Here is a 40,682-nt window from a genome sequence, read left to right on the forward strand (position 1 = left end):
GCACCGGAAAGCCCTCCTCCGCATAGCGGATCGCGGGTCGCAGCAACTCGTCGAAATCCTTCGAGCCGAAGCGCTCCAGCAGGAGTTGCCAGGCAGAGACCGCACCCGGGATGGTCACGGTATGGGGGGAGGTGTTGGCGAGCGCCGTAATGCCGGCAGCATCGAAATAGTCGATCGAGGCGGCAGCCGGCGCCCGGCCCGAGCCATTGACGGCGAACACTGCATCGCCGCCTGCCGGAGCGTAGAGGCAGAAACAGTCGCCGCCGATGCCGGTCGACTGCGGCTCGATGACCCCCAGGACGGCGCAGGCAGCAATGGCCGCGTCCACCGCATTGCCACCGGCCCGCAGCACATCAAGGGCGGTGAGCGTCGCCGCGGGCATAGAGGTCGCCGCCATGCCATTGGTGGAATAGACGGCGCTGCGTCCCGGCTGATGAAAGTCACGCATGTATGGACTCCGAAATCGCGAATGAGCGGCCGCAGGGTGCGCCCCCGCTAGTTTTTTGCCCCGGCATGGGTCTGACCGAAGAGAATGGCGCGCGATTGGTCGTTCACATTCGGTGCGGTGTTGATCGCGTCCGACTTGGCGCGGGCGGCAATGACCGCCGGCCGAGCGGAAATCGCGGCGAACCAGCGCTTCACATTGGGGAAGTCCTCGAGGCGGAGGTCCTGGCGGCCATGGTCGATCACCCAGGGGAAAGCCGCCATGTCAGCGACGGAGTAGTCGCCGAGTATGTAGTCCCGGCCAGCGAGCCGCTTGTCGAGCACACCGTAGAGACGGCCGGTCTCACGGACATAGCGGTCGATGGCGTAGGGAAGCTTCTCCGGCGCGTAATGGCGGAAATGGTGGGTCTGTCCGGCCATCGGCCCAAGGCCACCTACCTGCCAGAACAACCACTCCATCGCCGCCACGCGCCCGCGCAGATCCTTCGGTAGGAAGGTTCCGGTCTTCTCCCCGAGGTAGAACAGGATTGCGCCGGACTCGAAAATGGTGATCGGCGCCGCATCGTTGGCCGGGCTGTTGTCGCGGATGGCGGGGATCTTGTTGTTTGGGGAGATCTTCAGGAACTCTTCGCCGAACTGCTCGCCCTTGGAAATGTTGATGGTCGAGGTTCTATACTCGATGCCCATCTCCTCTAGGGCGATAAGAACTTTCAGGCCGTTCGGCGTCGTCCAGAAAAAAAAGTCGATCACGTCCGTCTCCTCATGCGTGGTCGGAAGTGCAGGCGACGTATCGCCTGCACATCTAATCAATCACTTGCCCCAGATCTTGCGATAGACATCGCGGTAACCATTGTCTGGATCGTAGATGTTGTCAGCGCCGCCGTCTTTGCCGATGTTCGACTTCACCACCAAATGGGTCGGAGCGACATAGCCGCTGATCGGCTCGCCAGCGAGGGCGCGGTTCGCCTCGTCGATGATCTGCCAGCCATGGAGATGAAGAGGCTCGGCCACGGTGGCCATTTGATATTGGCCTTGGCGAATGCGCTCGAAGGCGGCCTTGCTGCCGTCGCCGCCAGCGACGTTTAGCGGATGGTCGGTTCCTTTGCGGCGCGCGCCGGCGAGTGTCGACGCCATGAAGTCAAAGAAGCCATCATTGATGGCGAGGCTGTAGCTCCATTTGCCGCCGTAGCGCTGCAGCAGCGAGGTGGTCATCTGCGGGATACGGGTGGCGACGTCGTGCAGCGGCGTATCGACTGTCGTCAAGACGCTGCAGCCCGGACAGGCCTTGATGTTGTCGGCCATGGCGTCGGACTTGAGGACGGAGATCTTCTCCGTGGAGTCGGTGAATACGACGACGCCGGCGGTGCCGCCGCTGTCCGCCACCACGAGCGCAGCCGACACCCGGGCGACGTTCAGCGGGTCGGTCGAGATGTTGGTGATCAGCGGCAGGGCTGGATCGTGGCCGGGCTTGATCGTCGAATGCCAGCCGAACACCTTGATGCCGGCGTCCATCGCCTTCTGCAGCGTCGCCTTCTGCTCGACGGCGTCGATATTGCCGGCGATCAGCACGTCGGGCTTCAGAGCGATGGCTTGGGTGAGTGCGGAGGTGCGCCCGGCGATGGAGCCGCCGCCGTCGAGGATGCGCAGCTGCCAGCCCATGACCTTGGCTGCCTCGGTGACGCCTTCGCTAACGCCGAGCGGTCCGCCATTGCGTTGGTCGGCGGAGACGAAGATGACGGACTTGCCCCCCTGGGCTTTCGGACCGGTGGTCGGGCCGTCCCAGGGCAGCGACGGAGCAGCCGCTTTCTCGATGACCTGCTTGGCGGTGGCGACGTCGAGCGGTTCGGCGGCGCGCGCGGCGGGAGCACTTAGCAGGGCGGCGATTGCCGCACCCGCCAGCAGAGTTCGCATTCCACGCATATTGTTCTCCTGTCTCTGGATTGGGTTTTTTTTGCACTGACGCGATTGGCTCGCGCTCTTTCGATGGGCCGGCCGGATGAGCGGCTGGCGGGGTAGCGTTCACCGGGCCGAGCCATTCCAAGCGCGGCCGCGGTCGCCGTAAGCTTCGAAGCCCGCCTGCGTGACAGCGAGGGTGTCCTCGATCTTGATGAGGCCGCGGCGCGGGTGTTCGAGCGTCGTCTCGACCGAGAGCACCATGCCGGCCTGGAGCGGCAGGTCGGCATCGTACCCCTCGTAGCCGACGGGGGTCCGGCTGCTCAGGCGCGGAGCTTCGTGTCCGACAATGCCCATGCCGTGCGCGACGAAATGCATGTGCGCGCGGTTCGGCGAGGCTTTCACGGCCTCCAAGGCGGGTGTGTAGATGTCGCCGCCGCGTGCGCCAGCTCGGATCGGGCCGCGCGCCGCCCGCTGTACCGCCTCCACCTCGGCGAGCATGTCTTCAAGCTCGGCGTCCGGCTCACCGAGAATACCCATGCGGCAGAGATCGCCGATATAGCCCCGGTAGCGGCCGCCGGAATCGAGCGAGAGGATGTCGCCTGCGCCGAGCGGCTGGTCGGAGGGGGCGCGATTGAGGCTCTGCCCGGCCGAGATCAGGCAATATTCGAAGACGAGGTCGCGGTCCGTCTCCTCGCTGCGCAGCCGCGCGACGGCTTCGCGCTTGGTCATGCCCGGCGCGAGCGCGCTGAAGGTGGCGATCATCGAATCGACCACGCGCTCGGAGGCTTCCCTGATCAGTTGCAGCTCCTGCGGGCTCTTGCAGGCGCGCAGCCGCTCGAGCGGAAAATACGCCTCGACCAGCCGGCTTTCTGGGAAGGCAGCCTCCAGGGCGCGCGCCGCATCGTAGGGAAGGAAGGAGAATTCGACGCCGATATGCCCGACCGGAAGACCGAGCGCACGCAGATGCTCGATGGCGATCGCGGCGGCATCGAGCGTGCCCCAGCTCGAGGTGGTGACGTAAGGTGTCCAGAAGCGCTCGTTCTGCTGCTCATAGACTTCCATCGACTGGCCGACATAGGCGGCCTTCTCAGGTTGGCCAAGCGGATAGATGAGGATTGGCAGATAGCGGCTTACGCCAATCGCGTCCGAATAGTCGTGGAAGAAATACCGATAGCCGCCGAGTAGATACTGGATGTTGTGCTTGGACGTGATCAGCAGCACGTCGATGCCGGCCTTCTCCATGAGATCGTCGAGATGCGCGGCGTCGAACGGCAGCGACGGCGCTCCGGCGTTTGGGTTGTGAAGATTCATGATCGGTTCCTTTGGCTCCCGGCACGGCAAGGCGCGGGCACAGTGGTGCCGTTTCGGGCGAAGCTCGCTTCAACGGCGGGCAAGTCGAGAACGAGGAGTTAGTCGTCGGGACTAAGCGGCGGTCGAGCCGCCAAGTCTACATTAACCCGACGGGGTAGCTTTCCTGGCCCCCGTACCGCGGCGGCGCTGGGCATAGCCGGCGATCGCGATGGACACGAGCAGGGTGGCGCCGTTGAACAACGGCTCGATGTAGAAGTCGCCGCCGAATTGCTGGATGCCGGAGATGCCGACAGCGAGAATGATGACTCCGACCAGCGTCCCCCAGACGTTGACCCGGCCGGGTTTTATGGTGGTGGAGCCGAGAAAGACACCGACAAGCGCCGGGAGCAGATAGTCGAGGCCGACACTCGCCTGCCCTACGCGCAATCGCGCGGCGAGCACGACCCCAGCTGCGGCGGTGATGAGACCGGATACGACGAAGGCGAGGATCGAATAGCGGCGCACCGGAATGCCGTTCAGCGCCGCCGCGCGTGGGTTGGCACCGATGGCGTACATGAACCGCCCTACGGGCAGGTGATCGAGGACGAGCCACAGCATCAGCGCCAGGCCGAGCACGTAGACGGCGCTGATGGGTATATTGAACAGCGTCAGCTCATTGACCTCATAGAAAGCATCCGGCAGCGGGCCGACGATCTGCCGCCCGCCGGTGTACCAGAGCGCCGCGGCATAGAGGATGGTGCCGGTGCCCAGCGTGGCGATGAAGGAGTCGATCAGCGCGACTTCGACCAGCATGCCGTTGATCAGCCCAAGCCCACCGCCCATCAGCAGAACGAGCAGCACGGCCATCTGCCACGGCATGTCGTAATTGAGCTGGAGGCTGATCGCCAGGATGTGCCAGAGCACGATGCCATAGCCGATGGTCAGGTCGATCTTGCCAGTGACCATCGGAAACAGTACGGCGAGCGAGAGCAGCGCAATAATCGCCTTGTTGTCGATGATGGCGCTGAAGTTCAGCAGCGTCGGAAACGTATCGGGGAAGATGAGCGAGAACAGGAGAATCAACAGCAAAGTCAGGATTGGAAGCCCATAGGTCGGCAGCAGCCGGCGCAGGCGCACACCGACGGGCAACCGAGCCAATTCGCTCCGCGTGGGCTCAAGGGCATCGGACTTGAGTGATTGCACAGGGCAGCTCCGATTTTGGCGGACGAGTTTGATTCAGGCCGCGGCAGTGACGGCGGCTGCGGTGAGAAGGCCGTCGGGAGTCAAATTCGGTCCCGCAAGGGCATCGACGATCCGGCCGCGGCTGAACACCAGGGCGCGGTCGCACAGGGCCGCAACCTCGACGAAATCGGTCGAGACGAGCAGCACACCGAGTCGTCCCTCAGTGGCATTGAACAGCAGCCGGTAGATTTCGCCCTTGGCGCCGATATCGACGCCGGCGGTCGGATCCTCGAGGATCAGGAGACGGCCCTTGAGATGCATCCAGCGTCCCAGGACGACCTTCTGCTGATTGCCGCCTGACAAGGATTCGATCAGCTGGCGGGGATCATTCGGGCGAAGCTGGATGTAGCGGGCCAATTTCTCGGCCTCCCGCTCCTCCTCCCGATGCCGCAGCCGGTTGAACCAGCGCCCGCCCAGGGCCGCCTTGTTGAGAAAGAAATTCTCGGTGACGGAAAAGCCGTGCACGACGGATTCGCCGGTGCGGTCGCCGCTGGCGAAGCGGACGCCTTGAGCGATGGCGTCGGCCGCTCCGGAGAGTCTCACCGGCACCCCCTCGAGGCGCACCACGCCCGCATCGAGAGGGACGAGCCCGAACAAGGCGCGCGCAAAGGCCTCCTGGCCAGCCCCGCGCAGTCCGGTCAAGCCGAGGATTTCGCCCGGCATGACCTCGAGATCGATCGGGCCGACGCCGGGGATCGCCGCCCCGGCCACTTCGAGCAGCGGTGGGCCGGCGAAGCTCGCTTTCTCCCTCAATACAGGCTTGGCGGATTTGCCGATGATGAGCCGGACGAGTTCCTCCGGCGTGGTGTCGGCCACATTCTGCTCGCCGACCATGTGCCCGTCGCGCAGCACCGCGACGCGATCGGCAACAGAGAAGATCTCTTCGAGCCGGTGGGAGACGTAGATGATGCCGATGCCAATGGAGCGCAGCGGGCGGATGGCTTCGAACAGACGGTTGACCTCGTCGGCCGGTAGCGAAGCCGTGGGCTCGTCCATGACGATGATGAGCGCATCCGTGGTCAGGGCGCGGGCGATGGCAACGAGCGAGCGCTCGATTCGGCCAAGCTGATTGACGCGGGTGTCGGGATCGATGTCGATGCCGAGTTTGGCCAGCGCGGCCGAGGCGAACTGACGCGATTTCGCCCATGAAATCGGGCCGTGGACCATACCGCGCCGACGCGGGAAGCCCCGCGTCAGGCACACATTCTCCGCCACTGTCATCCAGTCGATGAGGCCGAGATCCTGATGGATGAAAGCAATGGGGAGGCTCGTGACGGTGCGGCTGACATCCTGGCCCTCGAATAGGATCTGCCCTTTGTCGAGGCTGTGTACGCCGGCCAGCGTTTTGATCAGGGTCGATTTGCCTGCCCCGTTCTCCCCCAGGAGGGCGAGCACCTCGCCGTGCCGGAGCCTGACGCTAACGTCGCTGAGTGCTTGGTTGCCGCCGAAGCTCTTCGAGATGCCACGCATCTCAAGGAGCGGCGGGAGGCTTTTCACGTCTGCGGCCGCGAACGCGTTCATCGACTAGTCCCGCATTGATTTCATTGGCGCGAGAATTGCTTGTCTCGACCACCCCTCTTGATTCAAGTTAGCAATAAATTGCGCCTGTCGCAATAGAATTGCGATATGAGCAACTTCATTGCGAAAGACGCCAGGCCGGTGGTACTTTGGGCTATGCCGTTTGCGAAATTTGTTGGCCAACGCTGTACGGACGGGAGCGGCTGTGCTTATGCCTGAGCAACCCGCGAAAAGGTTGGCATCATGGAACCGAAACTCACCGGCTCAGAGGGCTCCGGCCATGGCACCATCCGTTCCCTGACCAAGGGTTTGGAGCTGCTGGAGCTGGTCATTACCGCCCGCAAACCGATGCGGTTGCGCGACATTGCCGCTACGCTCCAGCACGAGCCGAGCACGGCGTTGCGCATTCTCGCGACCCTCGAGGAATGCGGCTTCGTCACTAAGGATCCTGACACCAAGCTCTATTCGGCAGGTCCCAAGCTGGCCCGTCTGCGCCGTTTCGCGCCTGCCCACGGGCTGCTCGTGGAGCGGCTGCGCCCCTTCTTGCGCGAATTGAACGTCGCCACCGGGATGACCACCTATCTCGGCGTGCTTGAGCACGACGAAGCCATGCTGATCGAGGTCGTTCCGGCTCAACATATTGTCTCGGTCCGGCAGCTACCTGGGGACCGCGAGCCGCTCTATCGTGGTGCCGTCGGCAAGGCGCTTCTGGCGGGCCAACCTCAACCTTTGCAGGAGGCGTTGATCCAGTCCATGCGTTTCCAGCGCTTCACCGCCAATACCATCACCGATGCCGATACATTGAGAAAGGAATTGCAGGAGGTTCGCACCCTTGGCGTCTCCTTCGATGAGGCCGAGGGGCATGAAGACGTCTGCTGCATCGCGGCGCCGCTCCTCGACGATACCGGCTATCCGCTTGCGGCTATCGGCATTTCCATGGTCAAGCAGATGGTGCCCAACGGCGCCCGCGGTCAAACCGAGTGGATCGAGACCGTGCGCAACACCGCGTCGACCGCGCGCAAGCTGCTCGTGCCGATGTAGGTGGCGTCTTCGCATATCGTCGGATCGCGTTGCTCCTGGAAGTCGAGCCATACGCAGCGAACCTGGCGCGAGCACGGTTTCCGCCCGTCCGAAAGACTGCTGCCTTCAAGGCGTTCGACCCCAGCCGCGCCCACTAGAAGAGTCCAACTCTGTGCTGGGCCACATAGTGAGTTCGGCCAATTTGAACGAGAGGTTTCACGATCGGTTCGTCGCCCACACGCCGTACGGGGCTGGGAATCTCGTCGACGACCAGTGGGCGCTTGCGGTGGGAACGCCGAGGGTCGGCAATGGGGACCGCGTTCAGCAGCTTGCGCGTATAGGCATGTTGTGGGTTCTCGAAAATCTCGGAGCGCGAGCCGATCTCAACAATCTGGCCGAGATACATCACCGCGACGCGATGACTGACGCGCTCCACCACCGCCATGTCGTGCGAGATGAACAGCACGGAAATGCCGAAATCCGCCTGCACCTCCATCAGCAGATTGACGATCTGCGCCTGGATCGAGACATCGAGCGCCGAGACTGACTCGTCGGCGATGATCACCTTCGGATTGAGCGCGAGCGCCCGTGCGATGCAGATCCGCTGACGTTGGCCGCCCGAGAACTCGTGCGGATAGCGGTCGGCCATGGCCGGGACGAGGCCGCAGCGATTCATCAGCGCCCTCACCCGCTCCCGCGCCTTGGCGCCACGCTCTAGGCCGTGGATCAGCAGCGGCTCCATAATCGACGAGCCGACGCTCATCCGCGGATTTAGCGAGGCAAACGGATCCTGGAAGATGATCTGGATGTCGCGGCGCACCGGCTGCATCTCGCGGCGGGTCAACTGACTTATGTCCTGCCCGTCGAACACTGCCAAACGCCCCGTATCCCTCGCCGACGAGATGGCCGGACCATGGCCCAGTCTTTCTGCCGGTATGGAGGGCCACGTTCCCTTCGAGGTCGATGATGCCGGTTTGGCGATAATCGAAGTCGGGATCGTTCTGCTCGACCACTTTCATCGCCATTGGTGCGGAAAAGCCCAGCTCAAGCAGATTGAGGGAGCGCGGGTCATGCGAGCGCATGTACATAGCCTGGGACTTGCTGATCCCGACATTGGCTCGCGCGCTTTCGTTGCGGCGACCGCAAGCAATCGAAAATGTCGTCGTACCGATGCCAAGCCGGCCGGTGTGGGGCAGCGTGCAATAATTGAGTAAGTCATGGCATCACCGTGGGGGCGCTGGGACTTCAACATGTCAACGAACTCCATCTGCGTCTTGGCCTCGCGCGGCTTCTTGGCCCGTTCCAGATAGTAGTCCGCCATCAGCTTGAATTCCTCATGGACGCGACGCAGTTCACGCACCGCATCGTCGTCGAGATCGACGCGCAAATCCCAATCGGAATGGGGCGTATCGCCCCAGACGGCGATCGCGGCGGCACGCGCGGCGCCGGCCTGCATGCCGCCAGCGGCCTCACCGGCTTCGAGTGCGAGGAGCAGCCGCTCCTCCAGCTTGTCGCCCCTATGCGCCGTAAAATTTTGGATCATCGCCGTGATGACGCTTTCGCTGGAGATGCCGTTGCCGAAGGCACTGACATCGGCGGCGACCTTGTGACCGGACCATACGGCGAGCGCGGGACCATGGGAGATCGCGGCGACGCCGTTACGGTCCATCACGACCATCTGCCGGCATCGGGATTCGGATCGTTGTCGAGCAGAGTCCGCAAGGTCGAAGAGGCGCTGAAGCCCTGCCCTAGGACACGCAGCGCAAGGAGATTGTTCTGCGGCCGCTCACTGCCCAGCGTCAGCGCGATGCCGACGCGCGACTTGCCCGCGTCGCAACAGGCAAATCCGAGCGCGAGGCTCGTGCTTGCGAGGCCATAGCCTATTCGTCCTGTCCTCTCGCATCTTGCAACCAACCCATAGTTCATCCGAGCCTCCACGTTTCACCATCACAGGCCCATTGCATTCCATCGCTGTCGCCGATGGCTCGGAAGTGAATGCATCATTCAGGCCAGATGGGCGAGCCGCCCACTCTTCGTCGCCGGATGGGTATACGCTGGCACGGCGTGGAAGCCTTCGAGCCGTGCCCTTCGTCGCCGAGACCATGTCGATCGACGCGATCCTCGCGCCGCCGAGCGCCGTGCACTGGGCCGGAACCGACCAACTCGGCCGGGGACCGCAGGGGTCGCAGTATGGGCTGACCGGTTCGCTGGCCGACGGGACGGCCGGCGGAGTGACGAGCGGCGGCGTGGTCCTACCGCCGATGGCGGCCTCTCTATGTCGGCGCCGACAACAGCAGCACGACCTTCTCCGGCACCTTCTCGCGCGACGGCAAGCTGGGCGAGGAAGGCGCCGGCATGCTGACGCTGATCGGAGGTGCCCAAGTAGTGCTAACGCCGCAGCAGGAACGGCAGCCGATCGTCGACCCGCACCCCGATCCTCCTACCGTTTCGGCTCGAGAGCCCAACCCCAGGAACGTGGCATAAGCCGGAGCGCGGCCGCCCAAATCCGTTGGTGGCCACTAAGGAGCGATGGCCTGGGCCTCCGACGGCCAGGTGTCGCCGAGACGGTATCCGACAGGAAACGGGTCAGTCGGGTCCAGCACATATTGATGAAACGCGGTAATCCAGGCGGAGCCGGTGATCGAGGGAAGAATACCCTCCCGGTCGCCGACGCGGGCGGTGCCGAGCACGCGCCCGATGAACTCGGTGCCGATGATCGAGCGGTTCACGAAGCGCTCACCGACGCCGATCTGGCCGCGCGCATGCATCACCGCGAGACGCGCGCTGGTGCCCGTGCCGCAGGGCGATCGGTCATGCCGGCCGGGCGAGACGATGACGCTGTTATGCGCCCTCTTTCCATCCGGGGTATCTATTAGCGGCCCTGCGAACATCGTCTGGTTGATGGTGTGGATCTCGGGGTTCTCGGGATGCACGGCGGGAATCTGCTCGGCGGCGGCCTTCTTGATGCGCTCGCCCACCTCGACGAGCCTGGCGGCCTCCGATGGCTCGACCTTGAAGCCGAGACTCGCGGCATCGACGATCGCGTAGATCATGCCGCCATAGGCGACGTCGACGCTGATCGTCCCGAGCCCCGGCACGTCCACCTTGGCGTCGAGCGCGAAGACGAAGGCGGGCACGTTGTCGAAGGTCACGCTCTCGCACTTGCCGTTTCTGCATGCCGCCGTGACCTTCACCAGGCCGGCCGGCACCTCGACCGTCAGCGTGGTAACCGGCTCCTGCATCGGGATCATGCCGGTCTCCAGCAGCACGGTGACGGTGCAGATGGTGTTGGTGCCCGACATCGGCACGTAGTAGTCGGATTCGATGATGACGAAGCCGGCGTCGGCCTCCGGCCGGGTCGGCGGCAGGACGAGGTTAACGCATTGCGTCACCTTCCCGCGCGGCTCGTTGAGCAGGAACTGGCGCAGGTCGTCGCCCTTCGTCTCGAGATACTTCATCTTCTCGAACATGCTGGCCCCGGGCACGTCGAGGACGCCGCCGGTGATGACCTCGTTGAGCTCGCCGGCAGCATGGGCCCCGACCACGGTAATCATTCGATTAAAGCGCATGCTGAAGGCCCTTGCTGAGGAAACCGTGGACGAGGGGTGGCGGGGACGGACGGCGCTAGCGCATCGGCGACAGCGGCGTCGGCGTGAGAATGCGGTTCTGCTGGCTGACGATCATGCCCTTTATCGCGGCGAGGTAGCGCGCCCAGCCGGGATGGGCGAGCATGACGGTGCGACGCTCCTCACGGGCGCGTAGGCTCTCGTAGCGCCAGAGTGCCACGACATGGCTGAGCTCGCCGATCTCGGTAACGAAATGCCCGACGAAGCCGCCGAGCGTGTCATTCTGGATCTGCAGGCCGAGGGTCTCGTAGGCGTGGAGGAAGTCGGCCATGGAGCCGGGCACGATGTGATAGTCGCGTTCTTCCAGGATCATGGCGTTCGCTTCCTCAGACGATGAGCGGCGCGAAGTGGCGGTGCACCGCGGCGGCAAGGCTCGCGGCCGTCAGCGCGGAGGTCTTGGGGTTGGTCGCGGAAGGTGTGTTGGTGAAGCACAATGTGGCCGAGCCGAGCGCGCTCTCGACCTCGATCTTATGCGTGTTGCGCGTCGCCGCCGGATCGGCGATGGCCCGCACGCGGGTGCGTGCCACGCCCGCGGCCAGCGCCACGGTCAGCCCGGCATTCAGGTTCCGCGGATAGAGGCGCGCGGCTTCCTGCGCGCCGCCCTCGAACAGGACAACCGGCTCGCGCAGCGGCTGGCCCCCTGCCGACACCGCCGCCAGCTCGGCCGCCCAGGCGGCGGGCGGCTTGCGCGAGGTGTAACGCACGCGGGCATCCCCGGTCATGCGCACCGCCGCGAGATAGTCGAGGCCGCCGATGGCCCCAGCAGGAACGATCAGGCGGGCGCCGCTACGCGCGGCGATGCCGGTGAGCCGAGCGATCAGGTCCTCGTCTCCCAGCGCGCCGGTCGCAGCGGCGACGACGGATATCCCCGCGCCTATCAGCACGGGCGCCATCGCCGCGAGCGCGGCCTGGCCGGCGGCCTCAACCACGAGATCGGGAGAGGCGTCGACCAGTTCCTCCACCGTGCCGACGAGGTCGAGACCGGGGGGAAGCGCGTCGCGCGCCGCCGAGCCCTCGCGCAGCAGCACGGTGAGACGGAAATTCCCGGCGGCCAGATAACGGCCGACGTCACGGCCGATCGCGCCGAAGCCGACGAGCCCGATATGACGTTGCGCGCTCATGGGAACCATGTATCCGCCGCGCTCACCAGGCCGTCATGCCGCCGTCGACGGTAAGCATGCTGCCGGTGGCGAAGGAGGCATCGTCCGAGGCCAGCCACAATATGGCGTTGGCGATCTCCACCGGCTCTGCCCAGCGACCGAGCGGGGAGCGGGCCTTCAGCCTGGCCTTGAAGGTCTCCGGGTCGGGATGGCTGGCCACCATCTTGTCGAAATAGGTCGACCAGGTGACGCCAGGCGCGACGCAGTTGACCCGGATGTTCTCGCCTGCATGGTCGAGCGCCATCGCCTTGGTCAGCGCGGCGACGCCGCCCTTGGAGGCCACATAGGCGGCACGGTCCAAAATGCCCACGGTGGCGACGTTCGAGGCGGTGTTGACGATCACGCCGCCGCCCTGGGCCGCCATCAGCGGGATGACCTGCCGGCAGCAGAGATAGACCCCCTTGAGATTGACCGCCATCAGCGCATCCCAGTCCTCCTCGGCGGTGCTGACGACCGTGCCGGGAATCCCGTAGCCGGCATTGTTCACCAATATGTCGATGCGGCCGTAGCGCGCGCGTGCCGCCTCAACCATGCCGGCGACCGCGGCGCTGCTGCTGACGTCCACGGCGAACGCGCTGGCCGAAGGCGCGAGCGCGGCGGCGACGGCCTCGGCCGCCGCGCCGTCCCGGTCGGCGACGAGTACGCTGGCCCCCTCGCGCACGAAAATCTCCGCCACCGCCTTGCCAATGCCGGCGGCGGCGCCGGTGATAACGGTAACCTTATCCTTGAGACGCATGTGTTCCTCGAATTGCGATCGGCGGGTGCCGGGACGCCGGCCCCGGCTTGCGGCCCGCCGCGGACGGCAGGCCGGGATGGCTCAGGGCACGCAGGCATCCTTCAGGGGCGCGGCGAACACGGTCTGCCGCTCGATCTCGAGCACGTTGTCCGGCCGCGGGAACGGCGCCGGCGCGGGCTCGCCGGGCGCCCTCTCCCGGCCGATCAGCCGGAAGAATTCCTCGAGCCCGTTGGGCACGATGAGCCAGGCCCAGCTCAGTTCCTCGCGGCCGTCGTTGATGAACATGTGCCGGCGGTTCTTGCCGATGAAGAAGGCCGAGCCCGGCGACATGGGATGCTCGACGCCGTCAACCATGGCGCGGCCCGTGCCGCGCACGACATAGATGACCTCCTCATTGCGGTCGTGCGCATGCTCGCGCACATAGCCGCCGGGGGGCACTGTCTGGGTGCCGAAGCCGATCGGGAGCTCCATGGCAACCAGGTGCGGCGCGAAGATCACCTCGATCTGGCCGTTGGCCGGCACGGGCTGCCAATAGCTCGCGGCCTGGCCGGGCTGCACCACCATGGTCAGGCCGGACGCTTCCGCGGCAGTCTCATTCGCCTCATCGGCCATCGATCGGCTCCCAAGATTGAATACAATATTCAGCCTAGCGTCCGATATGACGGGTTAACAGTCCAAAAAATAGGCTATTTTGCGATAAAATCGCCTATTATGTAGGCTTGCATTGGATTATGGCTGAATATGTTATTCAATTCACGGAGGATTTGCGGATGGTTCGCATCGGACGCCAATCGCTGACGGACCAGATCGTGACCGAGCTGCGCCGCCAGATCATCAACGGGCAACTCCCGGAGGGCACCCCCCTGCGGCAGGAGAAGCTGGCGGCCGATCTCGGCGTCTCCCGCGTCCCGCTGCGCGAGGCCATCCGCCAGTTGGAGGCCGAGGGCCTCGTCGTCTCCGAAATGCACAAGGGCACCGTGGTCTCCTCGCTCTCGCTGGAGGAGATCGAGGAGCTGTTCGATATCCGCATCCGGCTGGAGACCTGGCTGTTCGAGGTCGCCATACCGCGCTTGACCGACGCCGATTTCGACCTCGCCGAAGCGGTCATCGACGAGGCCATGCGCGTGGGCAGCGTGGAGAACTGGGGCGAGCTGAACTGGCGGTTCCACGAGGTGCTTTACCGGCCGAGCGGCAACAAGATCGCGCTGCGACTGCTGAAGACCGTCCACGACAATGCCAACCGCTACGTGAACCTGCAGATCGCGGTGGCGAAGGATGTCGAGATCGAGCTCTCCGACCACCAGACCCTGCTGGCTTATGCGCGGCTGCGCGACGTGCGACGCGGCGTCGACATGCTGCGCGGGCACATCCAGCGCGTCTCGCGCAATCTGATCGCATCGCTGGCCGACGGCCGGCGCGACAAAGACCGGGACATCGCCTGACATGACGCGCCATCCGCTCCGCACGAGGATGGCATTGAGTCTCCGGCGGCCTTCAGCGCCTGCCGTCGAGGAAGCCGCTCACCAGCGCGGCGAAGCGCTCCGGGTGCACCCGGGGATAGAAATGCCCGCCCTCCAGCGGCTCCAGCCGGGCGCCGGGAATCGCCGCGGCGAGCCGCTGCGAATGATAATAGGGCACCATCATGTCGTCGGGCGCGCCGATCACCAGCGTCGGGGCGGCGATGCGGCCGAGCTCAGCCGCCCGGTCGAATTCCAGCAGCATGCGGATCCGTGCGGCTGTGACGGACAGGGGCGCGAGGTTCCGCTCGGCCGCGGCGACGGCGGCATCGAGACTCTCGCTATGGAGCTCGATCCAGTCGGCCGTGTAGCCGAGCACATGGGTGAGCTTCTGGTAGGTCGCCGCGCCGGCGTACAGAAGAGTGTCGATACGCGCCTCGAACAGCGCGCGAAAGCGCGCGTCGGCCCGCGCCCAGGTGCCGCTGAGCACGAGGCGACGCACGCGCTGCGGCGCATCGAGCGCCAGCGTCTGGGCGATGGCGCCGCCGGTCGAATGGCCGACGATGTCGATCGTTTCGATGCCAAGCGCATCGAGCACCTCGATCACGTCCCGGGCGATCCTGCCGATGCTGTAGCTCCCCTCGGGGCGACCGTTGCGCCCCGCGCCGCGATGATCGACCGCGATCGTGCGGAAGCGTCCGGCGAAATGCGGGACGACGGCGCTCCAGAAGCTCGCCGCGCCGCCGAGGCCGGGCACGAGCAGAAGCGGCAGGCCATCTCCCGCGACGTCGAAGTGAAGCGGGCAGCCGTCGGTGGCAGTGACGAAGGACATAGAGAGCGGCTCGGGTGTTCGCAGACAGGGAATCGCGGCATTGCCGCCGGCGTAGGTGCGTCAGATTGCGCTCTCGGCGCCGGACTCATGCCCGAGCCGCATCTTGGCGGTGACGTTGCGGTCGAAGAACTGGATGAAGCGGCCCTTGAACATGGTGGCGTGGACATGCGCGATCTGTTCGGCGCGGTCCGGGTCCCGCTCGCGGATGGCGTCGAGCATTTCCCGATGGCCGGAGGCCATCTTGTCCACGGAATTGTCCGGGTCCCGAGCCTGAAACTCGAAATGGTAGTGCAGCATGCGGCGGCCCTCGTCGAGAATCCGCTTGTAGAATTGCTGAAAATAGCTGTTCCGCCCGGCCTCGGCGATCGCCATGTGGAAGGCGTGGTTGGACTCGATCATCGGCAGCGAGTTGCCGGTGTCGATACTCTTCTGCGCACCCTTCTCAAAGGCGATGCGCGCGGCCTCGATCCTCTTGATGTCGGCGTCGGTGCGATGGATCGCCGCCAGACGTGTCGTCACACGCTGCAGCAGGTCGAGGGCATCCAGGAATTCCGGGATGCTCTGGACGTCGATCGGCGTCACGATGGTGCTGCGGTTGGGCAGGATGACCACCAGCCCCTCGCTGGACAGGCGCACCAGCGCCTCGCGGATCGGCGAGCGCGAGAGGCCGAAACGCTCGCTCAACCCCACCTCGTCGAGCGGCGCGCCCGGCGCGATGGCGACGCGCAATATATCCTGCCGAAGCTGGGCGTACACGCGCGCGCTGCCGGTCTCCTTGCTGGGGCTGGGCTGGTCCGTATCCAAAAGCATCGACATCCTTCTTTCCGCCCGTGTTCACATGGCCTGGCGTTTGACTATCGGGGAATCCTAGCCACTCGCCGGGCGCGTGTCGCCGCCAATCGGCGGCGGCTCCTGGTCCTTGGTCGCGAATTGCAGGGCCCTAGCGCAGCCGTACGGCCACCGGGTGGCACACGCCTGCATGATCGGCAATTCAATTGTCGACTCCATGTCGATAACATACAGGCCGAACCGTGCCGCGTATATGCCCGCCGCACCCATTACGCACCGGGATCCGCCTGCCTTATGGCGAGCTGGCACCCTGCCTCCACTGCGGATTTCCGCGCCTTCAACGGCTTGAGGCGATCTCGCCTGGGCCAACTCCACGGAGACCGCCTTCGCCTCGATCCTGCTGGTCGACATCTGGGAGTGGACGCCCTTCGTCTTCATCATCGTCTTTGCCAGGCTGCGCGCGCTGCCCAAGAGCCCGTTCGAGGCCGCAGCGATCGATGGGGCCCATCCGGTCACCGTGTTCTTCAACATCACGTTGCCCATGCTCAAGCCGGTGATCGTATCGCCGTGCTCCTGCGCCTGATCGACGCCATGCGCACCTACGACACGGTGTTCCTGCTGACGCGCGGAGGCCCCAACCTGTCGACGGACCTCACCTCCATCTACCTGCAGCGCATCAACTTCCAGTTCTTCAACCTCGGCTACGGCGCCGCGCTGTCCTGGATCTTCGTGCTGCTGCTTGCCGTCGTCGTCGGGCTCTACGTCCGCTGGAGCGGCTTCCTCAAGATGATGTCGACGCCGGGAGCACGCTGATGCCGCAGGGCCGCAGGGAGTATGCCCAATGAGCATTGAAACGGTCGGAAGCCGCAGCCCGCTGGCGACGGCAGGCTACTATCTCGTGGCTATCGTCGCGACAGCGGCCTTCGCGCTGCCGCTGGTCTGGATCGCCCTCTCGTCGCTGAAGTCGGACGTCGACGTCGCTGCCTATCCGCCGGTATGGGTCTTCACGCCCACCCTCGTTCACTATGCCGAACTGTTCGACACGCTCAACGCCGGCCGCGCCTTCCTGAACAGCTTCTTCATCGTCACGCTCGCCACGCTGCTGGCCATGACGATGGGCACCATGGCCGCCTACGCGCTAGCCCGCTGCGAGATGAAGAACCGCGAGTTTCTCGCCTTCCAGTTCCTCACCATCCGCATGATGCCGGGCATCGTCAGCGTCATCCCGCTGTTCATCATCGCCCGCGCGCTCAGCGTCTTCGACACGCCGTGGCTGCTCATCGCGGTCTATGCGCTCAACGGCCTGCCCTTCGTCGTCTGGGTGATGCGCGTGTTCATCCAGGACATCCCCCGTTCGATCGACGAGGCCGCGCTGATCGACGGCTGCGGCCCGTTCGAGGTTCTACCGCATCACCCTGCCGCTGCTGCTGCCCGGCCTTGCCGCGGTGGTTGTCATCATCTTCATGTTCGCCTGGAACGAGTACCTGCTGGCGAGCATGCTCACCTCCTCCAACAAGACGCTGCCGGTCATCGCCGCCAACGCCATCAAGCCGAAGGCGATCTCCTGGGGCCTGTCCTCCGCCGCCGGCGTCCTGATGTCGCTGCCGGTGATCATTCTTGTCCTGTCGGCACAGCGCTACCTCGTGCGCGGCCTGACGCTGGGCGCAGTGAAGGGATAGACCATGAGCGTTCATGTCCAGAAGCTGCGCAAGCAGTACGGAAGTTACCTCGCCGTCAACGACGTCGACATCGACATCGCCGACGGAGAGTTCTTCGTCATGCTCGGCCCGTCCGGCTGCGGCAAGACCACCACGCTGCGGATGATCGCCGGCCTGGACGTGCCCTCGTCCGGCCGCGTGTTAATCCGCGGGCGCGACGTCACGCACACGGAGCCGCGCCACCGCGACATCGCCATGGCGTTCCAGGATTTCGGGCTCTACCCGAACATGACGGTGTTCCAGAACGTCGAGTTCCCGCTCAAGGTCCGCAAGGTTCCCGCCGCGGAACGCAAGCGCAAGGTCAAGGACATCGCCGAGCGCCTGGGCATCGACACGCTGTTCGACCGGCGGCCGGGCCAGATCAGCGGGGCCAGCGCCAGCGCGTCTCGCTGGCCCGCGCCCTGGTGCGCAGCCCCCACGTCTTCCTGATGGACGAGCCGCTGTCCAATCTCGACGCCAAGCTGCGCGCCACCATGCGCAAGGAGATCAAGCAGCTCGTCTCCAACCTCGGCATCACCACGATCTACGTGACGCACGACCAGGTCGAGGCCATGTCGATGGCCGACCGCATCGGCGTGATGAGCGGGGGCAACATGATCCAGGTGGATTCCCCGCTCGGCATCTACGACCGGCCGAAGACCCGCTTCGTGGCGCAGTTCATGGGCTCGCCGCCGATGAACCTGTTCGCCGCCGGCTCCGCCGGCATGCTCCACGAGCGGCTGGCGGCGCGGCTGCCGGCCGAGGAGGCCCGGCGGCTGCCGGAGCCGGGGCTGTCGGTCGGTGTGCGCCCGGAACATGTCGGGCTGACCGCGCAGGGGACCGAGGGGGTGGCGGAGGCGACAGTCGAGTTCGTCGAACCGCTCGGCCCGTCCACCAACGTCTACCTGCGGCGGGGCGACGAGCGGCTGATCGCGGTAGTCGACCAACACCTTTGCCTGCGGCGACACCATGACCCTGCAGGTCCGCCCCGAACACATCCGCCTCGTCAGCGACGACGGCACGCCATAACCACGCGGCGAACGGTCATGTCAGCCTATTTCAAGCGCATCGTGCATACCATCGACTCGCACACCGAGGGCAACGCCACGCGCGTGATCGTCGGCGGCGTGCGCACCCCGCCGGGCGGCACCCTGCTGGAGCGCCGCAACCGGCTGTGGCGCGAGGACGACGGGTTGCGCCGCATGCTCAACTTCGAGCCACGCGGCAGCGGCTTGGTGTGCTCGGTGCTGCTGATGCCGCCTTTCGAGCCGGCTAACGACTTCTCCGTCATCATTATGGAGCAGGACGAATACGTGCCGATGTGCGGCCACTGCATCATCGGCGCAGCCACCACAGTGGTCACCGCCGGCATGGTGCCGGTCGTCGAGCCGTCCACCCGCGTGCGGTTCGAGACGCCCGCGGGCCTGGTCGTCTGCGACGTCGAGGTCGAAAACGGCAAGGTCGGTAGCGTCAGCTTCGACAATGTGGACAGCTTCCTGCTGCGCACCGATGCACCCCTCGAGGTCGAGGGCTTCGGGCGCATCTCCACCGACATCGCCTATGGCGGCGACTTGTACGCGGTCGTCGACGCCGACGCGCTGGGGCTGACCCTGGTGCCGTCGGAAGCGGCCGCCATCGTCTCGGCCGGCCGCCGGATCCGCGAGGCGGTCGCCGCGCCGCTTCGAGGGCGTGCTCGGCACCTGCTTCACCGGCCGGGCGGTGGCGGCGCAGCGGCGCGGCGACATTCTCTATGTCACGCCGCGCATTGGCGGCCGCGCCTATATCACCGGCTTCCACCAGTTCGTCCTCGATCCCGACGATCCGCTTCCCGAAGGCTACCGCATGGGCGCGGTGCCCCGCGCCGAGGTGCGGGAGCTCTGAGCCGCCTGCCCGCCGTGCCGTGCGCCCTTCCCTCCCGTCCAGCCGAGGTCTGCCCGTCATGAAGATCGCCCGTGTGGAAGCCTTCCGCCTGAAGTCGACCATCAAGAAGGAAGGCTGGCAGGAGGACGAGTATGTCTGGCCGAGCAAGCTGCCCTGCTTCCTCGTCCGGGTGACGGCGGACGACGGCACCTACGGCGTCGGCGAGATATCGAGCCAGACCTGGTATCTCGGCGAGACGGCCGAGCAGATCCTCTCCTATGTGCGGCTGTACGACGACGCGCTGACGGGGGTGGACGCCGAGAGCCCGGCGCTTGCGCATAAGGCGATGGAGGCCACCGTGTCGGGTGGCATGCCGGGCAGCCGGGCGACGCGCGCGGGCATCGACATGGCGATCTACGACCTGATCGGCCGCGCCCGCGGCGTGCCGGTGCACGTGCTACTCGGCGGCGCCTACCGCACCCGCTTCGAGATGCTGACCAACCTCTACCACAAGACGCCCGAATCGATGGCCGCCGCCGCCCGCCAGGCGGTGGAGGATGGTTTCAAGGGTCTCAAGATCAAGGTCGGCGACGTGCTTCTCGCCAACGGCTGGACGCGCGCCAATTTCCGCATCGAGCTCGACAAGCTCCACGCCGCTCTGGAGGCGGTGCCCGACGGCATCTACATCGACGCCGACGCCAACCAGGGCTGGCTCAGCGCGAAATGGGCGGTCGACGCGCTGCGCGAATTCGATCGCTACGGCAATCTCTCCATCGAGCAGCCGCTGCGCTATGCCGATCTCGACGGCGCGGCCTTCGTCGCCGCGAACGCCCGGACGCCGGTGATCCTCGACGAATCCGTCTGGTCGCCCGAGGCGATGCTGCAGCTCATCCGCATGCGGGCCTGCGACCGCATCGTGCTGAAGCTCAGCCGCGTCGGCGGCTTCTACCCGGCACAGCAGATCGTCGCCATGTGCGAGGCCGCCGGCATCGGCGTGTCGGTCGACACCAACCCCTATACGCTGCTCGGCGACACCGCCTGCTGCCACATCGCCGCGGCGATTGCGACTCCCTACCCGGTGGACTGCGAGGGCCACGTCTCCTTCCTGTCGATGAACGATCCCGATCCGTTCAGCGGCGGCGTGAGCATTGAGAACAGCATCGCCACCCTGCCAGACGCTCCCGGGCTCGGCATCGAGGTCGACTGGGCCGCCATCGAGCGGCACCAGGCCGCCTAGCACCGTCACATCCATCGGGTTGCGCGGGAACTCCCATGTACGGACTGAACGGCAGGAAAGCCCTGGTCACCGGTGCCGCGAGCGGCATCGGCCGGCGCATCGCGACCCGGCTGGCCGAGGAGGGCTGCGATGTCGGCATCCTCGACGTCGACGCGGCCGGGGCGCGCGGGACCGCCGCCGAGGTGGAGCGGCTCGGCCGCGCCGCGCTCGTCATGGAGGCCGATGTCGGCGAGCCTCGCCAGCTCAAGGAGGCGCTCGCCGCATTCGAGGGACGCTTCGGCGAGGTCGACATCCTCGTCAATAACGCGGCCATTACCACCATGGGGCGCATCGGCGAAATCCGCATCGAGGATTGGCGCCGGGTGTTCCAGATCAACGTCGAGGGCGTCTTCAGCCTGTGCAGCCTGCTGGCGCCGCGCTTCGCCGCCCGCCGCTCGGGCCGCATCGTCAACACCGCCTCCTGGTTCGGGAAGATCGGCAAGTCGCATTACGGCGCCTATTGCGCCTCCAAATTCGCGGTGATCGGCCTCACCCAGTCACTGGCGGCCGAGCTGGCGCCCTTCGGTGTCACGGTGAACGCTGTATGCCCCGGCACCATCGTCGAGACGGGCATGCGCGAGGTCGCGGACCGGCGGGCCGTCGAAAGCGGCCTGAAGACGGCAAAGCAGCGCGAGGCCGAGATCCCGCTCGGCCGCGTCGGCCTGCCCGACGACATCGCGCGGGTGGTGGCGTTCCTCGCCTCCGACGAAGCCTCCTACATGACCGGCCAGTCCATCAACGTCACCGGCGGGTTGTGGATGCACTGAGCGTTCCTTCGAAAAGCCATGGCCTCTGCTCAATCCGCGGGCATGTCCAAAAATAGACCACATCCGGTCACCGCGTCGCTTGACATTGTCGGCATTTTGTCGAGCATGATAATACAACAACCAAGGGGAATATCATGAAGTGGAGCAAGCTGTTCTTGGTCGCGGTCGGCATGCTCGGTGCCGCCATCGTGGCACCGGCCGCCCGGGCGCAGACCGCCGACGGCTACTGGCAGGAAGTGCAGAAGCGTGGCGTGCTGCGCTGCGGCGCGGCGATCGCGCCTCCTCATGTGATGCGCGACCCGCTCACCGGGGCCTATAGCGGGCTGTTCGTCGACTTCTGCAACGAGTTCGCAGAGAAGGCGCTCGGCGTGAAGGCCGAGATGGTCGACACCACCTGGGACAACATCGTTGCCGGCCTCCAGGCGGGGCGCTGGGACCTGTCCATGGCGATCAACCGCACGCCGAAGCGCGCGCTGGCCATCGCCTTCAGCGCGCCGGTCTGGGCCTACCAGATCTCGCTGGTCTACGATAAGGCCAATCCGAAGCTCAAGGATCCGAAGTCGCTCGCAGACGTCGATGTCGCCGGCGTGACCATTGCGGTCAAGACCGGCAGCGCCGAAGATGCGGCCATGACCGCGAACGTCAAGAACGCGACCATCATGCGCCTCGCCGACGTCGACGCGAACCGCCTCGCCGTCTCCTCCCGCCGCGCCGACATCGTGGTCGAGGACAGCGACGCCAACGCCCTTTTCGTCGCCACCGACCCCAACCGCTGGGTGGCGATGTTCCCGCAGCCGGCCGTCGCCAAGCAGGGCATCGCCTACGGCCTGCGCCGCAGCGCCACGGCGGCCGACGTCGACGTGCTGAACATCTTCCTGGAGGAGAAGGCCGCCACCGGACAGACGGCGACCATCTTTCAGACCTACGTGGACAAGATCGTCGGAGGCACCAAGTAGCGGCGCCCTCCACGATCATGCAGCATGACCTCGGCGCCGGTCGCCATCGCGCGGCCGGCCGCTCGTCTGGAGGAACAGCACTTGGCAGACGACTTCCTGAAGGTCCGGGGGCTTCAGAAGCACTACGCGCAGGGGACCATCAAGGTCCTGAACGGGCTCGACCTCACCATGACGTCGACCGACCGCCTCGTCGTCATCGGCCCGAGCGGCGGCGGCAAGAGCACCCTGCTGCGCTGCATCATGGGGCTCGAGGACATCGCCGCCGGGACCGTCGACGTCGACGGCGATCTCTATATTTCCCGCGACGGCAGCTCCACCCAGATCGATCGCCGCATCCAGAAGCAGATCGGCATGGTGTTCCAGAGCTACACGCTGTTTCCGCACCTCAGCGTGATGCGTAACCTGATCCTGGCCCCCGTCCGCTCCCGCAAGGTGCCGCGCGGCGTGGCCGAGGACCGCGCCCGCGAGATCATGCGGCGCTTCGGGCTGGACGGTAAGCTGAATGCCTACCCCTCGGAGCTGTCCGGCGGCCAGAAGCAGCGGGTCGCCGTCGCGCGCGCGCTCATGCTCGACCCCAAGCTCATGCTGTTCGACGAGGTGACGTCGGCGCTCGACCCGGAACTGGTGTCCGAGGTGGTGGCGATGATCATCGAGCTCGCCGACGCCGGCATGCCGATGATGATCGTCACCCACGACATGTGGTTCGCCAAGCGCATCGCCACGCGCATCGTCTTCTGCGCCGGCGGCCACATCGTCGAGGACGCGCCGCCGGACGAGTTCTTCTCGAACCCCCGCAGCCAGCGCGTGCGCGATTTCATCAACAACGTGCTCCACGCCAACACCGGGCCGGAGTGATGCAGCATCTGGACTATTTCTTCATCATCCAGGCTTGGCCGCTCCTGCTCAACGGCCTGCTGGTGACACTGCAGCTGACCTTCTGGGCGAACGTCATCGGCCTTGTCGGCGGCGCTCTGCTCGCCCTCTGCACCACGGGCTCGCGGCGCATTCTCACCGTGCCGGCGCGGCTCTACATCGAGTTCTTCCGCTGCACCCCGACGCTGGTGCAGATCGTCTGGTTCTTCTTCTGCGTGCCGATACTGTTCGACGTGTTCTGGCCCCCGGTCTTCATGGGCATCGTCATCCTCGGCATGAATCTGAGCGCCTTCAACGCGGAGGCGTTCCGGGCCTCGATCCAGACCATCCCCCGCGCCCACACCGACGCCGCGATCGCCCTGGGCCTGACCCCGTTCGAGCGCATCGTCCACGTCATCCTGCCGCAGGCGCTGCGCTACGCCATCCCGGTTCTCATCACCAACGGCATCGGCCTGTTCCAGCAGACCTCGCTGGTAGCCTTGGTCGGCGTTGACGAGCTCATGTACAACGGCCGCCTGGTCTCGACGTCGACGTACCGTCCGATCGAGACCTACACCTTCCTCGTGCTGTTCTACCTCGCAGTGTCGATTCCGATCGGCCGGCTGGCGGCTTTCATCGAAAGCAAGAGCGACCGTGCTCTGAAGGCGTGAATCATGGGCAATCTCGACTTCTCCATCGTCTGGGAATTCCGTGATGCGCTCGCCTACGGGCTGATGACCAGCCTGCTGCTCAGCGCCATCTGCGCGATGGCGGGAACGGTGCTCGGCTTCTTCGTCGCGCTGTGCCAGCAGTCGCCCGTCCGGCCGCTGCGCTGGGTGGCGATGCTCTATGTCGAGGTGCTGCGGGGCGCTCCCACGCTCATCACCCTGTTCTGGGTGTTCTTCTGCCTGCCCATCATCCTCGGCGTCGAGATCAACGCGTTCTGGTCGTCGATCATTGCCCTGACGCTGTATATGGGCGCCATCACTAGCGAATCCTTCCGCTCCTCGCTCAAGTCGATCGGGCAGGACCAATACGACGCCAGCAATGCGCTGGGCCTGGCGCCCACGACACGCACCGCCTTCATCGTCGCGCCCCAGGCGGTGATCCGCGCCATTCCCAACATCCTGTCCAACGTCATCAGCCTGTTTAAAGAAAGCACGCTGGTGTCGGCGGTCGGCATGGTGGAGCTGATGTACACGGCGCAGACGATATCCAACGTTACCGCCCGCCCGATCGAGATCCTCACTGCCGTCGCGCTGATCTATTTCGTCATCGGCTACGGCTTCAGCCTCGCGGTGTCCTGGGTGGAAACGCGCGTGCGCGCCCGCACCCAGGGCTGACCCCTTCTTCCCGACATACGGGCGGCGCGTGCTGCCCGCGCGCATATGGAGCCTGTGCATGCCGTCCGAAAAACGCCCGCTGCGAAGCGAATCCTGGTTCCGGCAGATCAACAATGCCGGATTCGAGCATCGCACCCATCTCAAGGCCAGAGGCGCCCTGCCGGAAATGTTCGAGGGGCGGCCCGTCATCGGCATCGCCAATTCCGGCTCCGACCTCGTGCCCTGCAACGCGCATCTCTCGGGCATCGCCGAATGGGTGAGCAAGGGCGTGCTGGAGGCGGGCGGCTACCCGCTGGTGTTCAACACCATGTCGATCGGCGATTCCATCGTGCGGCCCAGCGGCATGCTGTTCCGCAATCTGATGAGCATGGAGCTGGAGGCGACGCTGCGCGCCAACCCGCTCGACGGCGTGGTGCTGCTGACCGGCTGCGACAACACAGCCCCGGCCTACATGATGGGCGCGGCGAGCGTGCAGCTGCCCACCATCGTGGTGCATGGCGGCGCCATGATCAGCGGGCGCGTCGGCACCCGCACCGTCGGCTCGGGCACGGACATCTTCAAGATGCACGCCGACTACCGCGCCGGGAACATGAGCAAGGACAGCTTCCTCGACGCCGAATACGGCATGTCGCGCAGCAACGGCCACTGCAACACCATGGGCACGGCCACCACCATGGGCTGCCTCGCCGAGGCGCTCGGCCTCAGCCTGCCGGGCACCGCTGCCATTCCCGCGGTCGACAGCCGGCGGCTGTCGAGTTCGCAGCTTGCCGGCCGGCGCATCGTCAAGATGGTGCGCGAGGACCTGACCATCGCCAAGGTGGTCGACCGCAAGGCTATCGAGAACGCCATCCGGGTGAATGCCGGCCTCGGCGGCAGCACCAACGCCATCCTGCACATCACCGCACTGGCCGGCCGGCTCGGCATCGAGCTGTCGCTGGCGGATTTCGAGGCCAACTCGAAGGGCATCCCGCTGCTCGCCAACATCGCGCCGAATGGCGCCTATCTGGTCGAGGAGTTCTTCGCCGCCGGCGGGCTGCCGGCGCTGATGAAGGAAATGGCCGGGCAGCTGCATCTCGACGCAATCACCATCACCGGCCGGACGGTCGGCGAGAACATCGCCGGTGCGAGCACCATCGACAGCGAGGTGATCGCCTCGCTGGAGACACCGGTGAAGCCGCAGAACGCCCTGCGCATCCTGCGCGGCAACCTGGCGCCGCGCGGGGCCATCATCAAGCCTTCCGCCGCCAGCCCCCACCTCATGCGGCACACCGGGCCGGCGGTGGTGTTCGAGAGCGTCGCCGACCTCGATGCGCGGATCGACGATCCCGACCTCGACGTGGACGAGAACAGCGTGCTGGTCCTCAAGGGCATCGGGCCGCGCGGCTATCCGGGCATGCCGGAGCTGGGAAATATCCGCCTGCCGGCCAAGCTGCTCGCCCGCGGCATCACAGACATGGTCCGCATCTCGGACGGTCGCATGAGCGGCACCGCCTACGGCACAGTGGTGCTGCATGTCGCGCCGGAATCCTCGGTCGGCGGTCCGCTGGCGCTGGTGCGCGAGGGCGATCTCGTCACCCTTGACGTCGACGCGGGGACGCTCGACTTCGACGTCTCCCCCGCCGAGATGGAGCGCCGCCGCGCGGAGCTGACGGCGGCCGTCGTACCGCCGCAGCGCGGCTATGAGCGCCTGTTCATCGAACATGTGCTGCAGGCCGACCAGGGCCTCGACTTCGATTTCCTGGTGGGCGGCTCCGATACGTCCGGTCCGATCAAGCGGCCCTTCTAGGCAGCTGCCCCGGACGGTGAGTCCGGACAATGGAGCGTCCCGCGAACCGATAACGCATCGAGTCCCCGCCGCGGCGGGGACTCGATGCCAGCCCTCAGGACAGGAGCGGCGGCAGGCCATCGCCGCTTGACAGGGCTTCCGACGGCCCATATTTGTTGTCGACAGAAAGTCGACTTAATGTTTCGTGCCCTGTGAACCACCGGGGCGAAGGAGAGTGCCGATGAGACGGGCGCGGATCGGTGTCGATATCGGGGGCACCTTTACGGACCTCGTGCTGCTAGACGACGACGGTAAGGTGTTCTTCGCCAAGGTGGCTTCCACTCCCGACGCGCCCGAGCAGGCCGTGCTCACCGGCATCGCGCAGATCCTCGAAACCGCCGGACTCGGCGTCGGACAGGTGGCCAAAGTGCTGCACGGCACGACGGTTGGCTCCAACACCCTGTTGCAGAAGGTCGGCGCACGGACCGGCCTGATCACGACGCGCGGCTTCCGTGACGTGCTGGAGATCGGCCGAGTCCGCACGCCGACCATGTTCGACCTCTCCTGGAGCAAGCCGGAACCGCTGGTGGCGCGCCGCCACCGGCGCGAGGTCGACGAGCGCGTCAGCGCCGCCGGCAAGGTGCTCACCCCGGTGGACGTCGAGCAGGTCCTGGAGATCGGCCGCGACTTCGTGAGCGAGGGCATCGAATCCGTCGCCGTCTGCTTCCTCAATTCCTACGCCAACACCGAGAACGAGATGCTGGCCCACAAGGCTCTGGCGGAGGCGTTCCCCCAGCTCTGCATAACCGCCTCGGTCGCCGTACTGCCGGAGATCCGCGAATATGAGCGGACCTCCACCACCGCGGTGAACGCCTATGTGCTGCCAGCGCTGCGCAGTTATCTCGCGCGCCTGGACGCCGGCCTGCGCGACCTCGGCATCGAGGCGCCGCTGCTGGTCAGCAGCTCGAATGGCGGCCTCTCCTCGGCCGCCATCGCCCAGGAGAAGCCGGTCTTCTTCATCTCCTCCGGCCGATCTGCCGGCGTCGTCGGCGCCAGCCGGCTCGGCGAGGCCATCGACGAGCGCAACCTCATCGTCTTCGACATGGGCGGCACCACGGCCTCAGCCTCGCTGATCCACGACGGCAACCTGACCCGTGCCAACGAATATGAGTTCCGCGCCGGCATCTCGACCCCGAGCCGCTTCATCAAGGCCGGCGGCTATCTGATGCGCGTACCGACCATCGACGTCGCCGAGGTGGGCAGCGGCGCCGGCTCGATCGCTTGGCTCGATCCCGGCAAGCTGCTGAATGTGGGTCCCGCCTCCGCGGGCGCGAAGCCCGGCCCGGCCTGCTATGGCGCGGGCGGCACCAAGCCAACCGTGACCGACGCCAATGTCGTGCTAGGCTATCTGCCCGCCGAGCTCGCCGGTGGTTCCCTGCAGCTCGATGTCGCCGAAGCGCGCGCCGCCGTGGAGCGCGACCTCGCGCTGCCGCTCGACCTCAGCATCGAGGACGCGGCGAGGGGCATACGCGAGATCGTCAACGTAAACATGGCCCGCGCCATCCGCGCTGTCACCGTCGAGCGCGGCGTAGATCCGCGCGACTTCACGCTGCTGGCCTTCGGCGGCTCCGGCCCGGTCCATGCCTGCGACCTTGCCCGTTCGCTCGGCATACGCCGGGTTCTCTTTCCCCGCGCGCCCGGCGTCTTCACCGCCATGGGCATGCTGGCGGGGAGCGTCGAGCATCATTTCCTGCGTACCTTCCCGGTGCCGCTGAACAAGGTCGCCGTCGCCGACCTCGGGACGGTACTCGCCGCGCTGCGCGCCGAGGCGGTGGTGACGCTGGCCCGGGAGGGCTATGCGGAAGGGCGCATCGGCTTCGAGTTCGAGCTCGACATGCGCTTCCGTGGGCAGGATTCGGAACTGGCCGTGCCGTTCGCCGGCGAAGCGGCGGCCTTCGACGCCGGAGCCCTGCACGAGCGCTTCGTCGACAGCTACCGCGGCATCTACGGCTACGCCTCGCGCGACGAGGTCGAGATCGTTAACATCCGCCTGCGCGCGCGCGGCATCGGCGACAGCACGCTCGACTTCGCGCGCATCGAGGCCGGCCAGCTCGCGGTCGGCGAGGCCGTGGTTACGAAGCGCCCGATCTATTTCGGTCAGGAGGCCGGCTGGATCGACACGCCGGTCATGGAACGCGCCGCGCTACGCGACGAGGTGGAGGGCCCCGTCGTCCTGCAGAGCACGGACACCACGATTCTCGTCCCGCCGGACGCGCGCGTCTCGCTCGACCGGGCCGGCAACATCCTTGTGGCGTTGTGATCCGGCAGCGGAAACATTCGAAGGAGTGCACCATGGCGGACCGCAAGATCGACCCCATCACCTTCGCCGTCATCAAGAGCGGCCTCGACACCATCGTCGACGACATGGCCTATGCGGTCATGCGCACCGCGCGCTCGCCGATCGTGCGCGACGTCCTCGACTATTCGGTGACGATGTGCGACCGGCAGGGCCGTATCCTCTCCCAGGCGAAGACCGTGGCGCTGCATCTCGGCGCGGTGCCGGACGCCATCGACGTGGTGCTGGAGCGCTTCGCGGGGAAGCTCGCGCCCGGCGACGTCGTAGTGCTCAACGATCCCTATGACGGCGGCATGCACCTGCCGGACATCTTCATGTTCAAGCCGATCTTCCATGACGCGGACATCCAGGGCTTCTCCGTCGTGGTCGCCCATCACTGCGACGTCGGCGGGCGCGTCCCCGGCTCCAATGCGAGCGATTCCACGGAGATCTTCCAGGAAGGGCTGCGCATCGCCCCGATGAAACTCTACGAGCGCGGCGTGCCGAACGAGACGCTGTTCAAGATCATCGAGAAGAACGTGCGGCTGCCCGAGCTGGTCATCGGCGACATCGAGGCGCAGTACGCCACCTGCAACATCGGCGAACGCGAGCTGCTCAGGCTGGTGGAGCGCTACGGCGCCGACGAGCTGAACCTCTATTTCGACGAGCTGATCGACTATGGCGAGGCGCTTACCCGCTCCGCCATCGCCGCCTGGGCGGACGGCGATTACGAGTTCACCGACTATATCGACGGCGACGGCTTCTCGCCCGAGCCGATCCCGATCAAGTGCCGCATCAGCGTGCGCGGCGACCATCTCCACGTGGATTTCGCCGGCTCGGCACCGCAGGTGCGCGGCGCCATCAATTCCACCCTCTCCTTCACCAAGTCGTCGACCTACCTCACGGTGCGCTGCGCGCTCGACCGCGACGTGCCCAACAATGCCGGCGTCTACCGCTGTATCACGGTCAGCGCGCCGGAAGGCTCGATCCTCAACCCGCTCATGCCGGCGCCGGTCGCCGCCCGCGCGCTCACCGGCTACCGCGTGGTGGACACGGTGATGGGCGCGCTGGCCCAGATCGCGCCCCGCAAGGTCATGGCGGCCGGCGAGGGCGGCAACACGGTGGTCGTACTCGGCGGCTATGACAGGCAGACGCGCGAGCCCTTCATCCTCGTCGACATGATCAACGGAGCCTGGGGCGGGCGCAGCGACCAGGACGGCATCGAGGGCGTGACGAACCCCTCGCAGAACATGTCGAACCTGCCCATCGAGACGCTCGAGGCTCGCTACCCGATCATGATGGAGGAATATTCGCTGCGCCCGGATTCCTGCGGCGCCGGCGAATATCGCGGCGGGCTGGGGCTCGTGCGGCAGTACCGCCTGCTGGCGGAGGAGGCTGTGCTGCAGGTCCGCGCCGACCGCTACGTTCATCCACCCTACGGCCTGTTCGGCGGCGGCGCCGCGGCGCTCTCGCGCAACGTCCTGCTGACGGACGGCGCGGCCGAGGAGCTCGACAGCAAGATCACCCGCAATATCCGGGCCGGCACCGCCATCCGCCACGAGCAAGCCGGCGGCGGCGGCTATGGGGATCCGCTGAAACGGCAGGTCGAGCGCATCCGCACGGATCTCTCGGAAGGCAAGATCTCTCAGGCCTATGCGGCACGGCATTACGGCGTGGTGTTCGCCGACGGCGAGATCGACGAGGCCGCGACGCTGGTGCGCCGCCGCGAGATGGAAGCGGCGTGAGGCCATGCAGCCCGACCTTTCCCGCTTTTCCGTCAACCAGATCACCACGCCGAACTGGAGCATGGCGCAAGCGATCGAGGGCTATGCCGGACAGGGCGTCGGCGGCATCGCCTGCTGGCGCAACTACGTCGCCGACTACGGCGTGGAGCGGACCGCCCGGCATATCCGCGACGCCGGGCTGTGGGTCGCCTCGCTCTGCACCAGCGCCTGGCTCAACGCCGCCACCGAGGCCGACTACCGGGCGGCGATCGAGGAGAACCGGCGCATTCTTGACACCGCCGCGGCCATGGGCGCGCCCTGCGTGGTGATGGTGGTGGGCGGGCTGCCGGCCGGCTGCAAGGACATCATGGGCCAGCGTGCCCGCGTCCGCGACGCGCTCCACGCGCTCGCGCCGCATGCCCGGGCGGTCGGCGTCAGGCTGGGGCTGGAGCCGCTGCACCCGATGTATGCCGGCGACCGCAGCGTGCTGAACTCCATCAAGGACGCGAACGACCTGTGCGACGAGCTCGGCGACGCCGCCGGCCTCGTGCCGGACGTCTATCATTGCTGGTGGGACCCCTGTTTCGAGGCCGAGCTGCGCCGCGCCGGGCCGGATCGGATCCTCACCTTCCACTACTGCGACTGGCTGGTGCCGACCCGCAACCTGCGTGACCGCGGCATGGTCGGCGACGGCGTCGTCGACATCCCGCGCATACGCGGCTGGCTCGACGACATCGGCTATGCCGGCAAATTCGAACTCGAGCTTTTCTCCGAACTCGATTGGTGGAACCGGCCGGGTGAAGAGACCGTGCGGATCGGCATCGAGCGCTGTGCGCCCCATGTCGGCCCGCTGCCCGCCATTGCGAAGGACCAGTCATGACCACAACCGCGAAGGTCGCCGTCGTCACGGGAGGTGCAAGCGGCATCGGGGAAGCGACCGCGAGGCGCTTTGCACAGGCGGGGTGGACGGTGGTGATTGCCGACATCAACGCCGAGCGCGGCCAGGCCGTCGCCGCCGAGATCGCCGCGACGGGCATGCGGTGCGACTTTCACGCGATGGACGTCGCGGTCGAGGCCGACGTCGAGCGGGTCGCCGCCGCCATCCTCACCGATCACGGCGCGCCGGCGGCGTTGGTCAATTCCGGCGGCGTGCTGCAGAACGCTGTCCGCGTGACCACGATGGACATCGCCGAGTTCGACCGCATCATCGACATCAACGTGCGCGGCACGCTACTGGTGAGCCGGGCGTTCGGCGCGCGGATGGCCGAGGCCGGATACGGCTCCATCGTCAATCTGTGCTCGCTCACGACCTTCCATCCCTGGCCGCAACCCGCCTATGGCGTGAGCAAGGCCGGCCTGAAGATGCTCACCGAGATCATGGCGGCCGAGCTCGGCCCGCAGGGCGTGCGGGTGAACGCGGTCGCTCCCGGCTATACGCTGACGCCCGCCATGAAGCAGCGCATCGACCGCGGCGAACGCGACCCGGCGGCGGTGATCGCCAAATCCGCCCTCCGCCGCTTCGTCGAGCCGCACGAGGTCGCGGAGGCGATCTATTTCCTATCCTCGCCCGCCGCCGCTGCGATCACCGGCACCACGCTGCCGATCGACTGCGGCTGGCTCGTCTACACCAGCTACAGCGCCGCTGCCGCCCAGCCGGCCTGAGCCTCCCGGCTTAATAGCCGAAGAAGCCCATCATCAGGCCGAGCTGCTCGTCGAGCATCCCGGCGCCGTAACGCACGTCGCAGCCGGCACGGGCGGCCGCGGCCAGCAGGGGCGTCTCGCGCGGCTTCATCACGATGTCCGCCACGATCATCCCGGACGTCAGGGCCGCGACATCCACCGGCAGTGGGTCGCTCTCGGGGTGGAGGCCGCAAGGCGTGGCATTGATGACGAGATCGCGACCGGCGGGACTGTTGGCGCCGCTCGTCACCGCGAGGTCGGGATGGCGCCGCTGCACGCCGGCTGCTAGCGCCTCGGCACGGCCGGCATCGATGTCGTGGATGTTCAGCGATGTGATGCCAGCCGTCGCGAGGTTGAAGGCGATCGAGCGCCCCGCGCCGCCCGCGCCGACCAGCAGCACATTCCGGCCGGCCGCGTCCCTGCCACCGGCGAGCAGGCCCTGCATGAAGCCCGGCCCATCGAAATTCGCGGCGATCATCCGCCCGTCCGGCTCACGCCGCACCGTGTTCGCCGCGCCGACGGCCAGCGCCGTCTCATCGGCGGCGTCGGCAAGAGCGAGCGCCTGCTCCTTGAGCGGCACGCTGACCACGATGCCGCCGAGATTCCGCGTCCGCTTCATCGCCTCCCAGCCGATCGCGAAGTCATCCGGCGCATAGTGCACGGCGATCATGACGGCATCGATGCCACGGGCGGCGAACACTGGGTTGAACACCTCCGGCGAGCGCACATGCTCGATGGGATGGGCGAGCATGTAATAGATCTTCGTGGTGCCGGTGATCGTCGGGACGCTGTTCATGGCAGTTTCCGTCTTGTGCCCGCGACCCGCCGGTCTGCCGGCGAGCTGAGCGCGTTGACAATGTCGACATTCAGTCTACATAAGTCGACATTCAGTGCGCAATGCGAAAGCGGCAGGGAATGCGATCGGGCCGGCAGTCGACATCATCGGGCGAGGCGCGCGCCCCGACGATGTCCGATGGTCGCCGCCCCGCTTGCCGCTGCTGGGCGCCCTGCGCCTATCTGCCCCTCCCCCTTCGCCATACGGAGTCGACATGCCCATCGTTCGGATCGAAATGCTGACGGGACGCACGCGCGAGCAGAAACAGCAGCTTGCCGAGGCCGTCACCAACGATGTGGCACGGATCGCCAAGTGCAGCGCCGAGAGCATCCAGATCGTCTTCACCGAGGTGAAGCGGGAGGACTGGGCCACCGCGGGCGTCCTCGCCGACGCCAAGGCCCCGGCTCCCACGACCTGACCGGGTGCCTCGAAGCGGCGGAGTTAGCGCGTGCGGGACGTGACGGTCATCGGCGGCGGCATCGTCGGCCTTGCCAGCGCCATCGCGCTTCAGGACGACGGCCATGCGGTCGAGATTATCGAGCGCGAGCGGCCCGGCGCGGGAGCAACGTTCGGCAATTGCGGCCTGCTCGCCGTCGGCGAGGTGGTGCCGATCTCCAAGCCCGGCGTCGTGCGCAAGATACCCGGCTGGCTGCGCGATCCCGAAGGGCCGCTGTTCGTCCGTCCCCGCGCGCTGGTGCGCGAGCTGCCCTGGCTGCTGCGCTTCCTGTGGGCCGGCCGCCCGCGGCGCGTCGTCGAAGCAGCGCGCATCCTGGCGTCACTGACGCGCCATGCCGAGGCCGATTACCGCGCCCTCCTCGGGCGCGCCGGCCTTTCCGACAATCTGGTCCCGGCGGAAAACCTCATCGTCTTCCATTCCCGGGACGACTATGAGCGGGACAGGTTCACCTGGGATCTGCGGAGCAGCCTCGGCTTCTCCCACGCCTTCCTGACCGGCGGCGAGGTGCGGGCGCTCGAGCCCGCGCTCGGCGGGCCGATCACATGCGGTGCGCTGCTGACGGGATGGCACCAGTTCAGCGATCCCTTCATGATGGCGCAGCGCCTCGCCGCCTATTTCCAGGCGCGCGGCGGCGTCATCCGCATGTCGGCGGTGGAAGGCATCGAGACGGCCGCCGGCAAGGCCTCGGCGGTGCGCCTCGCCGATGGCGAGCGGCTGCCGGTGCGCCGCGTCGTGCTCGCTGCCGGCGCCTGGAGCCGACCCCTGGCGCGGGGCCTCGGCCTGCGCGTGCCACTGGCGGCGCTGCAGGGCTATCACCACCATGTCCTCGCGCCCGGCGTGAGCCTCGGCCGCCCGGTGCTGTACGGCAATGGCGGCTTCGTCGTCACGCCGATGGAGACCGGCCTGCGGATCGCCGGCACGATCGAGGTCGCAGGCGCCGATCCCCGCCCGAATCTTGCCCGCGCCGACATCATCGCCCGCAAGGCGGCGCAGATCCTGCCCGGCCTCGACCTGTCCGGCGGCACGCAGTGGATGGGACCGCGGCCCTTCATGCCGGACTCGCTTCCGGTGCTCGGCGCCGCCCCGGGCCACTCCAATGTCGTCCTCGCCTACGGCCACGGACAGGTCGGCGTGACGCTCGCCGCCACGACGGGGCGGATCGTCGCCGATCTGGTCGCCGGGCGAACCCCGCCAGTCGACCTCGCACCCTTCCGCCCCGACCGATTCCGCTAGCGCAGGCGAAGACCCGCCCGCCCGCCGCGCCGGCCGTTAGCCCATGACCGCTTCGAGGCCGCGCTGGACGCCGACCCAGCTCGGCACCTTACGCGCGGCCAGCAGCGTGCCAGCGATATAGGGGGTCGCGGATTCGCCGGCGTCGTGGCGGATGGTCAGGCGCTCATCGGCGGCCCCGAACACGCTTTCCACCGCCAGCAGGAAGGAGGGAAGCCGCAGCGCGTGCAGGCGCACCTCGGTCCGGCCTTCGCCGAACGCGCCGCCGCGCGTCTCGGTCGCGCCGACCATGTCGGCGACGGGCCAGCTCGTGGCCGGTTGGCGCAGCTCGGCGAGTTCCTCCGCCAGCTCGCGCGCCGTGCCGGACGGGGCGTCACGCCGGTCGGCAGGGCAATATTCGATCAGCTCGACGTCCGCTATGTATTTCGCCGCCTCCAGCGTGAAGCGCTTCATCAGGATGGCGGTGATGGCGAAATTGCCGGCGGCGAGCACGCCGACCGCGTTCGCGTGCGCGGCGACGTCGATCTCGTTGTAATCCTTCGCAGTCAGGCCGGCGGTGCCCACCACCACGTGCAACCCCGCCGCCACGGCGGCGAAGGTGGCCGCCTTCACCACGTCGTGCGCGGTGTAGTCGATGACGACGTCCGCCGGCACCGCAACCGCCTCCGCGACGCTGGCGAACACCGGCACGCCGTTTGGCGCGCCGCCCAGCGCCTCGCCGAGATCCGTGCCGGCCGCGGCCCGGGACACACCGGCGACGAGCTGCAGATCGGGAGCGGCGGCGATCGCGGCGGAGAGGGGCCTGCCGATGCGGCCGGTGGCGCCGGCGAGGACGATGCGAAGTGTCATGGAAAGGGCTCCGGGAAGCATGGGAACACCAGCCATAGCAGGGTCATCCCGGGCTGAAAACCACTGGTCGACACTATGACGACTTCATGTCTTCGTAGTGCAGCATCGCGGTTGACATATGTCGTCCTATTGTCGACATTACCGTCATCGTTTAAACCCATTGGCGGAACCGCCCGGTTCGCCCGTCCCGACGCACTCCGCGCGCTGCGAAGCGGAGGCGGGCGTTTCACCTACGCTCCCGGCTCGCTCCAGGCACCGGACAGGAGTTCTTTCACATGGCTCATTCGCTCGGTACTCAACCCGCTGCCGCCGCTCCCCAGGCAGATCAGCCCCGGCTGAACAAGCCCGCGCTGGACGGAGCCGAGGTATGGAACGCGAAGATCGACCTCGCGGCCTGCTTTCGCTTTGCCGCGCGCCTGGGCATGGAAGAGGGCATCTGCAATCATTTCTCCTGCCTAGTGCCCGGCCATGACGACCTCTTCATCGTCAATCCCTACGGCTATGCCTTCAGCGAGCTGACCGCGTCGCACCTGCTGATCTGCGACTTCAACGGCAATGTAGTGTCCGGCAGGGGGATGCCCGAGGCGACTGCCTTCTACATTCACGCGCAGATGCACCTCAAAGTGCCGCGCGCCAAGGCCGCGTTCCACACGCATATGCCCTACGCCACGGCCCTGAGCATGACCGAGGGCGACCCGCTGATCTATGCCGGACAGACCGCGCTCAAGTTCTACGGGCGCACAGCCGTGGACGCGAATTATAACGGCCTCGCCCTCGACAATTCCGAAGGCGACCGCATCGCCGCCGGCGTGGGCGACGCCGACGTCATCTTCATGAAGAATCATGGCGTCATGGTACTTGGTCCGACTATCGCCGAGGCGTGGGACGACCTGTATTATCTGGAGCGGGCCTGCCAAGTGCAGTGCCTCGCCCTTTCCACCGGGCGCCAGGTGCTGCCGGTGGATGCCGCCATCGCCGCGGCCGCGGCCAAGCAGATGCGCGAAGGCGACGCGGAGTCGGGGCGCCTCCACCTTGAAAGCATCAAGCGCACGCTGGACCGCGAAGAGCCGGCCTACCGCAGCTAAGGCATACTCACGCGAACCCGCCGGGCACGGCGTGCTGGTGTCTTGATTATAGGATCGGGCTGCGACGTAGAGATTTCCCGACCCCAGGCGCCAGCTTGGCCGGACGGCTGCCGTCCGGCCCCGGTTTCGGCGTCGAGCTCGACGAAGCGAAGCTGGCCAAGTACTGCGCCGACATCTAACGCGCGCGTCGGTCAGCGCAGCGATGCAGCGTATCTCGCGATGCCTTCCCCTAGGTCGATGCGGGGGCTGTAGCCGAGATCGCGTGCGGCCCGATGCATGTCGACGTTTCGCAGCACATATTCCTGCGGTGCGACGGCAGCCGCGAAGTCGACCCGCAGCTTCGGCAGCACCGATCGCGCGATTTCCGCCACCTCGCCGAGCGTGAGCGAGGTTCCGCCGGAGATGTTGTAGGCCCGCTCGGGCAGGTTCGGCCGGTCCAGCGCCCCGACCAGCGCGTCAACCACGTCGTTGACATAGAGATACTGCCAGCGCGAGGTGGCGTCGTTGTCGAGGACGGCGGCGTCGCCGGCCAGACCAGCCTCGACCATGATCTTGATGTTGCACCTGGTCGTACGGCCAGGCCCATAGGCCTGGAAGATCCGCAGAGAAACGCCATCGACGGCCCATTGCGATCGATAGGCATCCAGAATGGCTTCGCCGGCCACCTTGCTCGCGCCGTAGAAGTTGAGCGGGACGAGGAGGTCGGTCTCTGCGACGGGATCGCGGGTCGAGGCGCCGTAGACCGAGCCGGACGAGCACAGCACGACGCGACGCACGCCGCAGATCCGCGCCGCCTCGACGACATTGATGGTGCCGCCGATATTGATGTCCAGCGTGTCGCGCGGATTGTCCCGGTTGACGCGGCGGCCCGACACGCCGCCGCCATGGACGATCTGATTGACGGAAAACCGGCGGCAGAGCGACGGCATGAGATCCGGATTGCGGATGTCCCCGCCGGAGAAGGCGGCGAGCACCTCCGGAGGGTCGGGCGCATCGAGGTCGATGCCGATCACGACATCCCCGCGCTGCGCCAGACGGGCGGCCAGCGCCCGGCCGAGAAAGCCGGAGACTTTGGCAAGATTCTTGAGAATTTGAGGCCGCACGTCGGCCGGCAGAAAATCCGTGGAAACGAGAGCGACCATTTCGGCAAGCGAAGCGGGGGATGCGACGCGGATGCGGCGGCGCTCACCTGTGTGGCTGACAAGGAAGGTGCCGCCACCTTTCTCCGCCACCATCGCATCGTCCCCGATGGGGTCATAGATGACGCCGGCGATGCTCTCGCCGCGTCGCGTCACCGCGGCCATCACGCCAAACAGCGGCATTCCCGCGACGAAATTTGCAGTCCCGTCGAGCGGGTCGACGACAACCGCCAAGTCGGCGTCGACCAATGCATCAAGTAGCGCCGGATTGGCAGCCGCCGTTTCCTCGCCGGCGAACAGTGCGCCAGGCAGGAGCAAGGAGAAGCTGTGCATCAGAGAAGCTTCAGCGGCGATGTCGGCTTCGGTGACCAGATCAGTCGCATCGGCTTTCGATCGGACGTCGCTTTCTCCCAGCCGCCGGAAGCGAGGCAGGATTTCCAGCTTGGCCGCGACGCGCAATGCTTCGGCAATCTGGAGCAGATCGATTGTCATTTCGCGCCTGCCTGCGGATCAGGCGGCCGGAGGGCGGGCGAGCATCGGTGCTCCTCTGCGTCTGCTGCGCGGCCATCAATGAATACGCGCAGCGCCTCTGTTTCGTCTGTCTGAATGGCGGAAAAGCCGGCGTCCATCAGCTGCCCCCAGACCGCGTCCGGATCGCGGAGTGCCGCGGTGTCGGTGAAGCCTGGCGAGGCGACCGGATCCAGCGTGTTCACCCAGAGCGTTGCGCCGTCATTCTCGAGGCGATCTCTGACGGCTGCGACCTGGGCAAGGTCTCGAAAAGAAAGCTCGCACACGAAAGGCTTCAGCTCGAAAGCAAGCTCAAGCTGGCGTTCGGCATCGGCCTCTCCCAAGCGAACTCGGGCGATCAGCGGGACGCCGCGCGACACGATTTCCCGGCGAACCCAATCCAGGTCCGCTTCGGTCTTGAGATCGGCCCAAAAGTCCACCTGCTTGTCGACCTGCATCTCCTTTGCGCAGGCGATGACGTCGGGGATGACATCGCGATGCTTGACATCGACATGGACGAAGATGCGATCCCGCGTCAGCGCGAAGATATCCTTGAGGCGCGGCAAAAACTCGTCGGTAGGCGGATTGGACTCGCCGCCGTCACGGTTTCGCAATCGCAATCTGGTCAGCTCCTGCACCGTCAAATGCTCCGGCCATGCATCGACGCCCGTCATTCGGGTGAGCGTGTCGTCATGCAGCAGAACCAGCTCTCCATCTGCGCTGCGGACATCGATCTCGACGACATCGCATTTGGTTGCGATCACCTGTTCGATGGCCAGAAGACTGTTCTCGGGAGCAGCGCGCCAGACGCCGCGATGGGCGACGATCGCGCAGGGACGCGCGCGATTCGGCATATACTCGAAATAGTTCATGCATGTTCCTGTGTTTCGGCGGCCTCGTCCGGTGCGATGGCCTTGCCGGACTGCGCGTCGAAGAAATGCAATCGTCGCGGCGGAATGCTTAGGACCAGCTTCTGGTCGTTCGACGCTTCAGCGCCGAACGGCGTCACGGCGCGGACGACCGATCCTGCGAGATTCGCCGCGATGATGGAGTGGGATCCGAGATCCTCGCGGAAGCGCAGGTCCGCCCGCAATGTCGGGCCGTCGATAGCCGAGGCGTCAACAAGCTTTATGTCTTCCGGGCGAATGCCAAGCTGGACCGGCCCCTGCAGAATCGACTCCGCGGCAACTTGTCCATCGGCCAGGCGCAGCACGGAGCCATCGCCAACAACCGGCAGGATGTTCATCGGCGGTGCACCGATAAAGCCGGCGACGAAAACCGACGCCGGATGGTGGTAGATCCGCTTAGGCGTATCGAATTGCTCGATCTGCCCCTTGTTGAGGATGAGGATCCGGTCGGCGAGCGTCATCGCCTCGACCTGATCATGCGTGACAAAAATCGTGGTCGCCTTGATCCGTCGATGCAGCTCGGCGAGCTCGATGCGCGTGTCGTGACGCAATTGGGCATCGAGGTTCGACAGGGGCTCGTCAAAGAGCAGCACGCCTGGCTCGCGCACGATGGCGCGGCCGATGGCGACCCGCTGGCGCTGTCCCCCTGAGAGCTGAGCTGGTTTGCGATCGAGGTAATCGGAGAGGCCGAGCATCTTCGCCACCTCGGCGACGCGGCCCGCGCGAAACGCTTTCGACTTTCCCGCCACCTTGAGGCTGTAGGCGATGTTGTCGGCTACAGTCATGTGGGGATAGAGCGCATAGTTCTGGAACACCATGGCGCAGCCGCGGTTCTTGGGCTCGAGGTCCTGCACCTCTCGGCCGGCAATGATGATCTGGCCGCTGCTGACCGGCTCCAATCCAGCGATCATCTGCATGAGGGTGGACTTGCCGCATCCCGACGGGCTGAGCACGACCGTAAACTCGCCAGCCTGGAACTCCACATCGAGCCGCGGAATCACGGTGGCCTTGCCGTAGGCTTTCGAGACGCCGGTCAGCGTGATGCTGGCGGCCGAGATGTGGATTCCGGTATCGACAGCGCTCATCGCTATTTCTCCGAGAGAACAAGGCCCTGCACAAGAAATCGTTGGAGCAGCGCGATCATGATGAGGGGAACGGTGGAGACGACTATGGCGCCCGCCATGATCAGGGGATAATCGGGAAAGGCGCCTTCGTCCGGCACAAGCGGCGATCCTGCGGTTCGCCGCCAACAAGAAAAATCCCGGCGTCCTTTCGGAGGCCGGGGTTTTGGGTGCCTTGTTATCGCAAGAATCGTTGGTTGCGGGGACAGGATTTGAACCTGTGACCTTCAGGTTATGAGCCTGACGAGCTACCGGGCTGCTCCACCCCGCGTCAACTGATGTCTGG

40 protein-coding genes, 1 tRNA gene and 5 pseudogenes (1 of these 46 only partly in view) are annotated in these 40,682 nt (G+C 66.3%); 22 read left to right on the top strand and 24 right to left on the bottom strand.

Annotated features, from left to right (window positions below; all coding sequences use genetic code 11):
• The 6 genes from ggt to ACFQU1_RS09090 form a co-directional block, all read right to left on the bottom strand.
• On the bottom strand, positions 1-448 hold the beginning of the coding sequence (gene ggt / locus ACFQU1_RS09065; RefSeq protein WP_378131493.1) for a gamma-glutamyltransferase. The gene continues 1,151 nt to the left of window position 1, outside the view; the window shows 448 of its 1,599 coding nt (coding positions 1-448); it begins with the start codon at positions 446-448; its stop codon lies off the left edge, out of view.
• Positions 449-495: 47 nt separating this feature from the next.
• On the bottom strand, positions 496-1,194 hold the full coding sequence (locus ACFQU1_RS09070; RefSeq protein WP_378131495.1) for a glutathione binding-like protein: 699 nt from the start codon (positions 1,192-1,194) through the stop codon (positions 496-498).
• A 60-nt stretch (positions 1,195-1,254) separates the two neighbouring features.
• Positions 1,255-2,364, bottom strand: a complete 1,110-nt coding sequence (locus ACFQU1_RS09075; protein ID WP_378131497.1) for a substrate-binding domain-containing protein — start codon at positions 2,362-2,364, stop codon at positions 1,255-1,257.
• Positions 2,365-2,463: 99 nt separating this feature from the next.
• On the bottom strand, positions 2,464-3,651 hold the full coding sequence (locus tag ACFQU1_RS09080) for a M24 family metallopeptidase (RefSeq protein ID WP_378131499.1): 1,188 nt from the start codon (positions 3,649-3,651) through the stop codon (positions 2,464-2,466).
• Positions 3,652-3,792: 141 nt separating this feature from the next.
• Entirely contained in the window at positions 3,793-4,833 is a 1,041-nt protein-coding gene (locus ACFQU1_RS09085; RefSeq protein WP_378131501.1) for an ABC transporter permease, read from the bottom strand.
• A gap of 33 nt (positions 4,834-4,866) precedes the next feature.
• Positions 4,867-6,393, bottom strand: a complete 1,527-nt coding sequence (locus ACFQU1_RS09090; RefSeq protein WP_378131503.1) for a sugar ABC transporter ATP-binding protein — start codon at positions 6,391-6,393, stop codon at positions 4,867-4,869.
• A 240-nt stretch (positions 6,394-6,633) separates the two neighbouring features.
• On the opposite strand from ACFQU1_RS09090, the gene ACFQU1_RS09095 reads away from it, so the two are divergent.
• A complete protein-coding gene (locus ACFQU1_RS09095) occupies positions 6,634-7,431 on the top strand; it encodes an IclR family transcriptional regulator (RefSeq protein ID WP_378131506.1) in 798 nt (265 codons plus the stop codon).
• A gap of 133 nt (positions 7,432-7,564) precedes the next feature.
• Here the strand turns inward: ACFQU1_RS09095 and ACFQU1_RS09100 are convergent.
• From ACFQU1_RS09100 to ACFQU1_RS09135, 8 genes and pseudogenes are all read right to left on the bottom strand, one after another.
• A pseudogene (locus tag ACFQU1_RS09100) lies at positions 7,565-8,287 on the bottom strand (ATP-binding cassette domain-containing protein); the annotation flags it as partial.
• 55 nt (positions 8,288-8,342) lie between these two features.
• Positions 8,343-8,606 (bottom strand): annotated as a pseudogene (locus ACFQU1_RS09105) (DUF1028 domain-containing protein); the annotation flags it as partial.
• A gap of 212 nt (positions 8,607-8,818) precedes the next feature.
• A pseudogene (locus tag ACFQU1_RS09110) lies at positions 8,819-9,336 on the bottom strand (DUF1028 domain-containing protein); the annotation flags it as partial.
• A 593-nt stretch (positions 9,337-9,929) separates the two neighbouring features.
• The gene (locus ACFQU1_RS09115; RefSeq protein ID WP_378131508.1) at positions 9,930-10,979 is read right to left on the bottom strand and encodes a proline racemase family protein; all 1,050 of its coding nucleotides are present in this window, start codon (positions 10,977-10,979) and stop codon (positions 9,930-9,932) included.
• Positions 10,980-11,034: 55 nt separating this feature from the next.
• Complete coding sequence (locus ACFQU1_RS09120) at positions 11,035-11,349, bottom strand: NIPSNAP family protein (protein WP_378131510.1); 315 nt, start codon at positions 11,347-11,349, stop codon at positions 11,035-11,037.
• 13 nt (positions 11,350-11,362) lie between these two features.
• Positions 11,363-12,157, bottom strand: coding sequence for an aspartate dehydrogenase (locus ACFQU1_RS09125; RefSeq protein WP_378131512.1), 795 nt, complete (start codon positions 12,155-12,157; stop codon positions 11,363-11,365).
• Positions 12,158-12,179: 22 nt separating this feature from the next.
• Positions 12,180-12,932 (bottom strand): SDR family oxidoreductase, encoded by a 753-nt coding sequence (locus tag ACFQU1_RS09130; RefSeq protein WP_378131514.1) that lies wholly within the window; start codon positions 12,930-12,932, stop codon positions 12,180-12,182.
• 81 nt (positions 12,933-13,013) lie between these two features.
• Positions 13,014-13,544, bottom strand: a complete 531-nt coding sequence (locus tag ACFQU1_RS09135) for a cupin domain-containing protein (RefSeq protein ID WP_378131516.1) — start codon at positions 13,542-13,544, stop codon at positions 13,014-13,016.
• A 197-nt stretch (positions 13,545-13,741) separates the two neighbouring features.
• On the opposite strand from ACFQU1_RS09135, the gene ACFQU1_RS09140 reads away from it, so the two are divergent.
• Positions 13,742-14,374 carry a GntR family transcriptional regulator gene (locus ACFQU1_RS09140; protein ID WP_378131518.1) on the top strand — a complete coding sequence of 211 codons (633 nt, stop codon included), beginning with the start codon at positions 13,742-13,744 and terminating at the stop codon, positions 14,372-14,374.
• 52 nt (positions 14,375-14,426) lie between these two features.
• Here the strand turns inward: ACFQU1_RS09140 and ACFQU1_RS09145 are convergent, their stop codons facing one another.
• Positions 14,427-15,221, bottom strand: a complete 795-nt coding sequence (locus tag ACFQU1_RS09145; RefSeq protein ID WP_378131521.1) for an alpha/beta fold hydrolase — start codon at positions 15,219-15,221, stop codon at positions 14,427-14,429.
• A 60-nt stretch (positions 15,222-15,281) separates the two neighbouring features.
• Positions 15,282-16,037, bottom strand: coding sequence for a GntR family transcriptional regulator (locus ACFQU1_RS09150; protein WP_378131523.1), 756 nt, complete (start codon positions 16,035-16,037; stop codon positions 15,282-15,284).
• A 382-nt stretch (positions 16,038-16,419) separates the two neighbouring features.
• Between ACFQU1_RS09150 and ACFQU1_RS09155 the strand changes: the two genes are divergently transcribed.
• Positions 16,420-16,593 carry an ABC transporter permease subunit gene (locus tag ACFQU1_RS09155; RefSeq protein WP_378131646.1) on the top strand — a complete coding sequence of 58 codons (174 nt, stop codon included), beginning with the start codon at positions 16,420-16,422 and terminating at the stop codon, positions 16,591-16,593.
• Entirely contained in the window at positions 16,578-16,823 is a 246-nt protein-coding gene (locus ACFQU1_RS09160; protein WP_378131525.1) for a hypothetical protein, read from the top strand. The genes ACFQU1_RS09155 and ACFQU1_RS09160 overlap by 16 nt, the downstream gene beginning before the upstream one ends.
• 318 nt (positions 16,824-17,141) lie before the next feature.
• On the opposite strand, the gene ACFQU1_RS09165 is transcribed toward ACFQU1_RS09160, so the two are convergent.
• Positions 17,142-17,276 carry a hypothetical protein gene (locus ACFQU1_RS09165; protein WP_378131650.1) on the bottom strand — a complete coding sequence of 45 codons (135 nt, stop codon included), beginning with the start codon at positions 17,274-17,276 and terminating at the stop codon, positions 17,142-17,144.
• On the opposite strand from ACFQU1_RS09165, the pseudogene ACFQU1_RS09170 reads away from it, so the two are divergent.
• The 15 genes and pseudogenes from ACFQU1_RS09170 (at position 17,212) to ACFQU1_RS09240 (ending at position 32,247) form a co-directional block, all read left to right on the top strand.
• Positions 17,212-17,689, top strand: a pseudogene (locus ACFQU1_RS09170) (carbohydrate ABC transporter permease). The gene ACFQU1_RS09165 and the pseudogene ACFQU1_RS09170 overlap by 65 nt on opposite strands.
• Before the next feature lie 3 nt (positions 17,690-17,692).
• Positions 17,693-18,157: an ABC transporter ATP-binding protein gene (locus ACFQU1_RS09175; RefSeq protein ID WP_378131527.1), complete on the top strand. Its 465-nt coding sequence runs from the start codon at positions 17,693-17,695 to the stop codon at positions 18,155-18,157.
• A gap of 275 nt (positions 18,158-18,432) precedes the next feature.
• A pseudogene (locus ACFQU1_RS09180) lies at positions 18,433-19,324 on the top strand (proline racemase family protein); the annotation flags it as partial.
• 102 nt (positions 19,325-19,426) lie between these two features.
• Positions 19,427-19,588 carry a proline racemase family protein gene (locus ACFQU1_RS09185; RefSeq protein WP_378131648.1) on the top strand — a complete coding sequence of 54 codons (162 nt, stop codon included), beginning with the start codon at positions 19,427-19,429 and terminating at the stop codon, positions 19,586-19,588.
• Positions 19,589-19,646: 58 nt separating this feature from the next.
• Entirely contained in the window at positions 19,647-20,804 is a 1,158-nt protein-coding gene (locus ACFQU1_RS09190; RefSeq protein WP_378131529.1) for a mandelate racemase/muconate lactonizing enzyme family protein, read from the top strand.
• 35 nt (positions 20,805-20,839) lie between these two features.
• A complete protein-coding gene (locus tag ACFQU1_RS09195; RefSeq protein ID WP_378131532.1) occupies positions 20,840-21,610 on the top strand; it encodes an SDR family NAD(P)-dependent oxidoreductase in 771 nt (256 codons plus the stop codon).
• A 134-nt stretch (positions 21,611-21,744) separates the two neighbouring features.
• The gene (locus ACFQU1_RS09200) at positions 21,745-22,566 is read left to right on the top strand and encodes a substrate-binding periplasmic protein (protein ID WP_378131534.1); all 822 of its coding nucleotides are present in this window, start codon (positions 21,745-21,747) and stop codon (positions 22,564-22,566) included.
• 24 nt (positions 22,567-22,590) lie between these two features.
• Entirely contained in the window at positions 22,591-23,421 is an 831-nt protein-coding gene (locus ACFQU1_RS09205) for an amino acid ABC transporter ATP-binding protein (protein ID WP_378131536.1), read from the top strand.
• Entirely contained in the window at positions 23,421-24,089 is a 669-nt protein-coding gene (locus ACFQU1_RS09210) for an amino acid ABC transporter permease (RefSeq protein ID WP_378131538.1), read from the top strand. The genes ACFQU1_RS09205 and ACFQU1_RS09210 overlap by 1 nt, the downstream gene beginning before the upstream one ends.
• Positions 24,090-24,092: 3 nt before the next feature.
• On the top strand, positions 24,093-24,761 hold the full coding sequence (locus ACFQU1_RS09215) for an amino acid ABC transporter permease (protein WP_378131541.1): 669 nt from the start codon (positions 24,093-24,095) through the stop codon (positions 24,759-24,761).
• A gap of 58 nt (positions 24,762-24,819) precedes the next feature.
• Entirely contained in the window at positions 24,820-26,547 is a 1,728-nt protein-coding gene (locus tag ACFQU1_RS09220; RefSeq protein WP_378131543.1) for a dihydroxy-acid dehydratase, read from the top strand.
• 220 nt (positions 26,548-26,767) lie between these two features.
• A complete protein-coding gene (locus ACFQU1_RS09225) occupies positions 26,768-28,846 on the top strand; it encodes a hydantoinase/oxoprolinase family protein (RefSeq protein WP_378131545.1) in 2,079 nt (692 codons plus the stop codon).
• Between the two features lie 32 nt (positions 28,847-28,878).
• Positions 28,879-30,606: a hydantoinase B/oxoprolinase family protein gene (locus ACFQU1_RS09230; RefSeq protein WP_378131547.1), complete on the top strand. Its 1,728-nt coding sequence runs from the start codon at positions 28,879-28,881 to the stop codon at positions 30,604-30,606.
• A gap of 4 nt (positions 30,607-30,610) precedes the next feature.
• Positions 30,611-31,465: a sugar phosphate isomerase/epimerase family protein gene (locus ACFQU1_RS09235; protein ID WP_378131548.1), complete on the top strand. Its 855-nt coding sequence runs from the start codon at positions 30,611-30,613 to the stop codon at positions 31,463-31,465.
• The gene (locus ACFQU1_RS09240) at positions 31,462-32,247 is read left to right on the top strand and encodes an SDR family NAD(P)-dependent oxidoreductase (protein ID WP_378131551.1); all 786 of its coding nucleotides are present in this window, start codon (positions 31,462-31,464) and stop codon (positions 32,245-32,247) included. The genes ACFQU1_RS09235 and ACFQU1_RS09240 overlap by 4 nt, the downstream gene beginning before the upstream one ends.
• 10 nt (positions 32,248-32,257) lie before the next feature.
• Here ACFQU1_RS09240 and ACFQU1_RS09245 read toward each other — a convergent pair whose 3' ends face one another.
• Positions 32,258-33,061, bottom strand: a complete 804-nt coding sequence (locus ACFQU1_RS09245) for a shikimate dehydrogenase family protein (RefSeq protein WP_378131553.1) — start codon at positions 33,059-33,061, stop codon at positions 32,258-32,260.
• A gap of 253 nt (positions 33,062-33,314) precedes the next feature.
• Between ACFQU1_RS09245 and ACFQU1_RS09250 the strand changes: the two genes are divergently transcribed.
• Positions 33,315-33,518 carry a 2-hydroxymuconate tautomerase gene (locus tag ACFQU1_RS09250; protein WP_378131555.1) on the top strand — a complete coding sequence of 68 codons (204 nt, stop codon included), beginning with the start codon at positions 33,315-33,317 and terminating at the stop codon, positions 33,516-33,518.
• A 30-nt stretch (positions 33,519-33,548) separates the two neighbouring features.
• Positions 33,549-34,790: an NAD(P)/FAD-dependent oxidoreductase gene (locus ACFQU1_RS09255; RefSeq protein WP_378131557.1), complete on the top strand. Its 1,242-nt coding sequence runs from the start codon at positions 33,549-33,551 to the stop codon at positions 34,788-34,790.
• A 36-nt stretch (positions 34,791-34,826) separates the two neighbouring features.
• Here ACFQU1_RS09255 and dapB read toward each other — a convergent pair whose 3' ends face one another.
• On the bottom strand, positions 34,827-35,636 hold the full coding sequence (gene dapB / locus ACFQU1_RS09260) for a 4-hydroxy-tetrahydrodipicolinate reductase (protein ID WP_378131559.1): 810 nt from the start codon (positions 35,634-35,636) through the stop codon (positions 34,827-34,829).
• A gap of 275 nt (positions 35,637-35,911) precedes the next feature.
• Here dapB and ACFQU1_RS09265 point away from each other — a divergent pair, with 275 nt between their 5' ends.
• Positions 35,912-36,721, top strand: a complete 810-nt coding sequence (locus ACFQU1_RS09265; protein ID WP_378131561.1) for an aldolase — start codon at positions 35,912-35,914, stop codon at positions 36,719-36,721.
• 191 nt (positions 36,722-36,912) lie between these two features.
• Here ACFQU1_RS09265 and ACFQU1_RS09270 read toward each other — a convergent pair whose 3' ends face one another.
• The 5 genes from ACFQU1_RS09270 to ACFQU1_RS09290 all read right to left on the bottom strand — a co-directional run bounded on the left by ACFQU1_RS09270 (position 36,913) and on the right by ACFQU1_RS09290 (position 40,667).
• Positions 36,913-38,352: an inositol monophosphatase family protein gene (locus ACFQU1_RS09270; RefSeq protein WP_378131563.1), complete on the bottom strand. Its 1,440-nt coding sequence runs from the start codon at positions 38,350-38,352 to the stop codon at positions 36,913-36,915.
• A complete protein-coding gene (locus ACFQU1_RS09275; RefSeq protein ID WP_378131565.1) occupies positions 38,349-39,239 on the bottom strand; it encodes a glycerophosphodiester phosphodiesterase family protein in 891 nt (296 codons plus the stop codon). Before ACFQU1_RS09275 ends, ACFQU1_RS09270 begins: the two co-directional genes overlap by 4 nt.
• The gene (locus ACFQU1_RS09280; protein ID WP_378131567.1) at positions 39,236-40,360 is read right to left on the bottom strand and encodes an ABC transporter ATP-binding protein; all 1,125 of its coding nucleotides are present in this window, start codon (positions 40,358-40,360) and stop codon (positions 39,236-39,238) included. The genes ACFQU1_RS09275 and ACFQU1_RS09280 overlap by 4 nt, the downstream gene beginning before the upstream one ends.
• Positions 40,361-40,362: 2 nt before the next feature.
• On the bottom strand, positions 40,363-40,497 hold the full coding sequence (locus tag ACFQU1_RS09285) for a hypothetical protein (protein ID WP_378131569.1): 135 nt from the start codon (positions 40,495-40,497) through the stop codon (positions 40,363-40,365).
• Between the two features lie 93 nt (positions 40,498-40,590).
• Positions 40,591-40,667 (bottom strand) — tRNA-Met (locus tag ACFQU1_RS09290).
• Positions 40,668-40,682: the final 15 nt, after the last annotated feature.

The sequence above is a fragment of the Chelatococcus sp. GCM10030263 genome (genome assembly GCF_042666455.1).
GTDB lineage: Bacteria > Pseudomonadota > Alphaproteobacteria > Rhizobiales > Beijerinckiaceae > Chelatococcus.

Excerpts from the sequence above, each read along its gene's own strand:
- ACFQU1_RS09225 (WP_378131545.1), top strand. The coding sequence starts at position 26,768 with ATGAGACGGGCGCGGATCGGTGTCGATATCGGGGGCACCTTTACGGAC.
- ACFQU1_RS09095 (WP_378131506.1), top strand. The coding sequence starts at position 6,634 with ATGGAACCGAAACTCACCGGCTCAGAGGGCTCCGGCCATGGCACCATC.
- ACFQU1_RS09145 (WP_378131521.1), bottom strand. The coding sequence starts at position 15,221 with ATGTCCTTCGTCACTGCCACCGACGGCTGCCCGCTTCACTTCGACGTC.
- ACFQU1_RS09270 (WP_378131563.1), bottom strand. The coding sequence starts at position 38,352 with ATGACAATCGATCTGCTCCAGATTGCCGAAGCATTGCGCGTCGCGGCC.
- ACFQU1_RS09075 (WP_378131497.1), bottom strand. The coding sequence starts at position 2,364 with ATGCGTGGAATGCGAACTCTGCTGGCGGGTGCGGCAATCGCCGCCCTG.
- ACFQU1_RS09275 (WP_378131565.1), bottom strand. The coding sequence starts at position 39,239 with ATGAACTATTTCGAGTATATGCCGAATCGCGCGCGTCCCTGCGCGATC.
- ACFQU1_RS09130 (WP_378131514.1), bottom strand. The coding sequence starts at position 12,932 with ATGCGTCTCAAGGATAAGGTTACCGTTATCACCGGCGCCGCCGCCGGC.
- ACFQU1_RS09200 (WP_378131534.1), top strand. The coding sequence starts at position 21,745 with ATGAAGTGGAGCAAGCTGTTCTTGGTCGCGGTCGGCATGCTCGGTGCC.
- ACFQU1_RS09190 (WP_378131529.1), top strand. The coding sequence starts at position 19,647 with ATGAAGATCGCCCGTGTGGAAGCCTTCCGCCTGAAGTCGACCATCAAG.
- ACFQU1_RS09195 (WP_378131532.1), top strand. The coding sequence starts at position 20,840 with ATGTACGGACTGAACGGCAGGAAAGCCCTGGTCACCGGTGCCGCGAGC.
- ACFQU1_RS09205 (WP_378131536.1), top strand. The coding sequence starts at position 22,591 with ATGACCTCGGCGCCGGTCGCCATCGCGCGGCCGGCCGCTCGTCTGGAG.
- ACFQU1_RS09115 (WP_378131508.1), bottom strand. The coding sequence starts at position 10,979 with ATGCGCTTTAATCGAATGATTACCGTGGTCGGGGCCCATGCTGCCGGC.
- dapB (WP_378131559.1), bottom strand. The coding sequence starts at position 35,636 with ATGACACTTCGCATCGTCCTCGCCGGCGCCACCGGCCGCATCGGCAGG.
- ACFQU1_RS09220 (WP_378131543.1), top strand. The coding sequence starts at position 24,820 with ATGCCGTCCGAAAAACGCCCGCTGCGAAGCGAATCCTGGTTCCGGCAG.
- ACFQU1_RS09250 (WP_378131555.1), top strand. The coding sequence starts at position 33,315 with ATGCCCATCGTTCGGATCGAAATGCTGACGGGACGCACGCGCGAGCAG.
- ACFQU1_RS09240 (WP_378131551.1), top strand. The coding sequence starts at position 31,462 with ATGACCACAACCGCGAAGGTCGCCGTCGTCACGGGAGGTGCAAGCGGC.
- ACFQU1_RS09265 (WP_378131561.1), top strand. The coding sequence starts at position 35,912 with ATGGCTCATTCGCTCGGTACTCAACCCGCTGCCGCCGCTCCCCAGGCA.
- ACFQU1_RS09150 (WP_378131523.1), bottom strand. The coding sequence starts at position 16,037 with ATGTCGATGCTTTTGGATACGGACCAGCCCAGCCCCAGCAAGGAGACC.
- ACFQU1_RS09120 (WP_378131510.1), bottom strand. The coding sequence starts at position 11,349 with ATGATCCTGGAAGAACGCGACTATCACATCGTGCCCGGCTCCATGGCC.
- ACFQU1_RS09230 (WP_378131547.1), top strand. The coding sequence starts at position 28,879 with ATGGCGGACCGCAAGATCGACCCCATCACCTTCGCCGTCATCAAGAGC.
- ACFQU1_RS09210 (WP_378131538.1), top strand. The coding sequence starts at position 23,421 with ATGCAGCATCTGGACTATTTCTTCATCATCCAGGCTTGGCCGCTCCTG.
- ACFQU1_RS09080 (WP_378131499.1), bottom strand. The coding sequence starts at position 3,651 with ATGAATCTTCACAACCCAAACGCCGGAGCGCCGTCGCTGCCGTTCGAC.
- ACFQU1_RS09245 (WP_378131553.1), bottom strand. The coding sequence starts at position 33,061 with ATGAACAGCGTCCCGACGATCACCGGCACCACGAAGATCTATTACATG.
- ACFQU1_RS09175 (WP_378131527.1), top strand. The coding sequence starts at position 17,693 with ATGAGCGTTCATGTCCAGAAGCTGCGCAAGCAGTACGGAAGTTACCTC.
- ACFQU1_RS09090 (WP_378131503.1), bottom strand. The coding sequence starts at position 6,393 with ATGAACGCGTTCGCGGCCGCAGACGTGAAAAGCCTCCCGCCGCTCCTT.
- ACFQU1_RS09135 (WP_378131516.1), bottom strand. The coding sequence starts at position 13,544 with ATGGCCGATGAGGCGAATGAGACTGCCGCGGAAGCGTCCGGCCTGACC.
- ACFQU1_RS09125 (WP_378131512.1), bottom strand. The coding sequence starts at position 12,157 with ATGAGCGCGCAACGTCATATCGGGCTCGTCGGCTTCGGCGCGATCGGC.
- ACFQU1_RS09235 (WP_378131548.1), top strand. The coding sequence starts at position 30,611 with ATGCAGCCCGACCTTTCCCGCTTTTCCGTCAACCAGATCACCACGCCG.
- ACFQU1_RS09280 (WP_378131567.1), bottom strand. The coding sequence starts at position 40,360 with ATGAGCGCTGTCGATACCGGAATCCACATCTCGGCCGCCAGCATCACG.
- ACFQU1_RS09215 (WP_378131541.1), top strand. The coding sequence starts at position 24,093 with ATGGGCAATCTCGACTTCTCCATCGTCTGGGAATTCCGTGATGCGCTC.